This window comes from Acidovorax sp. GW101-3H11, from assembly GCF_001633105.1.
In the GTDB taxonomy this organism is placed as follows: Bacteria; Pseudomonadota; Gammaproteobacteria; order Burkholderiales; family Burkholderiaceae_C; genus Acidovorax.
In genome coordinates, this window is record NZ_LUKZ01000001.1 from 283,632 (window position 1) to 326,468 (window position 42,837).

Consider the following 42,837-nt stretch of genomic DNA (forward strand, 5'->3'; position numbering starts at 1 on the left):
GAGCGCTTTTATTTTCTGCCCGAGTACATCGCCGAACTGCAGGCCCTGGACATGCGCGGCCGCCCCCGTGCGGGCCCGGAGCTGGCCATCATTGCAAAGGGCGACGAAGTGCTCGACTGGCGCGAGATGGCAGGGCGCTACCCCGAGGCCCGGCAGATCGTGCAAGCGGGCGGAGACCATGCGCTGGGCAACTTTGCCGAGTACCTGCCGCAGGTGGTGGAGTTTCTGGACCTGGCCTGAGCGTCAACCTGAGCCTCAACCTGAGCCTATTCCGGGGCACAGCGGAACCGCGTCAGGGCGCTGTCAACGCCCCCGACGCCCTGGATGCCCCCGGCCCCTTCCAGCGCTCGTACTCCGCCGGGTAGGCGATGCGGTAGCGCTTCATGTGGAACGCGGCCTCATCGTCTTTGCCCAGCAGCACGGCGCTCTCGATCAGCGCCTGGATGACGCGGGGTTCGGGCGAGAAATGCAGCAGCTCCCCCGCCAGCAGGTTGATCTGCGGGGCTGTCTCGCGCGTGAGCCCGATGGTGGACAACAACGCGAAATCCACCTGGTCCGAGAAAAACAGGGTGTCGGACACTTTCGACATGGTGTCCTCCTGGTAGGCGGCAGGCCGCAGAGGCATGGGGCGGTACAGCATGCCAACGCGGTAGTGCTCCCACAGCACCAGTGTGCCCACACCGGTGGCACCCGCCAGCACCAGCAGGGCGGCCACCTTGGTGGTGCGAGACCAGACCCAGGCAGGCACCGCCTGCGGCCATAGCAACAGGGCCACGGCCAACGCCGACGCCACCTGGAAAGGCCCGTACCAGAGCGGAAACTCCAGCATGCTGTGCACCCCCACAACGGCCAGCACACCCCAGGCCAGCTGGCGCACGGGATCGGTCTCGGCCCAGGGCCGTGCACGCGCCACCCAGGCCAGCACCACCGCACACACCAGCACGGCCACCGGCACTCCCAGCTCTACGGCCAACTGCAAAGGCAGGTTGTGGGCGTTGTCGAGCAGCACACAGAACCGCTCCCCCGGGAACAAGATGATGTAGTGCGCGTAGTCCAGCTCACCCCAGCCCCAGCCCAGCCACGGCTTTTGCGCGATCAGGTGCAGCACATTCGCCCACAGCACGCGGCGGCTGTTGCAGCCCTGCTCGTCTCCGAGGATGCGCGCGAAAAGACCATCGGTACTGAAGCCGGTCCACTCCAGCAGCAGGCGCGGCAGCAGCCAGGCCGCCGCTGTGTACATCAGCACCCCAACCAGCGACAGCACCAGAGCCACACGGCCCCCGCGGCGGCTCCATACCACCAGCATGCACACCACCAGCAGCCACTGCAGGGCACCTGTGCGCGATGCCGTGGCTGCACTGGCTATGGCAAGCAGGGCCAGGCCCCAGGCCAGCAGCAACCCCACCAGCCAAGAGGGCCAGGCGCGCCCCCCGCCGAGCAGGGCGCTTGGTGCCGCACTGGCCTGGTCGCCACTTGCGATCCGCGCCTGGAGCTGGACCACCAGCCACAACAGGGCCCACACCCCCAGACTCAGCAAAGAAGCCTGCTGGTTGCGCTGGCGCAGGTTGCCAATCGCCTGGCCCGGTGCAGAGGCGTGCACCCAGGGAGACAGCCCCAGATCGCCACCAAAAAACTGCGCCAGCCCAATACCGCCGCCCAGCACCCCCGCCAGCACCAACCCAAGCGCCAGGTGCGACGCCATGAAGGTCCGTGCATCCGCGCGGGCTGCGTATCCCCCGGCGGAGGCACGCGCATGCCACGAGCGGCCCCCCATCAGCACCACAAGCACCAAACCACACGACCATGCGGCCACCAAGGGCCAGAAATTGAAAATCGGGGCCTCTGTGTGGCCAAACACAAAAGGCAGCGTCAAAGCCACCAGAAACAGCGGTGCGGCAACAGCGTCAAAAAGCATGGGGCTCACTCAGAAGGGATTCAGCGCGGGGGCGATGCCGGCGAGGTGGTGCGCATCATAGGGGCTGGCTTGGGCGCCCCGCATCCGGGCGCCCGGCGCCGCCCATGGGACAATCCCTGCCATGCATGCATTGTTTGAAGAAGCTGGCAAATTTCTCGCCGGCCGTATCCTGTCCGAAGCCGATACCTCCGCCCAAGTGGAGCTGGACTCGGGCAAACGGGTCAAGGTCAAGGCCGCCCACATCCTCCTGAAGTTCGAAAAACCTGCCCCGGCGGAACTCATCGCCCAGGCCCAGGCCGTGGCCGAGACCATCGAGCTGGACCTGGCCTGGGAATTCGCGCCCGAAGACGAGTTCGGCTTTGCCGACCTGGCGCGCGACTATTTCTCCGAGAACGCCACCCTGGCCCAGCAGGCCGGTGCGCTGTTTCGCCTGTACGACGCGCCGCATTACTTCCGCCGCGCGGGCAAGGGCCGGTTCAAGAAGGCCTCGGCCGAGATCCTGCAGCAGGCCCTCGCCGCCATCGAGAAGAAAAAGGCCCTCCTCGCGCAAATCGACGAGTGGGCCGCGCAGCTGGGCCGGGGCGAATGCCCGCAATCCATCCGCGACCAGCTCTACAAGATCCTGTTCAAGCCCGACAAGAACGCGCCCGAATACAAGGCCGTGGTGGACGCCAGCCGCGCCACACACACCGCGCCGCTCGATCTGCTGCAAAAGGCCGGCGCCATCGACTCGGCCTACCAGTTCCACTGGAAGCGCTTCCTGTTCGAGAACTTCCCCAAGGGCACGGGCTTTCCGGCCGTCACGGCCCCCGCCATTGCCGACGAGCTGCCGCTGTCCACCGCGCAGGCGTATTCCATCGACGACTCGCAGACCACCGAAATCGACGATGCGCTGTCGGTACAAGGCCTGGGCACCGGCACCGTGGTGCTGGGCATCCACATCGCCGCGCCCGGCCTGGCCATTCAGCCGGGCAGCGCCATCGACCAGCTCGGCCGCGCGCGCCTGTCCACGGTGTACATGCCGGGCTACAAGATCACCATGCTGCCCGACGACGTGGTGCAGACCTACACGCTGGACGAGGGCCGCGCCAACCCGGCCGTGTCGCTGTACGTCACCATCGACGAAGCCACGCTGGAGTTCAAGGGCTCCGAGACCAAGCTGGAGCGCCTGCACATCGCCGCCAACCTGCGCCACGACCAACTCGACAGCGTGGTGACGGAAGAGTGGCTGTCCAACCCGGCGTTTGAGCATCAAAACGACCCCCACCGCCTGTCTGACTTGCGTGGACAGCTATCCTTTTTGCACCGCCTGGCCAAGGACCTCAAGGCCCGCCGCGAAGTCGTGCGCGGCAAGCCCGAGAACTTCAACCGGCCGGACTACAACTTCCGCCTCGTCGGAAACAACGGCGCCGAGCCCACGGGCGACGAGCAGGTGCAGATCAGCGTGCGCCAGCGCGGCGCGCCGCTCGATCTGATCGTTGCCGAGGCCATGATCGTCGCCAACAGCACCTGGGGCAGTTGGATGGCCGAGCTGGGCGTGCCCGGCATCTACCGCAGCCAGGCCAGCATGGCGCCGGGCGTGAAGGTGCGCATGGGCACCAAGGCGCTGCCCCATGCGGGCATCGGCGTCAAAGCGTATTCGTGGGCCACCTCGCCCCTGCGCCGCTACACCGACCTGGTCAACCAGTGGCAGATCATTGCCTGCGCCCGCCACGGCAAGACCGCCGCGCTGGCCGCGCCCTTCAAGCCCAAGGACGCCGACCTGTTCTCCATCATCAGCAGCTTTGACGCAGCCTACAGCGCCTACAACGGCTACCAGGGCGGCATGGAGCGCTTCTGGACCCTGAAGTACGTCGAGCAGAACGGCATCACCGAGCTGAACGCCACCGTCTTCAAGGAAGGCCCGGGCGGCAGCTTTTTGGTGCGGGCGGACGACATTCCGCTCGTCTTCCCGGTGCTGGGCGCGCAGAACCTGCCGCGCGGCGCGCGCCTGAAAGTCAAGCTGGGCGAGGTGGACGAGATCACCCTCGACATCCACGGCACTGTGATCGAGCGCCTGGACGACCCGGCCGACACCAGCGATGACGGCCCGGTGGAAGATGCGGACGAGGACGACGACACCGTGGCCGGCCCGATTGCGATTGCGGTGGATGTGAACGAGGCACCCGCCGAAGCCGCAGTGGCCGCTCCCGCCCCCTGACCACGCCCCCTGATAATTGCCGGCGATGAAACTCCCTGCCTTCCTCCGCACCGTCAGCACGCTGCAGCTCGCGCTGGGTTTCTCGGTGGCCGTGCACGCTGCGCTCATCTCCGTGCGCTTCATCGACCCCGAGGGCTTCAACCGCGTGTTCCAGGACACGCCGCTCGAAGTCATCCTGGTCAACGCCAAATCGAACGAACGCCCCGACAAGGCCCAGGCGATTGCCCAAGCCAGCCTGGCGGGCGGCGGCGATGCCGAAAAAGGCCGCGCCACCAGCCCCCTGCCCTACACGGCCCTCACGGCCGTGGGCGACGATTTCGAGGAAGCGCAGCGCAAGATGGACGCGATGCAGGAGCAGCAGGCGCAACTGCTGGCCCAGCTGCGCAAGCAGCTGGCCACCATGCCCGAGCCCGACCCGCGCAAGCCCAGCCAGAGCGCCGACCAGGCGAACGAACAGGAAAAGCGCCGCCAGCTCGTCAAGCTGCTGGCCGAGATCGAAAAGCGCATCAACGAAGAAAACTCGCGCCCCAAGAAGCGCTACATCAGCCCTGCCACGCGCGAAGAGGCCTACGCCATCTACTACGACGCGCTGCGCCGCAAGGTGGAAGACAAGGGCACCGAGAACTTCCCCGAACAGGCCGGACGCAAGCTCTATGGCGAGCTGACCATGATCGTCACCGTCAACCACGACGGCCGCGTGCTGGGCACCGAGATCGTGCAAGGCTCGGGCAACAGCACCCTGGACCGCCGCGCCGAAGCCATTGCGCGCGCCGCCGGGCCGTTTGGCAGCTTCGGCGCCGACATGCGCAAGAAGGCCGACCAGATCGCCATGGTGGCGCGCTTCAAGTTCACCCGGGACCAGACGCTCGAAACGAGTGTCAGATAACCCCCCTGAGTCGCCTGCGGCGCCTTCCCCCCAGGGGGACGCCGCCAGCGGCCTGGCAAAGCCAGTTCCGCGGCGGCTCTGGCCGAACCCCGCCCCCCTGCATGCAGCCCTTGTTGTTCAAATGACCTCTTCGTCTCTCCCCGCTGATCTTTACTGCGTGATGGGCAACCCCGTGGCGCACAGCCGCTCGCCCGCCATCCACGCCCGTTTTGCCGAACTCACGGGCGAGCCCATCGCCTACGAACGCCGCCTGGTGCCCATGGACGGCTTTGCCCAGGGCGTGCGCGACTTCGTGGCCGAGGGCGGGCGTGGCTGCAATGTCACCGTGCCTTTCAAGACCGACGCGCCCGGCCTGGCCACCGCCTGCAGCGAGCGCGTGCAACTGGCTGGCGCAGCCAACACCCTGACCTTCCGCGCCGACGGCAGCATCTACGCCGACAACACCGACGGCCTGGGCCTGGTGGCCGACATCACCCACAACGCGGGCGTGCCGCTGGCCGGGCGCGACGTGCTGCTGGTGGGGGCGGGCGGCGCCGCTGCGGGCGTGCTGGGCCCGCTGCTGCTGGCGGGGGCGCGCCACATCACCGTGGCCAACCGCACACTGGCCAAGGCGCAGGCGCTGGTGGAATCTCATCGCCCACTCGCTTTGCTACAAAAAGCAGAGCTAGAAGCGCTAGAACCAAGCGCGGTAACGGCCAATTTCGATGTAATCATCAACGCCACCGCCAGCAGCCTGGCCGGTGCCGGGGTGCCCGTGCCTGCCAGCGTGCTGCGCCCGGGGGCCCTGGCCTACGACATGATGTACGGCCCCGCCGCCCAGGAGTTTCTGGACTGGGCCCGCAGCCACGGCGCGGTGCCCCGCGATGGCCTGGGCATGCTGGTGGAACAGGCCGCCGAGGCCTTCTTGCTGTGGCGCGGCGTGCGCCCGCCCTCGGCCCAGGTGCTGCACGAGATGCAGCCATCCGCCACCGCCTGAGCCCCCGGGGACGCCACCATGAAAGCCGTGCTGCGCTGGCTGGGACTGCTGGTGATCGCCCTCGTGGCGCTGCAGCTGTTCTTTGTGCTGCGCATTGCCGCCATGGTGGCCATCAACCCCGAATCCACCACCTTCCAGCGCTCCGAAGCCTGGACACTGCTCGCCACCAAAGGCCATGCGCCCTGGCGCCAGCAATGGGTGCCGTACGCTGACATCTCGGACCACCTCAAGCGCGCGGTGATCGCCTCGGAAGACGATGGTTTTGTGAACCACGACGGCGTGGACTGGAACGCCATCGAAAAAGCCTGGGAGCGCAACGCCAAGGCCGAAGCCCAGGCCAGCAAGGCGCAGGCCCGTGCCCCAGAGCGCCCGGTGCGTGCCCCCAAGATCCGGGGCGGCTCCACCATCACCCAGCAGCTGGCCAAGAACCTGCTGCTGTCGGGCGAACGCACGCTGCTGCGCAAGGGGCAGGAGTTTGTGCTGACACTGGCGCTGGAGCAGTTGCTCTCCAAGCAGCGCATCCTGGAGATCTACCTCAACAACGTGGAATGGGGCGAAGGCGTGTTCGGCGCCGAGGCGGCCGCGCAGCACTACTTTCGCAAAAGCGCCAGCCGCCTGAGCACCGCCGAAGCCGCGCGCCTCGCGGTAATGCTGCCCGCACCCAAGCGGTTTGAGAAAACGCCCGGGTCGGCCTACCTGGCGGGGCGCACGCGCACGATCCTGGGACGCATGGGCGGAGCGGAACTACCTTGATGAAACTCACGCAAACCGAGCGGTGGCTGGGTGGTGCGAATATCACCTTGGTCGTGGTCTTTAGCACCTGGAGCTTCGGGGTAGCGTATGGCGTGATTCCGATTTCAGCGTGCTGTAGCGCCCCGGGCTACATAGAGGCCGCACTGGCAACGCTGAACTTCCCCTCGTGGATCCTTGCATCTCTGGCCGCGAAAGCTCTATTCGGCCAAGACTTCACCGCATTCGTTTCCCTCAAACAGCTGCTGTGGATCGCTCTCTGTTTTCCACAATGGTTTGCCTACATCTCCATATATCGGTTGTTCTGGAACCGGCAACGTCCCCGCCCATAGGAAGCTTTGGAGCGGGCTTGGGGTGCGAACTCCCATGAATTGAAACGTCTATCCCCTTCGTTCCAGCATCAGCGTTACTTGCGCTTCCGGCCGCAGCGTCACCTGCAACCGGGGCGCCCCCACGGCTGTGCCCTCCGGCAACCGCACCGTATAGCGCTGCAGCAACATCGCCGCCAGCAGCGTCATCTCCAGCATCGCAAAGTGCTGGCCAATGCACACGCGCGGCCCCAGGCCGAAGGGAATCCACACGCCCCGGGGGATGGGCGGCGCGCCGTCCAGAAACCGCTCTGGCGCAAAACGGTCCGGCTCGGCGAACCAGCGTGCATCGCGGTGCAGCACCCAGGGGGTGATGCGCAGCATGGCGCCCTGGGGCACCGGCACCCCGCCCAGCGTGATGGGCGCGGTAGTGCGGCGGCTCATCAGCGCGGCGATCGGGGGGTACAGGCGCAGCGCTTCCTTCAGCGTGGCGCCCAGCCAGGGCAGCTGGGCCAGATGTTCGGGGCCGGGGGTGCCGCCCTGCAGCACGGCATCGACCTCGGCCTGCGCGCGCTGCGCGGCCTCGGGGTGCTGGGCCATGAGCAGGGTCCACCACAGCAGCGTGGTGGCGCTGGTTTCATGCCCCGCCTGGAAGCTGACGATGCACTGGTCAAACACCTCCTGCGCCGACAAGGCCTCGCCGGTTTGCTCGTCGCGCAGGGCCAGCAGCATGTGCAGCAGGTCTGAGCGCGCCGGGGCACCGGGGGCGGCCACCTCGGCCTGACGTGCTTGGATGTGGCGCCAGACCAGCCCCTTCAACGACCGGATCGCGCGCCGCTTGGCCGCCTTGCCGGGCAGGGGCAGCCAGTCGGGCAGCGTGAAGGGCATGAACATCTCCCGGTAGGCCGTGGCCCCCAGCGTCTGCGTGGCCCAAGCGGCTTCGCGCGCATCAGCCTGCGCCGAGGTGCTGAACAGCGTGCGCAGGATCACGTCCATGGCCACATCGGTCCAGAGCGCATCCACGGCCACCTGGGCACCGGGCTGGCCCGGGGGCACGGCGGCGTCGAGCGCGCTGCGGGCGGCATCGGTCATCAGCTGCGCATAGCCCGCCACCCGCTTGGGGCTGAAGGCGGGCATCAGCATGCGGCGCTGGCGCTGCCAGGTGTCGCCTTCGGTCACCAGCACGCTCTGGCCAAACACTTCTTCGAACACGGCGATGCCCCGCTCCCAGCGGATGAGCTGGTCGGCATGGGTGATGAGCGCTTCACGCACCAGGTCGGGGTGCATCAGGTCCCACGCGTCTTCGTAGCCCAGGCGCATGCGGGTGAGGTCGCCATGCTCGCGCTGCAACTGGGTCACAAAACCCAAGTAGTCGGCGCGCATGGCACGCAGCAACGGCAAGCCCCACCAGCGGCTGCGCGGGCCGCCGGGTGTGGCTGGCGTGGGGTGGAGGGTGGGGGAGGAGGCCAAAGCAGTGGTGGTGGACGGGTTCATGCCCCGCATGCTGCAGCGCAGCAGCACGTCGGTATTGAACGATTGCGACAGGGCCTGTCGCCTACACTCGCGCCCCATGGCAAGCTTGGCCCCACCCTCCCCCCGGCACCCCGCCGGGCTGATCCCCTCGGGCGAGTTGTGGCTGCCGCGCGCCAGCCTCACGGCCTGCCTGCGCGCTGCCATGGCGCGCAGCACGGTGGGATACACGCTCAGCGATGCGCAGCGCATCAACCGCTTTCCGGCATCCCCCTTGTGCAGCCTGAGCTGGTGGTTTGAAGGCCGCAGCGAGGCCCTGGTGGCCGAGCGCCCCGACACCATGCCCACGCAGCACAGCCCGCGCGAGGCCTACCCCGGCCGCTGGGTGCTGGCGGGCCCGCAGACCCGCCCCACCTCCAGCTTCTGCGCCGGGCCCACGCACGCCATGATGGTGATGTTCATGCCCGACGCGCTGCACCAGCTCACCGGCGTGGACCCGGGCGCCCTGACCGACCGCATGGTGGACGCGCAATCGCTGCTACCACCCGACTGGCTGGCGCTGTGCGAAACGGTGCAGAACCTGCCCGACAACGCGGCCCGCCTGCAGTGCCTGGAAGAGTTTCTGGAGCCCCGCTGGCAGGCCTGCCGCCCCGCCCAGGCGCTGCAGACGCAGCGCTACGGCGACTGGGTCGCGCACCTGGCGCAGCGCGCCGCCCTGTCCGCCTCCGGCCGCAGCCTGCGCCAGCTGGAGCGGCGCATCAAGCGCTGGGCCGGGCTGCCCCTGCGCGAACTGCGCGGCTTTGGCAAGGCCGAGCAGGCGTTCTTCGACACCATCGCGGCCGATGCTGCGCAGGGCAGCGTCAAATGGGCCGATGTGGCCGCAGGCGCGGGGTTTTCGGACCAGTCACACCTGTGCCGCGTCACGCGGCGCATCACGGGCTATGCGCCGCAGGCACTGTACGACGGCATCTACGGCGACGAGGCTTTCTGGGCGTACCGCATCTGGGTGTAGGCGGGCGCTGCGGCACTGCAGCTGCCCACCACGACGCCGGGCGGCGCAGGCCATACCGCCCCGTATGATCCGCCCCATGCTTGCCAAGTTGATGAGTTTTATCCTGCTGGGGATCGTGCGGTTTCTGACCGGCTCCCAGGCCCGCTGGTATGGCTGCCCGCCCAAGGCCGAGCAGCGCATCTATTTCGCCAACCACCAGAGCCACGCCGACATGGTGCTGATCTGGGCCGCGCTGCCCGAGGAGCTGCGCAGCATCACACGCCCGATCGCGGCCAAGGACTACTGGACCAAGACGCCGTTTCGGCAGTGGATCACCACCGCCGTGTTCAACGCCGTGTATGTGGACCGCCAAGCCACGCCCGCGCGCCCGCCCGCCCCTGCGGCGACAGAGCCCGTGGGCGTGATCGGCGCCATGGCCACCGCATCTGCGGACGCCGACACCGCAACGGCGGGCGGCCCCGACCCCTCGCCCGACACGCCACCGCGCACCCCGACGCCCGAGGAACTGCGCGCCGCCCTGCCCGAATCCGACCCACTGGCACCGTTGGTGCGGGCGTTGGCCAGCGGCGACTCCATCGTGATCTTCCCCGAGGGCACGCGCGGCCATGGCGACGAGCCGCAGTCCTTCAAATCCGGCCTGTTCAAGCTGGCGCAGATGTTCCCGCAGGTGGTGCTGGTGCCCGCCTGGATCAACAACGTGCAGCGCGTGATGCCCAAGGGCGAAGTGGTGCCGGTGCCCATCCTGTGCTCAGTGACGTTTGGCGCGCCGATCCAGCTGGAAGCGGGTGAAGAACGCCGCCCCTTCCTTGATCGCGCACGCCGCGCGGTGATTGCACTGCGGGAAATTTGAATATGACCCCCACGCTCATCGCTTCGCGTATCGCTGCCCCCCAAGGGGGCGCGTCATTGCCTTCGGGCGGCCGGGCGGCAACGACATGAACAACTTCCTTCGCAACCTCACCACCACCCAGCAGATCGGCGCCCTCTTCATCGCCGTGTTCGGCATCCTGTCCATCGTCACCGTGTGGGCCTTTGTGCGCAATCTGCGCGAGCATGCGAGTGACGACCCCGAGTCCGAAGCCCGCATGCTGGAGGCCAAACGCTTCTGGGGCCTGCTCAAGACCTCGTGGATGATGGCCACCGTGTTCTGGGTGGGCTGGGTGCTGGGCGACACCGTGGCCACCGTGCTGTTTGCCATCGTGGGCTTTTTTGCGCTGCGCGAGTTCATCACCCTCTCGCCCACGCGGCGCGGCGACCACCGCAGCCTGGTGCTGGCGTTCTTCGTGGTGCTGCCGCTGCAGTTCTGGATCGTGGGCAGCAAGATGTTCGACCTGTTCACGGTGTTCATCCCGGTCTATGTGTTTCTGGCGCTGCCGGTGGTGAGTGCGCTGGCCAACGACCCACAGCGGTTTCTGGAGCGCAACGCCAAGCTGCAGTGGGGCATCATGGTCTGCGTGTATGGCATGAGCCATGTGCCCGCGCTGCTGCTGCTCGACTTCCCGGGCTACCGCGACAAGGGCGCGTTCCTGGTGTTCTTCCTCGTCTTTGTGGTGCAGACCTGCATGGTGGTGCAACACCTGCTGGGGCGGCGCTTTCCGCACACCCCCGTGGCGCCGCAAGTAAGCCAGAGCTTCCAGTGGGCCAGCTGGCTCGCCGGTGTGGCGGCCGGTGGTGTGGCGGGCGGGCTGCTCACCTTCATCACCCCGTTCAAACCCGGCCAGGCGCTGGGCATGGCGCTGCTGGCCTGCGTGGCAGGCAGCCTGGGGCATCTGGTGATGAAGGCACTGAAGCGAGACCGGGGCATCACGAGCTGGGGCATGCAGGGCATGTCCGTCACCGGTGCCGGTGGCCTGCTCGACCGGGTGGACGCATTGTGTTTTGCAGCCCCCGTGTTCTTCCACTCGGTGCGCTGGTACTTCGGACTTTGAGCAAAAATGGCCGTCTGCGCTCGACCACATTGCCCATATAGCTATTGAATTTATAGCAAATGCGTATCCTTGGCATTGACCCCGGCCTGCAGACCACTGGCTTTGGCGTGGTGGACGTTGACGGCCACAAGCTCAGCTATGTGGCCAGCGGCACCATCCGCACCACCACGCTGGCACTGGGCGACCTGCCCGGGCGCCTGAAGATTTTGTTCGACGGCATCACCGAGGTCGCAGCCCGCTACAAGCCCGATGTGGCCTCGGTCGAAATCGTGTTCGTCAACGTCAACCCCCAGTCCACCCTGCTGCTGGGCCAGGCGCGCGGCGCCGCCATCACCGCCCTGGTGGCCAGCAACCTGCCCGTGGCCGAATACACCGCGCTGCAGATGAAAAAAGCCGTGGTCGGCCACGGCCGCGCCGCCAAAAGCCAGGTGCAAGAGATGGTGCGGCGGCTGCTGCAGCTACCGGGCCTGCCGGGCACCGACGCGGCCGACGGCCTGGGCATGGCCATCACGCATGCACACGCCGGTGCGGCCATGGGGCGGCTGAGCGAGGCGGCCACGCTGAACCGGCGGCAGCATGCGATGTACAAGGGGGGGCGGAGCTACTGACCGCCAGGGGGCTGGCCATGCCCCACCACAATTACATCAGCGCCCCAGCCCGCGCTTGAGTTCCTTGAGCAACAACAGTACCTGGTTGGAGGCATGGCGGCAGCTGCTGTTGAGCAATTGCACCGCCTTTTGCTGCTCGCCCGACTGAAACAGCGTGACCACATCAGCGGCCTGCTGGTGGAAGTATTTGTGGCGGGCCACCAGCATCTCGAACGCCGGGTAGTGGCCGAGCCGCACACGCCCGGTGCCATACAGCCAGCGGCCCAGGTCGCAGCGGTCGTCGTGGCAGATGCGTTCGGGCCGCATGACCTCGTCCGAGCGGCCGTTGACCATGTCCTGCAGCTGCAGGCGCCAGCGCTCGTGGCTGGCAATGGCGGCATCGATGTCGATTTCGGTCATGAGGGTGGCCGCGTATTCCGCGTCCAGCACCAGCTCGCTGCCGTTGTCCTCCATGGCCCAGGTGGTGTCGGGGCTGGTCGGATCCTGCTCCTTGATCTTGAACAAACGGCTGAAAAAACCCATCGTCATCCCTTTTGCGGCCACAGTCCGCGCACACCGGAACATGCCCGCGCGGAAAAGTCTTGAAACATTCTGTGGCGCCGTCGCCGTTTTGGCTACCAAAAAATGGCCCGGTCGTGAAAATCGCGCAAGGCAACCCTTCGGGCCCTGCCAGCTCTGCCCCGGCGCCAGCACAAAGGCACCAGCGGCCAGACAATGCAGCCATGACTTCTACCCCCCGCCGCCCCGCCCTGTCGATGCTGGATCTGGTGGCCGTCCGCGAAGGCGGCACCGTGGCCGATGCCCTGCAGATTGCACTCTCCACCGCACAACACGCCGAGAAACTGGGTTTTGCCCGCTACTGGCTGGCCGAGCACCACAACATGGCAGGCATTGCCAGTTCGGCCACGGCCGTGCTGGTGGGCCACATTGCAGGCGGCACTTCGCGCATCCGCGTGGGCTCGGGCGGCGTGATGCTGCCCAACCATGCACCGCTGGTGGTGGCCGAGGCCTTTGGCACCCTGGCCGAGCTGTACCCGGGCCGCATCGACCTGGGCCTGGGCCGCGCGCCCGGCACCGACCCGGCCACCATGCGCGCGCTGCGCCGCAGCCGGGTAGAAACCGCCGACGACTTTCCGCAGGACGTGGCCGAACTGCAGCGCCTGCTGGCCCCCGCCGAGCCCGGCCAGCGCCTGATTGCCATGCCCGGCGCAGGTACCAACGTGCCGATCTGGCTGCTGGGCTCCAGCCTGTTCTCTGCGCAGCTCGCTGCCGAGCGCGGCCTGCCCTATGCCTTTGCCTCGCACTTCGCGCCGCGCCTGCTGCACCAGGCGATCGACCTGTACCGCAACCTGTACCGGCCCTCCGCCACCTGGCCCCAGCCTTATGTGGCAATCGGTGTGCCACTGATTGCGGCGCCCACCGATGAGGAAGCGGAGTTTCTGGCCAGCAGCACCTACCAGCGGGTGCTGGGCATTCTGACGGGCGACCGGCGCCGCTTGCGGCCACCCATTGAAAACTACGCGGTGCACCTGCAGCCGCAGGAGCGCGCAGCCATCAGCGACTTCCTGGCCGCCGCCGTGATCGGCGGGCCGGACACGGTGCGGGCAGGTTTAGCGCAACTCAGCGAAGCCACCGGGGCCGACGAGCTGATGCTGGTGAGTGATGTGTACGACCCGGCGCTGCGGCTGCGGTCGCTGGATATTGCTGCGCAGGCCCACGCCAAGGCGTGGGAGCGCAGTTAAAGACCTCAAAGACCTAGCTCTTCAGCCCTGTGTAGATGTAGGTCTGTTCCTTGCTCACACTCTGCCCCATGATCAGGATGGATCGGCTGGTGTTGTTGTACAAAACGACGTGATTGACAACAGAGCCATTGGCCACCGGGCAAGTGGTCCCATCAAAAGTCATCGGCAAGTCAAACACATTCCGGCCGCTGGCGCGTGGAACGAGGGTCCCACGAACAGAGCAGCCCGGGTAGGAGGTCGTCGAAACCAGTCCACCCGTGGTAACAGACAACGAGATCAGGGGTGCACTCACCTGGTTACCGATGCCAGTGCCCACATAGGTGCCCAGCAACTCACTCACGGCAGCAGGTTGCTCATACCGAACACCGTAGTTGCCAGAGTACTTCCAGCCATTGGAGGCGGTGACCTGGATCGAGTCCCGCACGGCATACCGGCCAAAGTAGCTCACAGACTCGATTTTGCGATCGGTCAGATGGGCTTGATCCACTACGTTGAGATAGCGGCCTGTGCCCGTGATGGCATCTGGGGCCGACGCCTGGATGTTGCCTTGTGAAAAGCCCACAACCGTGCCGTCTACGGCACTCACAATATTCCAAGTCTCGCCGTTCTCCAGCACGACACCTTGCACACTCAAGGCGATGGCATCAGGGGTCTGTCCAGTCCAAAGGCCTTCTGCGCCCGAGACGACGGTTGCTGGCGGTTTGGCGGGTGGAGGGGCTGCATCATCTCCGCTTCCACCGCAACCAGACAAGGCCACAGCGGCAAACAACCCTCCCAGGGTGATCATCTTGTTCATTTCTTCTCCTTCGTGAATGAATGCCGGGGATTGGCGCCATGGCACCCACCCCCTCCTAATTTCCCGCCACATCTTAAGCGCACGTGCCACCCGTAGAACAGCAATGGATTGCACGCCATATGTTTGCCGTTTCACCCGCGCTACATCAAGGAAGCCAGAAAAGCCCTTCGCCCAGAAACATGCCAGAAGCACTCCCCACGCGCCAAACCAAGCTGACCGCGCGCCAAGGTGCCGCCAGCCGCTACCATGGCGGGTTGTTGTTGCCCTACCGCCCACGCCCGCATGCCCGCTTTTTCCTTTGAAGCCCTGGACGCCCAGGGCCAGACCCGCAAGGGCCTCATGGAGGCCGATACCGCCAAGGCGGCACGCAGCCTGCTGCGGGCGCAGGCCCTGGTGCCGCTGGCAGTGGATCCGGTGCAAACCGGTCAGTCGCAGGATGGTCGCGCTGCCAGCCTGGGCCAGCGCCTGCTCACGCGGCCCGTGTTCAGCGCCACCGCGCTGGCCATCTGGACGCGGCAGATCGCCGGGCTGGTGTCGTCGGGCCTGCCGCTGGAGCGGGCGCTCACGGCGCTGTCCGAAGAAGCCGACGACGAACGCCAGCGCCACCTGGTGGCCGCACTGCGCGCCGAGGTCAATGCCGGCGCCACGTTTGCCCGCGCCTTGTCGCAGCACCCGCGTGAGTTTTCCGACATCTACTGCGCCGTGATCGGTGCGGGCGAGCACAGCGGCAACCTGGGCCTGGTGCTGGAGCGCCTGGCCGACGACCTGGAAGAACGGCAGGCGCTCAAGGCCAAGCTGGTGGGCGCAGCGCTCTACCCAGCCATCGTCACGCTGGTGGCGATTGCCATCGTGCTGTTCCTGGTGGGCTATGTGGTGCCGCAGGTGGCCAGCGTGTTTGCGGGCACCAAGCGGGCCCTGCCCTTCCTGACGGTGGCCATGCTGGGCCTGAGCGCGTTTGTGCGCAACTATGGCTGGGTGATGCTGGTGGCCGCAGTGCTGGCCGCCGTCGGAGCCCGGTGGGCGCTGGCCATCGACCCCGTGCGCGAAAAGTTCGATGCCGCCTGGCTGAAACTGCCGCTGGTGGGCAAGCTGGCGCGGGGCTACAACGCGGCGCGCTTTGCAGGCACGCTGGCCATGCTCTCGGGCGCGGGCGTGCCCATCCTCAAGGCCCTGCAGGCCGCCGCCGAAACCCTGAGCAACCGCGCCCTGCGCGCCGATGCGCTCGATGCCCTGGTGCTGGTGCGCGAGGGCGCCCCGCTGGCCTCGGCGCTGGCGCAGAAGAAACGCTTCCCCGGCCTGCTGTCGATGTTCGCGCGCCTGGGCGAACAAACCGGCCAGCTGCCCGTGATGCTGCAGCGCGCTGCGCGCCAGCTCTCGACCGAAGTGCAACGCCGCGCCATGGCGCTCGCCACCATCCTGGAGCCGCTGCTCATCGTGGGCATGGGCGGCATCGTGATGCTGATCGTGCTGGCCGTGCTGCTGCCCATCATTCAGCTCAACCAGTTTGTGAAGTGACCTTATGGCCGTGACCTTGGACGACAAGCTGGTGGTGGCGATCTCCTCGCGCGCGCTGTTCAATTTTGAGGAAGAGAACCGCGTTTTCGAGAAAGACAACGACCGCGCCTATGTGGACCTGCAGCGCCAGCGGCTGGATGTGCCCGCCGCGCCGGGCGTGGCGTTCTCGCTGGTGCGCAAGCTGCTTGCGTTCAACACGCCCGAGCACCAGCGTGTGGAGGTGGTGCTGCTCTCGCGCAACGACCCGGTCAGCGGCATGCGCGTGTTCCGCTCGTGCCACGCGCACGGCCTGCCCACCATCCAGCGCGGGGTGTTCACGCAGGGGCGCGATCCGTTCCGGTACCTGCGGCCGCTGGGCGCCCACCTGTTCCTGTCGGCCAACGAGGCCGATGTGCGCGAGGCCCTGCACCTGGGCTACCCGGCGGCGCGGGTGGTGACCGAATCCATGCAGGCGGGTGACGCCAACCCCGCCGAAGTGCGCATCGCGTTCGACGGCGACGCCGTGCTGTTCTCCGACGAGGCCGAGCGCGTGTACCAGGCCGAAGGTCTGGCGGCTTTTCAGCAGCACGAGACCGACAAGGCCGCCCTGCCGCTGCCCGACGGCCCCTTCAAGCCCCTGCTGGCCGCCCTGCACCGGCTGCAGTCCGCCGGGGAGGCGGGCAGCACCACGGGCATGCGCATCCGCACGGCCCTGGTCACGGCGCGCAGCGCGCCAGCGCATGAGCGTGCGATCCGTACGCTGATGGACTGGGACATCAACGTGGACGAGGCCATGTTCCTGGGCGGGCTGCCCAAGGGCGAGTTCCTGCGTGAGTTCGAGCCCGACTTCTTCTTTGACGACCAGACGGGCCATGTGGCCTCGGCCGCGCGCCATGTGCCCGCCGGGCATGTCAGCAGCGGTATCTCGAACATGGCGCCGGTGCGGGCTGCCGGGAACTGACCGCCCGGTTCGCGGTCTGTCAGGGTCGGGCCACCACCCGCATTCAAGGAGCCCCGTTTTGCACATCCCCACCCCCCGGGCCTGCGTGGCCGCCCTCTCCCTCTGGATCGCAGCCTGCAGCACAGCCTGGGCGCAGGCGCCTGACGCCGACACACAACAGCCCGCGCCCACCAAAGGCGAAGCCAAGGCCTTGCGTGATTTCAAGATGCTGGACTTCAACGGCGACGGCAAGCTCAGCCGCACCGAGGTGCAATTGTTCCCCCGGCTCGCGGCCGCGTTCGATGACGCGGACACCGACAAGGACGGTTATGTGTCGTACGAGGAAGTGCGGGCCTTTGCCGCCAAATACCGGGAGCAGCGGGACCAGCAGCGGGCCGCCGCCCAGGCGGCAGGTACCGCCTCATCGCCCCGGCCGTGAAGCCACAGCGAAAAAATACAAGCAAAATTGGCCGCTACCGCGCGTCCATCAATCCCTTATAGCTATTGTTTTTATAGCAAATCTCACAACCCGCCGGTGCGCTTGACCTTGGGATCTGAATAGGTAAGTGGCTCGTTCTTGACCTGCTGCGCCATGCGCTCCTGCAGGGTCATCTTGTTGATGTCCTGCGCCACCTCCACCGCCGTGCCACTGGCCCGCCACATCGACTGGATCAGTTCCAGCAGCTGCTTGTAGATGGGCTCCTTGGGCGGCTCGGGCGGTTCTTCTACCGTTTCTTTCTTCTTGACCTCGGTCCAGTCCCGGTTGGCGGTGTCCGGGGCAGACGGCTTGTCGGGCTCGCGCACGACGGCGCCCTCGCCCAGGCGGTCCATGGATTCCACCGGGTTGGGCGCATTGATGGGCCGCACCGGCGGCGCGCCGGAGGCGCCAGTGGAATACAAATCAGCGCCCTGAGGACGCCAACTCGGCGATCGATCGACAGGTGGCATTTGCATGGCAGTGGCCCCGGATGGTGAATGAATGTGTCTTGGCGTGCAGAGGGTTTTCCGCCGTCTTCGTAATTCATAACGGCAAAAAGAAGGGGAAATTTAGGTCTTTTTCACCGATTGGCCCAAAACAAGGGTTTTTACCTAGATTTCGGCAGGGGTTCAAGCCACGCACCAGCCTGATGTGGACTGAAAACACGGATTGAGCGCACAGGCGATCACAACCACCAGGCCAGCCTGTGGTTTTTGTGCGTGTTGGCCATGCGCCAAGGGGCGCCCAAAGGCGCCCGGAGGCGTTCAGCGCACCGAAAAAGAGAAAAAGAGAGGCCTCGGCTGGGGCTGCGGGGCCCCGAGCCGGTCAGAGAAAACGTTCCAGCAGCTTGCGCGAGTGCCGGTCCAGCGCGGTGGTGTCCTTGACGCGGAACTGCATGCCGTCGCCCCCGGCGATCAGCAGCCGGGTGCGCCCGCCCAGGCGGCGGATGTCTTCTTCGGCCTTGAGGACCAGGCTGGCCGGACCCCGGTCAGTCTCCACCTGCCAGGTGCTGGGCGTGGAAAAGCTCGACACAGCAACGATTTTTTCGATAGTAGGCACAAACTCGCGCACCGCCAGCTCCTCGTCGATGAGTTGCCGGGCCGGGCCCGCTACCTGGTCCACATGCGGAATCCACAACAACTCGTGGCCATCCGAGCCCACCAAAGACAGCCCCTCGCCAGGCGCGGCGATGGGAAAAGCACGCACAGGGGTGACGCCTTCATGCGCCGTGCCGTCAGGCAGCGTCAGAACCAGGCGGCCATGGGGGTTGCGCGCCAGCTGAAAGGCAGGCGCAGACGACGGGGTCAGGGGTGCGTTCATGGCAAGGTCGCTCACAACGGGTTCAAGGATTGCCCGCAGGGTGGGCCGGATGCAGCAGGCTGCTGTCGATGATGACCCCTGCGGCCTGGGCGTCTTCTTCGGCGCGGCGCGCCTGGGCTTCGTAGAGCCGCCAGTAGGCGCCCTGCTTTTCCATGAGTTCGTCGTGGGGCCCCACTTCCACCACCTCGCCCCGGTCCATCACCACCAGGCGGTCAGCCTTGCGCAGGGTGGACAGGCGGTGGGCAATCGCAATCGTGGTACGGCCCTGCACCAGGTTGTCGAGCGCCTTCTGGATTTCCTTCTCGGTCTCGGTGTCCACGGCCGAGGTCGCCTCGTCCAGGATCAGGATGCGCGGGTCAATCAAGAGCGCCCGTGCAATGCTGATGCGCTGGCGTTCGCCGCCCGACAGGCCCTGGCCGCGCTCGCCCACCAGCGAGTCGTAGCCGTGCGGCAGGCGCAGGATGAACTCGTGCGCATGCGCGGCTCGGGCGGCGGCCACGATCTCCTCGCGCGTCGCTTCGGGCTTGCCGTAGGCGATGTTCTCGGCGATGGTGCCGAAGAACAGGAAGGGCTCCTGCAGCACCAGGCCGATGTGGCGGCGGTAGTCGGCCACGGCAAAGCGGCGGATGTCGATGCCATCCACCTGGATGGAGCCGTCGCTCACGTCGTAAAAGCGGCTGATCAGGTTGACCAGCGTGCTCTTGCCCGAGCCGCTGTGGCCCACCAGGCCGATCATCTCGCCGGGGCGGATGTCGAGGTGGAGCCCCTTGATGACCGCGCGGCTGCCGTAGCGGAAGCCCACACCCTGCATGCTGATGGCGCCCTGCACCTTGTCCACCTTCACGGGCTGGGCCGGGTCGGGCACGTTGCTCACGTGGTCCAGGATGTCGAAGATGCGCTTGGCCCCGGCAGCGGCCTTCTGCGTGACCGAGACGATGCGGCTCATCGAATCCAGACGCCCATAGAACCGCCCGATGTAGGCGATGAAGGCGGTGAGCACCCCCACCGTGATCTGGTTGCGTGACACCAGCCAGATGCCGAACGCCCAGACCACCAGCAGGCCGATTTCAGTCAGCAGCGACACTGTGGGGGTGAACAGGCTCCAGGTCTTGTTGAGCTTGTCGTTGACTTCCAGGTTGTGCTGGTTGGCGTCACGGAAACGCTGGGCCTCGCGCTTCTCTTGCGCAAAGGCCTTCACCACGCGGATGCCGGGGATGGTGTCGGCCAGCACATTGGTCACCTCGGACCACACGCGGTCGATCTTTTCAAACCCGGTGCGCAGGCGGTCGCGCACGGTGTGGATCATCCAGCCGATGAAGGGCAGCGGCACCAGGGTGACGAGCGCCAGCCACGGATTGATGGAGAACAGGATGGCCGCCGTCATCATGATCATGAGCACGTCGGTCACGAAGTCCAGGGCATGCAACGAAAGGAAAACGTTGATGCGGTCCGTCTCCGAGCCGATGCGCGCCATCAGGTCGCCGGTGCGCTTGCCGCCAAAGTAGTCGAGCGACAGCCGCAGCAAGTGTTCGTAGGTGGTGGTGCGCAGGTCGGCGCCGATGCGCTCGGAGACCAGCGCCAATATGTAGGTGCGCGCCCAGGAGAGGCCCCAAGCGGCCAGGGCCGACAGCAGCAGGCCGCTCAGGTAGAGCATGACCAGGCCTGGCTCGATCTTCTGCCCGTTCTGGAACGGGATCAGGATGTCGTCCATCAGCGGGATGGTGAGGTAGGGCGGCACCAGCGTGGCCGCCGTGGAGGCCAGGGTGAGCGCAAACCCGGTGGCCAGCTGCTTGCGGTAAGGCCGGGCAAAACGCCACAGGCGCAGCAGCACCCAGGTGGATGTCTGCAGCGGCTGGGCGCGGGCGCAGGCGGGGCACTCTTCGGTGTCGGGCGGCAGGGGGGTGTGGCAGGTGGGGCAGGCGGGCTCGTCGTCTTCGTCTTCGGCGGCATTCCCGCCCCGGGCCACTTGCTGATCGAACCGCTGCACCAGGCGCAGGGCCTGGGCGTGGTGCGCCAGCGTGAAACGCCACAGCGCCAGGCGCTCCTGGGGGGCGTGCAGTTCGAGCGAGCCCACCCCGCCGTGGTCGTGCAGGCGCAGGGCCAGGCCGTCGCCCAGCGGCCAGCTGCGCCAGGCCGTGGTGCCGGGCTCGCAGGCCAGCAGACGCTCGGACGTCACCACCACCCAGCCGGTTGCAAACCGCAGCGCGGTGCTCAGGTCAACCTGTAACGCAGCCAGCACGTTCTCTTTGGAAGCGAGCATGGCCCGCAATTCGCCCCCCACGGGGCCAGAAAAGACACCCGAGGCGTCCACAGAATGGTGATGTTGCATTTTTGGTTGGGTTTTCCGCCACCGGCAGCCTGCGGTGGCCGAACTCGCGAAAGCGGGAATTCTCACCGATACTGCACGCCACGGTGCGACGGCATCCTCCTGTAACGTCTGCGGCAGCCATTTGGCTGACACTGCGAACAGGCCCCGGGCTGGCGCACAATCATCGTCCAACAAAGTCCCCCTTCGTCCCCTTTTTCCACGCAAAGCCCTCACAAGGCCGGAAACACACCCGCTGCAATCCATGGCGAAACTCAACGACATCCAACTGCTTCGCATCAACTACCTGCGGGGCCCGAATATCTGGACCTACCGGCCGGTCCTGGAAGTCTGGCTGGACCTGGGCGAGCTGGAGGACTACCCCTCCAACACCCTTCCCGGCTTCAATGACCGCCTCACCACGTGGCTGCCCGCGCTGATCGAACACCACTGCGGCGTGGGCGAGCGCGGCGGCTTCTTGCAGCGCCTGCAGGAAGGCACCTGGTGCGGCCATGTGCTGGAGCACATCGTCATTGAACTGCTCAACCTGGCGGGCATGCCCACCGGCTTTGGCCAGACGCGCTCTACCTCTCAGCGTGGCGTGTACCGCATGGTGTTCCGCGCCCGCGACGAAAGCGTGGCCCGCGTGGCGCTGGCCCAGGGCCATGCGCTCATCATGGCGGCCATCAACGACCAGCCTTTTGACGTGGCCGCCGCCGTGGCCCGCGTGCGCACCGAGGTGGACGACCAGTACCTTGGCCCCAGCACCGCCTGCATCGTCACCGCCGCCACCGACCGGGGCATCCCCCACATCCGCCTGAACGACGGCAACCTGGTGCAGCTAGGCTACGGAGCCAGCCAGCGCCGCATCTGGACGGCCGAGACCGAGTTCACCAGCGCCATCGCCGAAGGCATCGCCAGCGACAAGGATCTGACCAAGAGCCTTCTCCAATCCTGCGGCGTGCCCATTCCCGAAGGCCAGGTGGTCAACAGCCCCGCAGAAGCCTGGGAAGCCGCGCAGGACATCGGCCTGCCCGTGGTGATCAAACCCTCCGACGGCAACCACGGCCGGGGCGTGACGCTGGATTTGCGCAAGCAGGAAGACATTGAGGCCGCCTACCACGTGGCCTACCCCGAGGGCAGCGACGTGATGGTCGAGCGCTTCATCCCCGGCGACGAGCACCGCATCCTGGTGGTGGGCGGCAAGGTGGTGGCGGCTGCGCGCGGCGAGGTGGTCAGCATCACCGGCAATGGCCGCAACACCGTCAAGGAACTCATCGACAGCCAGCTCAACTCCGACCCGCGCCGGGGCTACGAAGAAGAGTACCCGCTCGAAATCATCGACCTGGCCACCGACACCAAGGTGCAGCTCGAACTCAAGCGCCAGGACCTGGCCGCCGACTCCGTCCCCGCTGCGGGCCGCCAGGTGGTGGTGCAGCGCAATGGCAACGTGGCCGTGGACTGCACGGACGATGTGCACCCCGAGGTGGCCTACATCGCCCAACTGGCCGCCAAGGTCGTGGGCCTGGACATCGCGGGCATCGACATGGTGGCGCGCGACATCGGGAAGCCCCTGCACACCCAGGGCGGCGCGATTGTCGAAGTGAATGCTGGCCCGGGCCTGCTGATGCACCTCAAGCCCGCCGTGGGCGCGCCCCGCCCCGTGGGCCAGGCGATTGCCGAGCATCTGTTCCCCTCCTCCGAAGGCGACGATGAGGGCCCCGTTGGCCGCATCCCCCTGGTGGGCGTGGCGGGCACCCGCAACACCGCCACCATCTCGCGCGTGGTGGCCTGGCTGCTGCACCTGAGCGGCCACCACACCGGCCTGGCCTGCCGCGACGGCCTGTTCCTGGACCGCCGCCGTGTGGAAGCCACCGACTGCGCCCATTGGGAAGCCGCCCACCGCCTGCTGATGAACAAGATGGTGCAGGCCGCCGTGATCGAAAGCGACGCCCGCACCATCCTGCGCGACGGCTTGGCCTACGACCGCTGCCAGGTGGGCGTGGTGACCGACATGGACGGCGTGGAAACGCTGGCCGAGTTTGACGTGCACGAGCAGGACCAGATGACCAAGGTGATGCGCACCCAGGTGGACGTGGTGCTGGCCGAAGGCGCTGCCGTGCTCAATGCCGCCATCGCCCAGGTGGCCGACCTGGCCCCGCTGTCCGACGGCGACGTGGTGCTGTATGCACAGGACGGCACGCTGCCCGCCATCGTGGACCACCGCGCCAAGGACAACGGCCGCGCCGTCTTCGTGAAAAACGGCCGCGTGGTGCTGGCCACCGGCAGTGCCGAGCATGTGCTGGGGGCCCTGTCGGACCTCACCTTCGGCCGCAACGCCGTGGTGCCCGACACCGAGGCCTTGCTGGCCGCCGTGGGTACCGCCTGGGCGCTGGACATTGCCCCCGACCTGATCGGCGCGGGCATCAAGACCTTCGAGCCCGAGCTGCCCGCCTGAAAGCTTGATAGCCCCACAGCCCCATTGACACAGCCACACACGCATTCGACTGGAACGCGGCCCGCGAGCCCCGACGACTACTGAAAGAAACCCCATGGATGTATCCCGCACCCGGGCCCTGCGTGGCCCCAACCTCTGGAGCCGCCACATGGCCATCGAAGCCGTGGTGGCCTGTTCGGAAACCGAGCGTGCCGTGGGCCAGATGGCCGGGTTTGAAGCCCGCCTGCGCGCCCTGTTCCCCGCCATTGGTGCGCTGCACCCCGAAACCGGTGGCGGCGATGTCTCGCTGGCCCATGTGCTGCAAACCGCTGCGCTTGCCCTGCAGGCCCAGGCAGGCTGCCCGGTGACCTTTGCGCGCACCACCGCCACCAGCGATGTGGGGGTGTACCAGGTGGTCGTCGAATACAGCGAAGAGGCTGTGGGCCGCAAGGCATTTGAATACGCGCAGCAGCTCATCGAAGCCGCGCTGGGCAATGGCAGCTTTGATGCCAACGCCGTGATCGCCGAGCTGCGCGAGCTGGACGAAGACGAGCGCCTGGGCCCCAGCACGGGCTCCATCGTCGAAGCCGCCGTGGCCCGGGGCATCCCCTACCGCCGCCTCACGCGCGGCAGCATGGTGCAGTTTGGCTGGGGCTCCAAGCAGCGCCGCATCCAGGCGGCCGAGGTCGATTCGACCAGCGCCGTGGCCGAATCCATCGGCCAGGACAAGGACCTGACCAAGCGCCTGCTGCACGCCGCCGGTGTGCCCGTGCCCCTGGGCAAGCCGGTCGAGAGCGTGGACGAAGCCTGGGAAGTCGCCCTCAAGGTCGGCCTGCCCGTGGTGGTCAAGCCGCAAGACGGCAACCAGGGCAAGGGCGTTACCGTCAACATCACCGATCGCGCCCAGCTCGAAGAGGCCTACAAGAACGCCGCCGACTACGGCACCGTGATGGTCGAGCGCTTCTTGCCCGGCCACGACTTCCGCCTGCTGGTGGTGGGCGACCAGCTGGTGGCCGCCGCGCGCCGCGAGCCGCCCCAGGTGCTGGGCGACGGCGAACACACCGTGCGCCAGCTGGTGGAGGTGGTCAACCAGGACCCCCGCCGTGGCGAAGGCCACGCCACCTCGCTCACCAAGATCCGCCTTGATGACATCGCCGTGGCCCGCCTGGCAATGCAAGGCCTCACGCCCGACTCGGTGCCCGAGAAAGGCCAGCGCGTCATCCTGCGCAACAACGCCAACCTGTCCACCGGCGGCACCGCCACCGACGTGACCGACGACGTGCACCCCGAAGTGGCCGCCCGCGCCGTGGCGGCTGCCCAGATGGTGGGCCTGCACATCTGCGGCGTGGACATGGTGGCCGAGACCGTGCTGCGCCCGCTCGAAGAACAAGGCGGCGGCTTTGTCGAAGTGAACGCCGCCCCCGGCCTGCGCATGCACCTGGCACCCAGCTACGGCAAACCCCGCAACGTGGGCCAGGCCATGGTGGACAAGCTGTACGCCCACGGCGACGACGGCCGCATCCCCACCGTGGCCGTGACCGGCACCAACGGCAAGACCACCACGGCGCGCCTGATTGCGCACCTGTTCACGGCCCAGGGCCTGCGCGTGGGCATGACCAACACCGACGGCGTATACGTGAACGGCCGCCAGATCGACAGCGGCGACTGCAGCGGCCCCAAGAGCGCCCGCAACGTGCTGCTCCACCCCGAGGTGGACGCTGCCGTGTTCGAGACCGCACGCGGCGGCATCCTGCGCGAAGGCCTGGGTTTTGACCGCTGCCAAGTGGCCGTGGTCACCAACATCGGCGCGGGCGACCACCTGGGCCTGAACTACATCACCACGGTGGAAGACCTGGCCGTGCTCAAGCGCGTGATCGTGCAGAACGTGGCCCCCACGGGCTACGCCGTGCTCAACGCGGCCGACCCCATCGTGGCCGCCATGGCCTCGGCCTGCCCGGGCAAGGTGATCTACTTCGCCAGCGACCGCCACCACCCCGTGATGGTCACGCACCGCGCCCAGGGCCACCGCACCGTGTACGTGGATGGCGACTCCATCGTGGCCTCCGAAGGCTCGTGGCGCGAGACCATCCACCTGCGCGACGTGCCCATCACGCGCAACGGCAAGATCGGCTTCCAGGTCGAGAACGTCATGGCCTCTGTGGCCGCAGCATGGGGCGTGGGCATGCCCTGGCAGACCATCCGCCGAGGCCTGTCGGGCTTTGTGAACGACAGCGACAACGCGCCCGGCCGCTTCAACATCATGGACTATCGCGGTGCCACCGTGATCGCCGACTATGGCCACAACCCCGACGCCATGCGCGCCCTGGTGCAGGCCGTGGACGCACTGCCGGGCAAGCGCCGCAGCGTGGTCATCAGCGGCGCTGGCGACCGGCGCGACGAAGACATCCGCGAGCAAACCGTGATCCTGGGCGCCGCGTTTGACGACGTGATCCTGTACCAGGATGCCGCCCAGCGCGGCCGTGCCGATGGCGAAGTGATGGCCCTGCTGCGTGAAGGACTGGCCGGTGCGCCCCGCACCACGCATGTGGAAGAAATCCGTGGCGAGTTCATCGCCATCGACACCGCGCTGGCCCGCCTGCAACCGGGCGACCTGTGCCTGGTGCTGGTGGACCAGGTCGAAGAAGCCCTGGCCCACCTGGCCCAGCGCTGCACCGAAGGCGAGGCCACCGCGTGAAGACTGCACACACGCTGGCAGCCACCACCGCCACTGTCGTTATGACGCTTGCCGCCCTCACCGGCGGCGCAGCGCAGGCGGCATCGGGCGAAAAGATCGGCACGGTGGACACCGCCTTCCAGTGGATCGGCCGCGACCACGACATCATCGTCGAGGCCTACGACGACCCTGCCGTGCAGGGCGTGACCTGCTACGTCTCGCGCGCCCGCGTGGGTGGCATTAAGGGCACGCTGGGCCTGGCCGAAGACCGTGCCGAGGCATCGATCGCCTGCCGCCAGGTCGGCCCCATCCACGTTCCTGCGCCACTCAAGCAGCAGGAAGAAGTGTTCAGCGAACGCATGTCCATCCTGTTCAAACGCCTGCGCATCGTGCGCATGGTGGACGCGCAGCGCAACACGCTGGTCTACCTCACCTACTCCGAAAAGCTCATCGACGGCTCGCCGCAAAACAGCGTGACCGCCGTGCCGGTGGACCGCGCCACGGCCATCCCGCTGCGCAAGTAAGGCAACGCGGGGCGGAGGCAAGACTCGCCATCAAACAAGGGGCCATTGGCCCCTTTTTATGAGAAAAAACAGCCCCCACCGTGCGTCCATCATGCCTTATAAGCTATTAAATATATAGCATCAACCCTGCGCCGCAATCTGCCGCAGCGCCTGTTCAAACACCTCCACCGGTTGCCCGCCCTGGATCAGGTGGCGCTCGTTGATGATGATCGCGGGCACCGAGTGGATGCCGTTTTGCAGATAGAACTGCTCGCGCTCGCGCACCTCGTCGGCGTAGCGGCCGGAGGCCAGCAGCGCACGCGCTTCGGCCACATCCAGCCCCACCTCGCCCGCCACACGCACCAGCACCTCGTGGTTGCTCGGGTCCTGCCCGTCGGTGAAATACGCCTTGAACAGCGCCTTCTTCAGCGCAGGCTGCACGCCCTTTTCTTCGGCCCAGTGCAGCAGCCGGTGCGCGTCGAAGGTGTTGTAGATGCGGCTGCGCTTGTCCATGCTGAAGGTGAACCCCAGCGCCGCCCCGCGCGCCGCGATGGCCTCGCGGTTCTTCTGGCTCTGCTCGGGCGTGGCGCCGTACTTTTCTTGCAGGTGCTCGCCGATGTCCTGGCCCTCGGGCGCCATCTGCGGGTTCAACTCGAACGGCTGGAAGTGCAGGTCCAGCGCAACGTCGCCCTGCAGCCGATCCGCCGCCTGCTCCAGCGCGTTGAGGCCGATGATGCACCAGGGGCAGGAGACATCGGAGACGAAATCGATTTTGAGGGTGGTTGTCATGGGAGGGGGTCCTAGGAGCGACAAGACTGAATGGTATGCGCGGCAGATTAACCGTGAGCTCTGGCTTGAACGACGAATTACCAATTCCGAATCCTAGAACAAGGATATAAGTTGATCATGTCAGAGTCACTCAATCACGCATTTCTCCCTTTCACTGCCACTGGCACAGGGAGAACGAGGATGAACCTCGCTTTGCATCACCTTCTTGCAGCATGTCGCTTCGCCGCGAGGACCTATGAACTTGAGCAAGAAAACTCAGGGCAACCATTCGGTGGATTCTGGGAAGAGATTCTCCACAACTCACTAGCCGTAGCGACCTTAACCGTCGCTTCACTCGAGAGTTACGCCAACGAGATGTACTTCGAGGGATCGATCCTCGGAGATTCTCTAAGCCCTGCGGCAGCTGCAGAAATTTCCACGCTCATCGACCGAGAATCAGTGCTGAAGAAGTACTCGCTAGCACTCGCCATTAGGGCTGAAAAGAGACTCGACTTCGGCTCATCTGCGGTGCAAAACGCAGACGCACTTATCAAGCTGCGCAACTCCGTTGTTCACTTTCGGCCCGAGTGGTTCGGCGAACAACAATCGCACGAGAAGCTTTCTAGACGGCTACAGCACAGATTCCAGCCTTCACCGTTCCTGCCGAATGAGCTGCTCTTTCCACGCAGCTGGGCGTCTGCAAGTTTCGCGTATTGGGCAGTTCAGTCCTCCGTGGCATTCATCAAAAACTTCTATGCCGAGATAGGCCTACCCTGTCCGCTCGACCAATTTGACGAGAAAATTGCGCTGCTCCTGAATCCAGCCTGATGCCATCGACGATAGATTCATAGAACGGGGAAAAGCATTACTGTTACTCCATCTCCCTTAACTCCGTCTTCAACACCTTCCCATAGGCATTCTTCGGCAACCCCTCCACCCACCGGTATTCTTTGGGCCGCTTGAACCGCGCAATGTGCTCCAGGCACAGGGCATCCAGCGCCGCATCCTCCACCGCGCCACCCTCACCTGCCACCAGGTAGGCCACCACCACCTCGCCCCATTCCGCATCGCGCTGGCCCACCACGGCGACCTCGCGCACCCGAGGGTGGAGCAGCAGCACCTCTTCCACCTCGCGCGGGTAGATGTTGCTGCCGCCGGAGATGATCACGTCCTTGGAACGGTCCTTGAGCGTGAGGAAACCATCGGCATCCAGCGCGCCCATGTCGCTGGTGTAGAGCCAGCCATCGCGCAGCGTCTGCGCCGTGGCCTCAGGGTTGTTCCAGTAGCCGGGCATCACGGTGTCGCCGCGCACCACCACCTCGCCGGTTTCGCCCGGGGGCAGGGGCTGGCCTTGGGCATCGACCACACGCACTTCCACCAGCGACTGCGCCACGCCGACGGACACCATGCGCTCGGCCCAGCGCGGGTGGTCGCGGTCGGCCAGCTGGGCGCGCTGCAGGGCGGTGATGGTCATGGGGCTTTCGCCCTGGCCGTAGATTTGTACAAAGCGGTTGCCCATCACGGCCAGGGCGTTGCGCAGGTCGTCGGCGTACATGGGGCCGCCGCCGTAGACGATGGTCTTGAAGCCGCTCACATCGGCGCCCGTGGCGCGCACATGGTCCACCAGGCGGTGGACCATGGTGGGTGCAGCAAACAGCGTGAGCTGGCCCACGCTGGCCGCGAGCTGTACCAGCTCGGCAGGCTCGAACCCGCCCGACAGCGGCACCACATGCCGCCCGCCGCGCAGCACCTGGGCGTAGTTGTAGAGGCCCGCGCCGTGCGACATGGGTGCGGCGTAGACCATGGCGTCGCCGGGCAGGATGTCGTCCACATCGGTGAAGTAGCAGGCCGTCATGGCTAGCAGGTTGCGGTGGGTCTGCATCACACCCTTGGGGCGGCCGGTGGTGCCCGAGGTGTAGAACAGCGATGCGAGGTCGTCCGGCGCGCGGTCGCACACGGGCAGGGGGGCGTGCGACACGGCGGCCTGGTAGGCCTCTGAGCCCAGCACCAGCGTGTGGGCGGGGTCGGCACCGGCCTCTTGCGCAGCGGCCGACAAAGCGTCGGACACCAGCACCATGCGCGCGCCGGAGTCGGTCAGCACATAGGCCAGCTCCTTGGCATGCAGCTTGTAGTTGACGGGCACGGAGACGGCGCCCGCCCACAGGATGGCGTGCAGGGCCTCCAGGTATTCCGGCGCATTGGCGGCGTAGATGGCCACGCGGTCGCCGGGCAACACGCCATGGCGCTCGCGCAGGCAGGCGGCCAGCGCGGCGGTGCGGGCGCCCAGCGCCTGGTAGGTGAACAGCAGCTGGTCGCCCTGCAGCACGGCGGGCTGGGCGGGGTAGAGCTGTGCGCTGCGGCGCAGCAGGTGGGCGATGTTCATGGTGTGCCCCGCGCCGGGGCACGGTGGCCCGCCCCACTTCCTGTCACTGCCTGCCGCATGCCGTGTCTCCTTCTTGGAACAAGGCAACCACTGTATGCAAACCTGGCGGCTGCGCACAGTCGATCAACTACGCAAGGAGAAACCCGCATCGGCTGCGCCCCCCGGCGCGGGCGCGATACAGCGGGTTACCAGATTCCGGCAATTCCCCACACGCTGTGGCGTTGAAAGCCTGCGGCCTAGACTGCATCTGACCGGAACATCCGCCCCGCAGCACACAACGGCCGTTGCGCCGCCTGCAGAACCGCTTCTTCCCACTCTTCCCACCGCCCTCCGGGCCCGCACCGCATGAACACCGAACAGCAAAAATCCATCCTCACCATTGCCCTGCTGGCCGCTTTTGCAGACGGCACCAAGGACGACGCCGAGCGCGAAGAAATCCGCCGCATTGCCCAGTCGCTCGCGGGCGACAGCGGCATGGCCGACCTGCCGCGCATCTACCAGGATGTGCTGCTCAAGCGCACCAGCGTGCAGGCCGCCGCCGCTGCGCTGAGCGACCCGGCCCACCGCCAGCTGGCTTACGAGATGGCCGTGTGCGTGTGTGATGTGGATGGGCGGCAGACGCCGGCCGAGGCGCAGTTTCTGGCCACGCTGAAGGCCGCGCTGCAGCTGGGCGCGCAGCAGACGGCGGCGTTTGAGCAGGATGCCGATGCGCTGGTGGATGTGGTGGAGAAGTCCGCCCCCTCGGCCACGCCTTGGGGGGCGGCGGGCATGGCAGGCGCAGGGGCCTATGCCGCCGCTGCAGCACCAGCCCCTGCAGCGGCCCCGACCGCCGCCACGCCCCCCGGCCCGGCCGATGCCGAGCTGGACAAATCCATCCTCAACTACGCACTGCTCAACGGCGCGCTGGAGCTGCTGCCGCAGTCCTGGGCGTCGATGGCCATCATCCCGCTGCAGGTGAAGATGGTGTACGGCATTGGCAAGGCGCACGGGGTGGAGCTGGACCAGGGCCACATCAAGGAGTTCATCGCCGCAGCGGGCGTGGGCATGACATCGCAGTACCTGGAGCAGTTTGGCCGCAAGCTGCTGGGCGGCCTGCTGGGCAAGGTGGCGGGCCGGACGGTCGGTGGGCTGGGCGGCGCCGCAACGGGCATGGCGTTTTCGTTTGCCACCACCTATGCACTGGGCCAGGTGGCCAAGCGCTACTACGCCGGGGGCCGCGTGATGAGCTCGGCCATGCTGCGCGATACCTTCCAGAACCTGCTGGGGCCCGCCAAACAGATGCAGTCGCAGTACCTGCCGCAGATCCAGCAGAAGGCCGCCACGCTGGACGCGGCCAAGGTCATGGCCATGGTGCGGGGCGGCTGAACGGGGCTGTGCGCGTGGCTTAAATGCTATATTTTTTATAGCAAACAATCGATACTGGATGCGCGGAAACGGCCTATTTTTTCAACATTCCAACGCTGAAACGGGATAGAAACCCCGGTCACTCGCCCACCGCACCTGCCTGGCGGCGGGCACGGTCGGCGTGTGGTGGCGGGCGCCCTGTGCGGCGGGGCCGCAACAGCGGGGCGCCTTGCGCCCAACCCCGGTGGCGCGCGCGGCGGCGCGTGACAGAATCGGCCCATGCTCGACCACACGGACCCTGTCGCCTCCATCATTCCGGCCATGTCGCTCGACTCCCCGTCCGACAACGCCATGACCGCGCTGTCCCGGCTGGCGCTGGGGCCCGTCAACACCGACTACTACCTGGCCGTCTTCGAGCGCTTTGACAGCACCGGCCGCACGACCACCACCTGGAACTGGGCCGCCTGCCTGGCCACGCTGAACTGGATGGTGTTCCGCCAGCTCTGGGGCGCTGCACTGGTGTATGTGGCAGCGGCCGAGGGGCTGGCGCTGATCGTGTTTGGCATTGGCCGGTCATTTCTGAACTGGCCGCCGGGCGTGGAGCTGGGCGTGCTGGGCGCGTTTGCGGTGCTGGCCTTTGCGGTGCCAGGGCTGTATGGCAATGCCATTCTGTATGCCGACATCCGCAAGCGCATCGCCCGCGCGCTGGCCGCATCGCGCACCGTGCCAGAGGCCTGTGCGCTGCTGGAGAAGCAGGCCAGCTCGCGCAAGCGCCTGCAGATGGTGGTGCTGGCCAACGTGGCGCTGGGCGTGGCCGCATTGATCGCCTACCTGGTCTGGTCGCCTTCAGACACCAAGCCCCTGGCGCTGGAGCCCGCCGTGACCGTGGCGCAGGCCACCGCAGCGGCCACCACACCAGCGGCATCGGCCCCGGCCCCGGCCCGCCCGCAGGCTGCGGGCCAGGTTGCATCCACGGCCGCCCCCATGCCCGAAGCGGCCCCCGAACCAGCCCCTGTGGCAGAGTCGCGGCCCGATCCCGCACCCGCACCCGCACCCGCATCAACCCCGCCCCCAGCACCGGCAGCAGCCAAGGCATCTGCAGCCCCCAGGGCCCCGGCTTCCACAGCGCCGCCCGCCAGGGTGACACCGCCACCGGACGAGCCCGCCCCGTCAGCACGGCCTGCTTCGGCCCCTGCCAGCAAGGCAGCCGCGTCGGCTCCCGCACCAGCCAAGACGGCCACACCCGCAGCATCCGCCCGCGCATCGGCCACCCCCAGCCCCGCTGCTTCGGCCGCCAGCACACCCGCCCCCCGGCGCGAGGCCGCCGCCAGCCGCGCCAGCGCCGCCACCAAACCCAAGGCACCGGCATCAGCCACAGCAGCGGCCGACAAACCGCTGCCCACCGTGGGCGCGGCGGCGGGCTACTACATCAACGTGGGCCTGTTTGCCGAAGAAGCCAATGCGCGCAAGACCCAGGCGCGGCTGCTGAACGAGGGCCTGCCCGCCTTCCGCCAGGAGCTGGACAGCGCCAAGGGGCGGCGCATCCGTGTGCGTGTGGGCCCCTACGACAGCCGCGCGCAGGCCGATGCGGCAGCAGAAAGCATCCGCGCCATGGCCCTGGACGCCGTGGTGTTCAAGCAGCCTTAACCGGCGCGCCGCCCGAGGGGTGCGGCGGGCGTGTTGCCCACTGCAGCACCTGCGCCACCACCCAGGCCGGGTCGTCCAGCGGCAGGTCGTGGCCCGCAAAGGGGTGCATCACCAGCGGCAGGTTCCAGGCAGCGGCCAGCGCTTGTGAACACCTGCTTGCCACCAGCTGGTCATGGCGGCTGGCCAGCAGCAGCAAAGGGGGCTGCGGGGCGGTGGCCGGGGCCCGGTAGCGCGCGGCAGCCAGCAGCTGGCGCAGCGCATTGCGGCCCGACACCGGCCGCTGCCTGCGCACGGCGGCCCAGTGCGCCAGCACCGGGGCGCGTGCTGCGGCCAGGTTGCTGGTCATCGCCAGCACCTGCTGCTCCACCGCTTCGGCCGGTCGGGGCCACAGCACCAGGCGCAGCAGGGCGCCGTAGTTCTGCGGCCGCAGCCGGTGGTAGAACGGGCTGAACGGGCGCAGGCTGGTGTTGACCAGCACGCCGCTGGCGACCTCCTGTGGCGCCCCCTGCGCCCATTCCACAGCCACCATGGCGCCCAGCGACATGGCCAGCAGGTGGTAAGGCGGCACCAGCCCGCGTGCCGCCAGGTCGGCGCGGCAGGCCTGTACCATGCCCTGCACCGTGGTGGGCGATGGCCTGTGGTGCCAGCAGCCGTTGCCGGGCAGGTCCACCGCCAGCACGGCATCGCCGGGCAGCGCCTGCTGCAGGTCGGCCACCAGCCCGCCCCAGTGGGCGGTTTCGCGGGTCAGGCCGCGCAGCAGGATCCATTGGCGCATAGTGCAGCGCTCCGTTTCAGTACCAGGCCGCGAGCGCATCGGCCCGGCGCTGCGCGCGCTGATCGGGCGCGGGCGTCCAGCGTGCATGGCTGCAGGCCGCGCGCGCCAGAAAGTCGAGCAGCGACAGGTGCCGCCGCAGCACGCGCTGCTGGCGGTGGTTGATGAGCGGGTTGAAGATGCCGTTGCGCGAAAACAGCTGGCGGGGGTTCTTCTTGATCCACAGCCACGAGCCCATCTCCAGCGTGAGCGGCAGGAAGGTGTGCGTGGGCCGGGTCTGGCAAGCTTGCAGGTACAGGTGGTCCCACAGGTCGCCATGCGCCAGGTACTGCGTGCTTTGCGGTTCGATGATGTAGGGGTGGTGGCTGTGGGCCTGCAAAAAGATCTCTTGCAGCGCATGCAGCTCGGCCAGGTGCGCAATGGGTTTGCGTGTGTGCGCAAACGGAAACCACAGCCGGTCCTTCACGCCAAAGCCCGAGTGGCAGTCGAGCGCCATGCTGAAGGGCCGCGCCAGCAGCTGGGCCGTGGCCACCTCGCACAGTGCCTGGCTCTCGGCCTCCATGGGGTCGCCCAGGCGCCCCCGGTACCAGGGCAGGCCCGCGCTGACCCGCTGCCCGCCCACCCACAGCGGCACCCGGTCCACGGCGTCCACCGGGGCGTTGCGCATCAGGTCCACCCCGCGCGGGTTGGCCCGCGTGGCCGACCACATGCCGCCCGGGTTGACGATGGGCATGAAGACCAGGCGCACCTGCTCCAGCTGCCGGTGCAAGGTGGTGTCCCACTGCAGGCGCATCACCACGTTCTGCAGGTAGGCGATGACCACCTCGGCCCCGATGCGCTCCAGCCCGTGCACACCACCAAAAAAGCCCACCGCAGGCACATCCGGCGCCGGGTTGCCCACGCCAATGGCGTAGACCGGAAACCGCTCGCCCGAGGCCACCTGCACCTGCCGCACCACCTGCACATCGAGGTGGGGCGCGCCCTGCTCCAGGATTTTTTCCAGCGCCAGAAGCTCGGGCAGCATGTTGCAGAGGGGCTTTTTAGAAGGGATGGCAAGGGTTCACCGCCGGAGGATAGCGCCCGCCAGCGCGCCCAGGTGAGCAAAAAAGAACGCAGCGGGGCCGCTGTTGGGTTCATGCGAACCGACGCAAAACCGTCACACAACGGCGGTACCTTGCCCTGCAGATCGCCACGATCTCTCTTCAACCTCCTTACGAAAGAGGCGCACCATGCTCTGGAAATTGCTCGGATTGCAGCGGCTGCTGGATCAGCTGTTCGATGAAGGGGGCTGGCTGAGCTTTGACCTGCCCCGCACCCACGAGTGGGCCTGCGACGGAGCCTATGACGATGCGCCGACCGCTGCGCAGGACTGAGGCCTACCGCTGGGCTGTAGGCCGGGGCATGCTGGTGTGCGCCCTGGCCTGGGGGCTGGTGGAGCTGCTGGCGCTGCAGCGCTCGCGCTTTCAGCAGTGGCGCCAGCGGCAGCAGGCCGCCATCCACCACCACTGAGCAGGCCGCGCCCAACGCCAGGCAGAACGCCTGGCAAGGCGCTCAGTCTGGCGACACCGAAGCGGCCACGGCCCGGTTGCGCCCGGCATTCTTGGCCTGGTACATCGCCGCATCGGCAGCGGACAGCAGGGCATCCAGCCCCCAGCCCCCGTGGGCCGAGTCCGCAATCCCCAGGCTCACCGTCACGCGCACCTCGGGGTCGGCCACGCCCATCACATGCGCTGCGGCCACCTTCTCACGCAGGCGATTGGCAAACTGCAGGCCCTGCTCCCGGTTGCAGTGGCTGAGCAGCAGCACAAACTCCTCGCCCCCAAAACGCGCTGCCAGGTCGCCCTCGCGCAGTTCGGTGCGCACCACATCGGCCACCGCCAGCAGCGCCTTGTCGCCCGCCGCGTGGCCCAGGCTGTCGTTGAGCTGCTTGAACCAGTCCACATCCAGCACCAGCACAGCCATGTCAACGCCATAGCGCGTGGCCTGCGCCAGGGCGGTGCGCGCCTGGGTGATGAAGGCCCGGCGGTTGGGCAGGCCGGTGAGGTAATCGGTTTCGGACTGCTCCCGGAGCTGTTCGATGAGCAGGTCGCGCTCGCGCTCCAGGTCCTGGCGCCGGCGGGTCTGGCCCTGCAGCGCGCGCACCGCACCGATGACGGCCGACATTTCATCCTCGGCCAGGGGGACGGGCAAAGGCGCCTGCAGGTCGTTGTTGGCCAGCGCCTTCAGGGCCCGCGTGGTCTTGGCCAGGGGCTGCAGCACGCGGTGCTGGATCACATACAGCGCACCCCCCAGCACCAGCAGCAGCGCCCCCGAGCCCGCCAGCGCCCAGACCAGCACCCGCAGCGCGCGCTGGTGCTCCTGCTGCGCGCGGTCGCGGGCCTGGGCCAGCAGCGCATCGCGCAGCGCCAGGATGGGGTTCATCTCGGGCACATACAGGGCCGCAAACTCGGCGGCCGACAGGCCGTAGTGGCCGTCCCCGTCGCCCTGCACCAGCACCTGGCCCAGCAGCGCCTGCGCCACGCCAAAGTACCGCGCCTCCACCGTGCTCCACGCCTGCGACACCGAGGGGGCCTCATCCGGCAGCTGCAGCCGCAGCTCCACCAGCGTGCGCAACTGCGCAATGCGCCCCCGCGTCTCGTCAATGGCACGGCGCTCGGCCGCAGAAAACGGCTGCGCCTTGACCAAGGCCGCCGTGAAGTGGGAGCCCAGCAGACCGGCGTATTCCCGCAGCGCTGCGGCCAGGCGCGCGCCCTGCACATCGTCGCCCAGCGCGGGATAGGCATGCTGGGCGGCACTGGCCAGTGGATTGGTCACCGGCGACAGCAGGGGCACCACGGCCACCATGCCCTGCACAGCGTCGCGGATGGCCTCGGCCGAGCGCTGCGCTTGCGGCAGCGCCAGCACCTGGTCCACATCTGCGCGGGCCTGCACCAGCGCACTGCGCGCGGTCTGCAGGCTCTGCACCAAGTGGATGCCGTCGGCGGTGGAACGGGGTGCGGCCGCCACGGCCTGCCGCAGGGCATCAAACGCCTGGTCGGTGCGCGCCCGCGCCTCCTGCAGCGCCTGGGCGCGCGGCTGCGCCATGGGCAAGGCATCGCCCAGCGCACCGTTGGTGGGCCCACGTTCGCGCGACACCATCTCGACCGCCACCAGCCCGCGTTGCAGCTGCTCCAGCAAGCGCAGGCTTTCCGACGCCTTGTGCACCGATTGCCATTCGGTAGTGGCCAGGCGCCCCACCAGCACCATCGTGGCCACCAGAACCAGGGCCCCTAGCAGGTGGAGCATTCGACTGAGTTGCATGAACAAACAAGCGCTTTGCGGGCACCACACCAAAAAAGGAAAGCTGCACCAGGCAGCGCAAGAAAGGCCGCCCCTGCGCGCTGCGGCCTGCCGGGATTGTATGAAGGCCGGTCTGGCAGGCGTTTCCCAGGCGGCCGGGGGCTGCTGTGGCCCCGCCCACCAGGCCCGCCGAGGCATCCGTTGGTGTGCGCTCAACGCACCGGGGCACGGCCCCCAAAACTGCCGCTGCGGCCCGCACCGCGCCCCTTGGCACGGAGCCACGCAGAAGCCTCAAACACTGGCAGGACATGCCCTCTATCGGTCTGGGCGTTCTCGCACCTAAAATCACGCAGGCTCTCGGCAAATTGAAGAGGGCCGATCGCAATCCAAACCAACGAAGAAACAATCATGGCAACTGCAAAAAAAGCTCCAGCACCCGCAAAGAAGGCCGCCGTCAAGGTCGCAGCACCCGCAGCCAAAAAGGCTGCTCCCGCCAAGAAGGCTGCAGCACCCGCTGCCAAGCACGCAGCAGCGGCCCCCGCAGCGCTCAAGCCCATCAAGACGGCTTTCAACAAGACCACGCTGGTGGCCCACCTGGCCGAGCAATCGGGCGTGGAACCCAAGGCCGCCAAGGCCGTGCTGGCCGCACTCGAAGCCGCCATCCTGGGCTCGGTGCACAAGAAGGGCTCCGGCGAATTCACGCTGCCCGGCGTGCTGAAGATCGGCCTGCAGCAAGTCGCTGCCAAGAAGAAGCGCTTTGGCAAGGACCCCTTCACCGGTGAAGAGCGCTGGTTCCCCGCCAAGCCCGCATCGGTCAAGATCAAGACCCGCGCGCTGAAGAAGCTCAAGGACGCAACGGCCTGATCAGGCCTTTGGTTCTTGCAGGCCAAAACCGGCCTGCGTGCATGGGCCCCGCCCCATGCACGCCCCCCSCCCCCTCGCCCCTCTCCCCGGACAGTCAGCCGGTGATCACACCCGCAGCAGCGGGTTCGGCGTAGAGCGCAGCCACCGCTGCTGCGCGGCGTGACAACACAGCCCCCTGGTTGATATAGCCCTTGTCGGTGATCTCCCCCGCGTCGGCATCGGGCGGCTCCCGCATCACCAGCGCCCGTGTGGGGCATTGCGAAGACCCCGCGCCCGCACTGCGCCGCGCACGCATCAGCGCGCGCAAAGCCGCTTCCAGCCTGCCCGTATCGGCCACACCCGCTGCCGATGGAAACACCAGCATTCCCACCTCGTCGCGGTTGTGGCCCGTGAGAACGATGTCCTGCACCAGGGGCGCGAGCTGCGACACCAGCTCCACCCGCAACGTGCCCACCGACACCCAGCTGCCGCTGGACAGCTTGAAATCCTCGGCCACGCGCCCGTTGAACACCACGCCCCGCTCGGGCCGCTCGGCGTCGGCCAAATAGCCCGCATCGCCAATGCGGTAGAAGCCCTCGCTGTCGAAGGCGGCAGCGGTTTCGCTGGGCGCGTTGCGGTAGCCTGCAAACACCGAAACACCTTTGACCCGCATCTCCAGCTTGCCGCCGTTGGGCACCAGCTTGAGTTCCAGCCCCGGCAGCGGCGCGCCAATGCAGCCTGCGCCCTCCAGGCGCCAGTGGGCGGTGGTGACGGCGGGTGCGGTCTCGGTGGAACCCCACGAGGTGGTCAGCCACAGGGGCCTTGCGGGGCGCACCCGGTGGGCCAGCGCCTCCAGCCGCTGCCAGGTGGAGGGCGCCAATGCCGCCGCTGCATAAAAGGCCAGGCGCACACGCGCCAGCACCTGCGCGGCCAGGGCCTCGTCGGCCTCCAGAAACGGCAGCAGCATGTCGAAACCCCGGGGCACGTTGAACAGCATGGTGGGCTGCACGTCGCGCAGGTTGCGCACGGTTTTGTCGATGAGCCCGGGCATCGGCCGCCCTTCGTCGATGTAGAGCGTGCCGCCGTGGCACAGCACCATGTTCAGGTTGTGGTTGCCGCCGAAGGTGTGGCTCCAGGGCAGCCAATCGACCAGCACCGGCTTTTCGTGGGCCATAAAACGCCAGGTCTGGGCCATCATCTGCTGGTTGGCACACAACATGCGGTGTGTGTTGATGACCACCTTGGGCCGCCCGGTGGAGCCAGAGGTGAGCAGGTACTTAGCATGGCCATCGGCGTCCAGCGCTTCAAATGCCTGGCGCACGGCGGAGGTTTCCTGCCCGCGCTGCAGCTGCTCAAACGCCAGCGCGCCTGCGCAGCGGTCGGCGTGGCGGCTGAACACCTTCACCACCTCACCGCCATATCCGGCCAGCGCTGGCGCGTAGACCTGCGCATCGGAGGCATAGACCAGGCTGGGCTCCAGCACCGCCAGCATGCTGTGCAGGCGGCTGGGGTCCTGCGAGCGCGCATAGGCACTGGACATGGAGCAGGGTGTGATGCCCACATGCATGGCCGCCAGCATGAGCACCGCATGGTCTACCGCGTTGTCGGACAGGATGGCAATGGGGCGGCCGGCAGGCAGCTTCAGGTCCAGCAGCGACTGGGCCACCGCACCCACGTCGCGGCGCAGTTGTGCGTAGCTCAGGCCGCGCCAATCTTCACCACTCGCATCGCGCTCGGCCAGGGCCAGCGTGTCGGGCGTTTCCTTCGCCCAGCGCTCCAGCCATTCGCCCACGCAGCGGGCATAGGGGCGCAGGGCCTCGGGAGAGCGCAGCGTGAACGAGCCATCGTCCAGGGACCGGCGCAGCGTGCGCGGCGGCGCGATCTGGTCTTCGTCGTCAAGGAATACAGGGTGCATGGTGTTGTCTCGCAGGATTTTTTCTGTGTGCAGGGCGCATCAGGCATCAGTCCAGCGCGCCCGACGATTGCTTGGCGCGCAGCAGCTCGATCAGCAGCGCGTCGCGCGCGCGGGCCAAATCAGCGGCTTGCCGCGTGCCCAACGCCTGCGCCACGCCATCGACCACCTGGTGCTGCAGGGCTGCATCCATGGACGGGGCGCCCAGGTCGCGCCACCAGTCCTCGATGGGCCCGCCCAGGTGGGCCAGCAGGTGCGCAATACCGCCCTCGCCGCCCGACAGATGCAGGTTCATGAACGGCCCCATCAGCGCCCACCGCAGGCCAGGGCCCTGGGCGATGGCGGTGTCGATGTCGCTGACGGTGGCCACGCCTTCGTTCACGAGGTGAAATGCTTCGCGCCAAAGCGCGGCCTGCAGGCGGTTGGCAATGTGCCCCTTGATCTCGCGCCGCACATGGATGGGGCGCTTGCCAATGTGGGCATAGAACGCCATCGCCTGCGCCACGGCCTCGGGCGCCGTGCGCTGGCCGCCGCCCACCTCCACCAGCGGAATCATGTGCGGCGGATTGAACGGGTGGCCCAGCACCACCCGCTCGGGCCGCGCGCAGGCCTGCTGGATGTCGCTGATGGCCAGGCCCGAGGTGCTGGACGCCAAGATCGCGTGGGCGGGCGCGGCCACATCCATGCGGCCAAACAGCTCCACCTTGGCGTCCAGCCGCTCAGGCCCGTTCTCCTGCACGAAGTCGGCCTGCGCCAGCGCGTCTTCCAGCCGGTCATGCCAGCGCAGGCGATCCAGGTGGGACCCGTCCGCCAGCCCCTGGCGCGACAAAGCCTCCCAGTGCGCAGCCACGGCTGTGCACAGGCGCTCCTGCGCGCCCGGCGACGGGTCCCAGGCATCCACGTCCAGGCCCCGCGCCAAGAAGTACGCGGCCCAGCTCGCGCCGATGACGCCGGTGGCCACCACGGCCACGCGCTTCATGGTCTGATCCATGCGATGGGTTCCTTGTGCAATCAAGACTCCGCCGTGAAGCCGATCTTTTTGACGAGTGGGCCCCAGCGCTCGAACTCGGCCTGCTGGGATGCCTGCATCTCGCCAGGCGTCGAGCCCTTGGCGATCAGCCCCACCACGGCCAGGCTGTCGATGACGGCCTTTTCCTTAATGGCGGCATTGATGGCCGCGTTGGCGGCCGCTACCACGGCTGTGGGCGTGCGGGCCGGGGCGTAGAAACCAAACCATTCCTCGGTCGTGAGTTCTGGAAAGCCCTGTTCGGCAAACGTGGCTACCTCGGGCGAGAACGGGGAGCGTGCCTGGCCCGAAGTCGCAATCAGCCGCAGTTTGCCGGCCTTGTGGTTGGGGATGAAGTCGCCACTGGGCGTGACCATGGAGACGATCTGCCCGCCCACCACATCCGTGACGCCAGGGATCGATCCCCGGTAAGGCACATGCTTGAGATCCACCCCGTTGTTCAGCCCCAGCAGGGCGCCAATGAAGTGCGGCGTGGAGCCTGCTGCGGGCGAACCATAGTTGGCCAACACCGGGTTGGCCTTGGCCCAGGCCAGGAAGTCCTTCACCGTCTTGACCGATGCAGGCACCAGCGGCCCTACGGCCAGCCCATGGTGCATCACCGCAGCAATCGACACCGGCACAAAGTCCTTCACAGGGTCGTAGCTCAGCTTGCTGTAGATGTGGGGGTAGATCGAGGTGCACGAGAACGGCGAGAGCGTGAGCACGGTGCCGTCCGCAGGGGCACCCTTGAGCGACTCCAGCGCAATGCGCCCACCCGCGCCGGGCTTGTTCTCCACCACGGCAGGGTTGCGCGTGTAGGGCGAGCCCGCCAGCTTCTCGCCCACCCGGCGCGCCACGCTGTCGCCCGCGCTGCCTGCCGGAAAGCCGTAGAGGACCTTGATCTGCTCCAGCGTCTGGGCCTGCGCGGCCAGGGGCGACAGGGCGGTGAGCGCAGCGGCGCTGCCGAGTTGGTTCATGAAGTGGCGGCGTGTGTACATCATCCTGTGTCTCCTGCGGGTGGTTTGTTGTGGCGATGAAAAAAAAGGGGGGTGTGGCTCAGTGGTGCGCCAATGCGGATCTCGCGGCCGACAGGCCACACCCTAAGCCAAGGGTAGTGGTGTCAAAGACTTTGCGTTGGGTCATCACGGTGTGTGGCGGAAAATGCTAGGGGCTGTTGAGAATCAAATTCAACAGATCAGGGCTATGGTGCAATAAGCGGATGAGCATTCGATGGGTACTGACAGACGCGCAATGGGCCAAGATGGAACCCCACTGCCTTGGCAAGCCAAGTGACCCGGGGCGCAGCGGCGCCANCTAGGGGCTGTTGAGAATCAAATTCAACAGATCAGGGCTATGGTGCAATAAGCGGATGAGCATTCGATGGGTACTGACAGACGCGCAATGGGCCAAGATGGAACCCCACTGCCTTGGCAAGCCAAGTGACCCGGGGCGCAGCGGCGCCAACAACCGCCGGTTCGTTGAGGCGGTGCTGTGGATTGCCCGCACAGGCAGCCCCTGGCGAGACCTGCCGCAAGAGTTCGGCAAATGGAATACGGTGTTCAAGCGCTTTCGGGACTGGGTCAAGGCTGATGTGTTTCAAGCCCTGTTCGATGCGGTGAGCGAGCAGCCGGACATGGAATATGCGATGGCGGATGCCACGATTGTGAAAGTACACCGGCACGGCCAAGGCGCAAAAGGGGGACTTCGGGCCAGGCCATCGGTCACTCGCGGGGAGGCTTGACCACGAAGATATTGGCTTTGACGGATGCGTTGGGCAATCTGGTGAAGTTCATCCTGATGCCAGGGCAGCGCCATGACATTTCAGGAGTGAAAGAGCTGATCGCCGATGTTCGCTTTGATGCCTTGCTGGCCGACAAGGCCTTCGATGCCAACTGGCTGATTGAGGAGTTGAACAGGCGCGGCGCACAGGTGGTGATCTCACAGATGCCGCGTCGGCGATCACCTTTGGAGATCGACCTGGAAGTTTACAAGTGGCGTCACTTGATAGAGAACTTCTTCGGCAAGCTCAAAGAGTTCAAGCGCATCGCAATGCGCAGCGACAAGACGGACACCAGCTTCTCGGCCGTGATCTATCTTGCGGCTGCTGTCATCAACTCCCGTTGATTCTCAACAGACCCTAG

At 67.1% G+C, this 42,837-nt stretch carries 38 protein-coding genes and 1 pseudogene (1 of these 39 cut by a window edge); 24 read left to right on the top strand and 15 right to left on the bottom strand.

From position 1 onward, the window contains the following. Positions 1–240: the 3' end of a YqiA/YcfP family alpha/beta fold hydrolase gene (locus A1D30_RS01220; protein ID WP_063458991.1), read on the top strand. 345 nt of this gene lie to the left of the window's left edge; 240 of the gene's 585 nt are visible here — the last part of the coding sequence; its start codon lies off the left edge, out of view; the stop codon is at positions 238–240. Between the two features lie 52 nt (positions 241–292). Here A1D30_RS01220 and A1D30_RS01225 read toward each other — a convergent pair whose 3' ends face one another. Next, complete coding sequence (locus A1D30_RS01225) at positions 293–1,915, bottom strand: Wzy polymerase domain-containing protein (RefSeq protein ID WP_063458992.1); 1,623 nt, start codon at positions 1,913–1,915, stop codon at positions 293–295. 121 nt (positions 1,916–2,036) lie between these two features. Here A1D30_RS01225 and A1D30_RS01230 point away from each other — a divergent pair, with 121 nt between their 5' ends. The 5 genes from A1D30_RS01230 (at position 2,037) to A1D30_RS01250 (ending at position 7,059) form a co-directional block, all read left to right on the top strand. Next, complete coding sequence (locus A1D30_RS01230; RefSeq protein ID WP_063458993.1) at positions 2,037–4,115, top strand: RNB domain-containing ribonuclease; 2,079 nt, start codon at positions 2,037–2,039, stop codon at positions 4,113–4,115. 25 nt (positions 4,116–4,140) lie between these two features. Beyond that, the gene (locus tag A1D30_RS01235) at positions 4,141–5,001 is read left to right on the top strand and encodes a TonB family protein (RefSeq protein WP_063458994.1); all 861 of its coding nucleotides are present in this window, start codon (positions 4,141–4,143) and stop codon (positions 4,999–5,001) included. A gap of 121 nt (positions 5,002–5,122) precedes the next feature. Further along, positions 5,123–5,977: a shikimate dehydrogenase gene (gene aroE, locus A1D30_RS01240; protein WP_063458995.1), complete on the top strand. Its 855-nt coding sequence runs from the start codon at positions 5,123–5,125 to the stop codon at positions 5,975–5,977. Positions 5,978–5,995: 18 nt separating this feature from the next. Next, positions 5,996–6,730, top strand: coding sequence for a monofunctional biosynthetic peptidoglycan transglycosylase (gene mtgA / locus A1D30_RS01245; protein WP_063458996.1), 735 nt, complete (start codon positions 5,996–5,998; stop codon positions 6,728–6,730). Then, complete coding sequence (locus A1D30_RS01250) at positions 6,730–7,059, top strand: hypothetical protein (protein ID WP_063458997.1); 330 nt, start codon at positions 6,730–6,732, stop codon at positions 7,057–7,059. The genes mtgA and A1D30_RS01250 overlap by 1 nt, the downstream gene beginning before the upstream one ends. A 48-nt stretch (positions 7,060–7,107) precedes the next feature. Here the strand turns inward: A1D30_RS01250 and A1D30_RS01255 are convergent, their stop codons facing one another. Further along, entirely contained in the window at positions 7,108–8,529 is a 1,422-nt protein-coding gene (locus A1D30_RS01255; protein WP_242421750.1) for a cytochrome P450, read from the bottom strand. Between the two features lie 76 nt (positions 8,530–8,605). On the opposite strand from A1D30_RS01255, the gene A1D30_RS01260 reads away from it, so the two are divergent. The 4 genes from A1D30_RS01260 (at position 8,606) to ruvC (ending at position 12,053) form a co-directional block, all read left to right on the top strand. Further along, positions 8,606–9,517: a helix-turn-helix domain-containing protein gene (locus A1D30_RS01260; protein WP_242421751.1), complete on the top strand. Its 912-nt coding sequence runs from the start codon at positions 8,606–8,608 to the stop codon at positions 9,515–9,517. 76 nt (positions 9,518–9,593) lie between these two features. Next, positions 9,594–10,367 carry a lysophospholipid acyltransferase family protein gene (locus tag A1D30_RS01265; protein WP_063459169.1) on the top strand — a complete coding sequence of 258 codons (774 nt, stop codon included), beginning with the start codon at positions 9,594–9,596 and terminating at the stop codon, positions 10,365–10,367. Positions 10,368–10,452: 85 nt separating this feature from the next. After that, a complete protein-coding gene (locus A1D30_RS01270) occupies positions 10,453–11,445 on the top strand; it encodes a phosphatidate cytidylyltransferase (RefSeq protein WP_063458998.1) in 993 nt (330 codons plus the stop codon). Between the two features lie 59 nt (positions 11,446–11,504). After that, positions 11,505–12,053 carry a crossover junction endodeoxyribonuclease RuvC gene (ruvC, locus tag A1D30_RS01275; protein ID WP_063458999.1) on the top strand — a complete coding sequence of 183 codons (549 nt, stop codon included), beginning with the start codon at positions 11,505–11,507 and terminating at the stop codon, positions 12,051–12,053. A 36-nt stretch (positions 12,054–12,089) separates the two neighbouring features. Here the strand turns inward: ruvC and A1D30_RS01280 are convergent, their stop codons facing one another. After that, a complete protein-coding gene (locus A1D30_RS01280) occupies positions 12,090–12,575 on the bottom strand; it encodes a CZB domain-containing protein (RefSeq protein ID WP_063459170.1) in 486 nt (161 codons plus the stop codon). 200 nt (positions 12,576–12,775) lie between these two features. On the opposite strand from A1D30_RS01280, the gene A1D30_RS01285 reads away from it, so the two are divergent. Further along, positions 12,776–13,795 carry an LLM class flavin-dependent oxidoreductase gene (locus A1D30_RS01285; RefSeq protein WP_063459000.1) on the top strand — a complete coding sequence of 340 codons (1,020 nt, stop codon included), beginning with the start codon at positions 12,776–12,778 and terminating at the stop codon, positions 13,793–13,795. Positions 13,796–13,808: 13 nt separating this feature from the next. Here the strand turns inward: A1D30_RS01285 and A1D30_RS01290 are convergent, their stop codons facing one another. Continuing rightward, the gene (locus A1D30_RS01290; RefSeq protein ID WP_131798398.1) at positions 13,809–14,591 is read right to left on the bottom strand and encodes a hypothetical protein; all 783 of its coding nucleotides are present in this window, start codon (positions 14,589–14,591) and stop codon (positions 13,809–13,811) included. Positions 14,592–14,873: 282 nt separating this feature from the next. Between A1D30_RS01290 and gspF the strand changes: the two genes are divergently transcribed. The 3 genes from gspF (at position 14,874) to A1D30_RS01305 (ending at position 17,464) form a co-directional block, all read left to right on the top strand. Continuing rightward, positions 14,874–16,106 (top strand): type II secretion system inner membrane protein GspF, encoded by a 1,233-nt coding sequence (gene gspF / locus A1D30_RS01295; protein WP_063459002.1) that lies wholly within the window; start codon positions 14,874–14,876, stop codon positions 16,104–16,106. A 4-nt stretch (positions 16,107–16,110) separates the two neighbouring features. After that, positions 16,111–17,046, top strand: a complete 936-nt coding sequence (locus A1D30_RS01300) for a 5'-nucleotidase (RefSeq protein WP_063459003.1) — start codon at positions 16,111–16,113, stop codon at positions 17,044–17,046. 106 nt (positions 17,047–17,152) lie between these two features. After that, on the top strand, positions 17,153–17,464 hold the full coding sequence (locus A1D30_RS01305) for an EF-hand domain-containing protein (protein ID WP_063459171.1): 312 nt from the start codon (positions 17,153–17,155) through the stop codon (positions 17,462–17,464). 83 nt (positions 17,465–17,547) lie between these two features. Here A1D30_RS01305 and A1D30_RS01310 read toward each other — a convergent pair whose 3' ends face one another. The 3 genes from A1D30_RS01310 to A1D30_RS01320 form a co-directional block, all read right to left on the bottom strand. Beyond that, entirely contained in the window at positions 17,548–17,979 is a 432-nt protein-coding gene (locus A1D30_RS01310; protein ID WP_063459004.1) for a hypothetical protein, read from the bottom strand. 349 nt (positions 17,980–18,328) lie between these two features. Beyond that, positions 18,329–18,823: a DUF1854 domain-containing protein gene (locus A1D30_RS01315; RefSeq protein ID WP_063459005.1), complete on the bottom strand. Its 495-nt coding sequence runs from the start codon at positions 18,821–18,823 to the stop codon at positions 18,329–18,331. Between the two features lie 22 nt (positions 18,824–18,845). Beyond that, positions 18,846–21,152: an ABC transporter ATP-binding protein gene (locus A1D30_RS01320; protein WP_063459006.1), complete on the bottom strand. Its 2,307-nt coding sequence runs from the start codon at positions 21,150–21,152 to the stop codon at positions 18,846–18,848. Positions 21,153–21,393: 241 nt separating this feature from the next. Here A1D30_RS01320 and cphA (A1D30_RS01325) point away from each other — a divergent pair, with 241 nt between their 5' ends. From cphA (A1D30_RS01325) to A1D30_RS01335, 3 genes are all read left to right on the top strand, one after another. Continuing rightward, a complete protein-coding gene (cphA, locus tag A1D30_RS01325) occupies positions 21,394–23,586 on the top strand; it encodes a cyanophycin synthetase (RefSeq protein WP_063459007.1) in 2,193 nt (730 codons plus the stop codon). 94 nt (positions 23,587–23,680) lie between these two features. After that, positions 23,681–26,260 (top strand): cyanophycin synthetase, encoded by a 2,580-nt coding sequence (cphA, locus tag A1D30_RS01330; RefSeq protein ID WP_063459008.1) that lies wholly within the window; start codon positions 23,681–23,683, stop codon positions 26,258–26,260. A 41-nt stretch (positions 26,261–26,301) separates the two neighbouring features. Beyond that, a complete protein-coding gene (locus A1D30_RS01335) occupies positions 26,302–26,763 on the top strand; it encodes a CreA family protein (protein WP_063459009.1) in 462 nt (153 codons plus the stop codon). A 120-nt stretch (positions 26,764–26,883) separates the two neighbouring features. Here A1D30_RS01335 and A1D30_RS01340 read toward each other — a convergent pair whose 3' ends face one another. Next, positions 26,884–27,531: a DsbA family oxidoreductase gene (locus A1D30_RS01340; protein ID WP_063459010.1), complete on the bottom strand. Its 648-nt coding sequence runs from the start codon at positions 27,529–27,531 to the stop codon at positions 26,884–26,886. A gap of 180 nt (positions 27,532–27,711) precedes the next feature. On the opposite strand from A1D30_RS01340, the gene A1D30_RS01345 reads away from it, so the two are divergent. Beyond that, the gene (locus tag A1D30_RS01345) at positions 27,712–28,338 is read left to right on the top strand and encodes a hypothetical protein (RefSeq protein WP_063459011.1); all 627 of its coding nucleotides are present in this window, start codon (positions 27,712–27,714) and stop codon (positions 28,336–28,338) included. A 43-nt stretch (positions 28,339–28,381) separates the two neighbouring features. Here the strand turns inward: A1D30_RS01345 and A1D30_RS01350 are convergent, their stop codons facing one another. Beyond that, entirely contained in the window at positions 28,382–29,893 is a 1,512-nt protein-coding gene (locus tag A1D30_RS01350) for an AMP-binding protein (RefSeq protein WP_063459012.1), read from the bottom strand. Between the two features lie 258 nt (positions 29,894–30,151). On the opposite strand from A1D30_RS01350, the gene A1D30_RS01355 reads away from it, so the two are divergent. Together A1D30_RS01355 and A1D30_RS01360 are read left to right on the top strand one after the other, a co-directional pair. After that, a complete protein-coding gene (locus tag A1D30_RS01355) occupies positions 30,152–31,258 on the top strand; it encodes a DUF533 domain-containing protein (protein WP_277922010.1) in 1,107 nt (368 codons plus the stop codon). Between the two features lie 258 nt (positions 31,259–31,516). After that, positions 31,517–32,884, top strand: coding sequence for an SPOR domain-containing protein (locus A1D30_RS01360; protein WP_063459014.1), 1,368 nt, complete (start codon positions 31,517–31,519; stop codon positions 32,882–32,884). On the opposite strand, the gene A1D30_RS01365 is transcribed toward A1D30_RS01360, so the two are convergent. Then, entirely contained in the window at positions 32,871–33,659 is a 789-nt protein-coding gene (locus tag A1D30_RS01365; RefSeq protein ID WP_063459015.1) for an alpha/beta hydrolase, read from the bottom strand. The two genes, A1D30_RS01360 and A1D30_RS01365, sit on opposite strands and share 14 nt — an antisense overlap. 16 nt (positions 33,660–33,675) lie before the next feature. Then, the gene (locus A1D30_RS01370) at positions 33,676–34,680 is read right to left on the bottom strand and encodes a M14 family zinc carboxypeptidase (protein WP_063459016.1); all 1,005 of its coding nucleotides are present in this window, start codon (positions 34,678–34,680) and stop codon (positions 33,676–33,678) included. A gap of 205 nt (positions 34,681–34,885) precedes the next feature. Here A1D30_RS01370 and A1D30_RS25950 point away from each other — a divergent pair, with 205 nt between their 5' ends. Beyond that, positions 34,886–35,029, top strand: coding sequence for a hypothetical protein (locus A1D30_RS25950; protein ID WP_199865906.1), 144 nt, complete (start codon positions 34,886–34,888; stop codon positions 35,027–35,029). Next, positions 34,998–35,165 carry a hypothetical protein gene (locus tag A1D30_RS25955; protein ID WP_199865907.1) on the top strand — a complete coding sequence of 56 codons (168 nt, stop codon included), beginning with the start codon at positions 34,998–35,000 and terminating at the stop codon, positions 35,163–35,165. Before A1D30_RS25950 ends, A1D30_RS25955 begins: the two co-directional genes overlap by 32 nt. Positions 35,166–35,207: 42 nt before the next feature. Here A1D30_RS25955 and A1D30_RS01375 read toward each other — a convergent pair whose 3' ends face one another. Then, positions 35,208–36,941, bottom strand: a complete 1,734-nt coding sequence (locus A1D30_RS01375) for a diguanylate cyclase (RefSeq protein WP_082836252.1) — start codon at positions 36,939–36,941, stop codon at positions 35,208–35,210. A 402-nt stretch (positions 36,942–37,343) separates the two neighbouring features. Here A1D30_RS01375 and A1D30_RS01380 point away from each other — a divergent pair, with 402 nt between their 5' ends. Then, positions 37,344–37,799 carry an HU family DNA-binding protein gene (locus A1D30_RS01380; protein WP_063459018.1) on the top strand — a complete coding sequence of 152 codons (456 nt, stop codon included), beginning with the start codon at positions 37,344–37,346 and terminating at the stop codon, positions 37,797–37,799. Positions 37,800–37,893: 94 nt separating this feature from the next. Here the strand turns inward: A1D30_RS01380 and A1D30_RS01385 are convergent, their stop codons facing one another. The 3 genes from A1D30_RS01385 to A1D30_RS01395 are packed head-to-tail and all read right to left on the bottom strand — an operon-like array spanning position 37,894 to position 41,694. Beyond that, a complete protein-coding gene (locus A1D30_RS01385) occupies positions 37,894–39,693 on the bottom strand; it encodes a feruloyl-CoA synthase (protein WP_063459019.1) in 1,800 nt (599 codons plus the stop codon). 46 nt (positions 39,694–39,739) lie between these two features. Next, positions 39,740–40,681 (bottom strand): 3-hydroxyacyl-CoA dehydrogenase NAD-binding domain-containing protein, encoded by a 942-nt coding sequence (locus A1D30_RS01390; protein WP_063459020.1) that lies wholly within the window; start codon positions 40,679–40,681, stop codon positions 39,740–39,742. A gap of 20 nt (positions 40,682–40,701) precedes the next feature. Next, a complete protein-coding gene (locus A1D30_RS01395) occupies positions 40,702–41,694 on the bottom strand; it encodes a Bug family tripartite tricarboxylate transporter substrate binding protein (protein ID WP_063459172.1) in 993 nt (330 codons plus the stop codon). A 413-nt stretch (positions 41,695–42,107) separates the two neighbouring features. On the opposite strand from A1D30_RS01395, the pseudogene A1D30_RS24500 reads away from it, so the two are divergent. After that, positions 42,108–42,820, top strand: a pseudogene (locus tag A1D30_RS24500) (IS5 family transposase). Positions 42,821–42,837 lie beyond the last annotated feature (17 nt).

Coding starts and splice junctions, on each gene's coding strand:
- A1D30_RS01255 (WP_242421750.1), bottom strand. CDS start 8,529: ATGAACCCGTCCACCACCACTGCTTTGGCCTCCTCCCCCACCCTCCAC.
- A1D30_RS01360 (WP_063459014.1), top strand. CDS start 31,517: ATGCTCGACCACACGGACCCTGTCGCCTCCATCATTCCGGCCATGTCG.
- ruvC (WP_063458999.1), top strand. CDS start 11,505: ATGCGTATCCTTGGCATTGACCCCGGCCTGCAGACCACTGGCTTTGGC.
- A1D30_RS01365 (WP_063459015.1), bottom strand. CDS start 33,659: ATGCGCCAATGGATCCTGCTGCGCGGCCTGACCCGCGAAACCGCCCAC.
- A1D30_RS01345 (WP_063459011.1), top strand. CDS start 27,712: ATGAACCTCGCTTTGCATCACCTTCTTGCAGCATGTCGCTTCGCCGCG.
- A1D30_RS01385 (WP_063459019.1), bottom strand. CDS start 39,693: ATGCACCCTGTATTCCTTGACGACGAAGACCAGATCGCGCCGCCGCGC.
- A1D30_RS01315 (WP_063459005.1), bottom strand. CDS start 18,823: ATGAACGCACCCCTGACCCCGTCGTCTGCGCCTGCCTTTCAGCTGGCG.
- A1D30_RS01300 (WP_063459003.1), top strand. CDS start 16,111: ATGGCCGTGACCTTGGACGACAAGCTGGTGGTGGCGATCTCCTCGCGC.
- A1D30_RS01265 (WP_063459169.1), top strand. CDS start 9,594: ATGCTTGCCAAGTTGATGAGTTTTATCCTGCTGGGGATCGTGCGGTTT.
- A1D30_RS01250 (WP_063458997.1), top strand. CDS start 6,730: ATGAAACTCACGCAAACCGAGCGGTGGCTGGGTGGTGCGAATATCACC.
- gspF (WP_063459002.1), top strand. CDS start 14,874: ATGCCCGCTTTTTCCTTTGAAGCCCTGGACGCCCAGGGCCAGACCCGC.
- A1D30_RS01235 (WP_063458994.1), top strand. CDS start 4,141: ATGAAACTCCCTGCCTTCCTCCGCACCGTCAGCACGCTGCAGCTCGCG.
- A1D30_RS01350 (WP_063459012.1), bottom strand. CDS start 29,893: ATGAACATCGCCCACCTGCTGCGCCGCAGCGCACAGCTCTACCCCGCC.
- A1D30_RS01395 (WP_063459172.1), bottom strand. CDS start 41,694: ATGTACACACGCCGCCACTTCATGAACCAACTCGGCAGCGCCGCTGCG.
- A1D30_RS01225 (WP_063458992.1), bottom strand. CDS start 1,915: ATGCTTTTTGACGCTGTTGCCGCACCGCTGTTTCTGGTGGCTTTGACG.
- cphA (WP_063459007.1), top strand. CDS start 21,394: ATGGCGAAACTCAACGACATCCAACTGCTTCGCATCAACTACCTGCGG.
- A1D30_RS01320 (WP_063459006.1), bottom strand. CDS start 21,152: ATGCAACATCACCATTCTGTGGACGCCTCGGGTGTCTTTTCTGGCCCC.
- A1D30_RS01260 (WP_242421751.1), top strand. CDS start 8,606: ATGGCAAGCTTGGCCCCACCCTCCCCCCGGCACCCCGCCGGGCTGATC.
- A1D30_RS01390 (WP_063459020.1), bottom strand. CDS start 40,681: ATGGATCAGACCATGAAGCGCGTGGCCGTGGTGGCCACCGGCGTCATC.
- A1D30_RS01370 (WP_063459016.1), bottom strand. CDS start 34,680: ATGCTGCCCGAGCTTCTGGCGCTGGAAAAAATCCTGGAGCAGGGCGCG.
- A1D30_RS01335 (WP_063459009.1), top strand. CDS start 26,302: ATGACGCTTGCCGCCCTCACCGGCGGCGCAGCGCAGGCGGCATCGGGC.
- A1D30_RS01285 (WP_063459000.1), top strand. CDS start 12,776: ATGACTTCTACCCCCCGCCGCCCCGCCCTGTCGATGCTGGATCTGGTG.
- A1D30_RS01375 (WP_082836252.1), bottom strand. CDS start 36,941: ATGCTCCACCTGCTAGGGGCCCTGGTTCTGGTGGCCACGATGGTGCTG.
- aroE (WP_063458995.1), top strand. CDS start 5,123: ATGACCTCTTCGTCTCTCCCCGCTGATCTTTACTGCGTGATGGGCAAC.
- A1D30_RS25950 (WP_199865906.1), top strand. CDS start 34,886: ATGCTCTGGAAATTGCTCGGATTGCAGCGGCTGCTGGATCAGCTGTTC.
- A1D30_RS01280 (WP_063459170.1), bottom strand. CDS start 12,575: ATGGGTTTTTTCAGCCGTTTGTTCAAGATCAAGGAGCAGGATCCGACC.
- A1D30_RS01290 (WP_131798398.1), bottom strand. CDS start 14,591: ATGAACAAGATGATCACCCTGGGAGGGTTGTTTGCCGCTGTGGCCTTG.
- A1D30_RS01380 (WP_063459018.1), top strand. CDS start 37,344: ATGGCAACTGCAAAAAAAGCTCCAGCACCCGCAAAGAAGGCCGCCGTC.
- A1D30_RS25955 (WP_199865907.1), top strand. CDS start 34,998: ATGACGATGCGCCGACCGCTGCGCAGGACTGAGGCCTACCGCTGGGCT.
- cphA (WP_063459008.1), top strand. CDS start 23,681: ATGGATGTATCCCGCACCCGGGCCCTGCGTGGCCCCAACCTCTGGAGC.
- mtgA (WP_063458996.1), top strand. CDS start 5,996: ATGAAAGCCGTGCTGCGCTGGCTGGGACTGCTGGTGATCGCCCTCGTG.
- A1D30_RS01270 (WP_063458998.1), top strand. CDS start 10,453: ATGAACAACTTCCTTCGCAACCTCACCACCACCCAGCAGATCGGCGCC.
- A1D30_RS01230 (WP_063458993.1), top strand. CDS start 2,037: ATGCATGCATTGTTTGAAGAAGCTGGCAAATTTCTCGCCGGCCGTATC.
- A1D30_RS01310 (WP_063459004.1), bottom strand. CDS start 17,979: ATGCAAATGCCACCTGTCGATCGATCGCCGAGTTGGCGTCCTCAGGGC.
- A1D30_RS01340 (WP_063459010.1), bottom strand. CDS start 27,531: ATGACAACCACCCTCAAAATCGATTTCGTCTCCGATGTCTCCTGCCCC.